This is a genomic window from Jiella avicenniae (assembly GCF_021390325.1).
In the GTDB taxonomy this organism is placed as follows: domain Bacteria; phylum Pseudomonadota; class Alphaproteobacteria; order Rhizobiales; family Rhizobiaceae; genus Jiella; species Jiella avicenniae.
The window spans coordinates 110,712-168,382 of the sequence record NZ_JAJUWU010000003.1; the positions used below are offsets into that span (position 1 = coordinate 110,712).

The 57,671-nt window shown below is 66.5% G+C and carries 46 protein-coding genes (2 of these 46 cut by a window edge); 20 read left to right on the forward strand and 26 right to left on the reverse strand.

Annotated elements, in window-relative coordinates; all coding sequences use genetic code 11:
* The 3 genes from LZD57_RS02860 to LZD57_RS02870 all read right to left on the reverse strand — a co-directional run.
* Window positions 1–899, reverse strand: the 5' portion of a protein-coding gene (locus LZD57_RS02860) for a multidrug effflux MFS transporter (protein ID WP_233717615.1). 361 nt of this gene lie to the left of the window's left edge; 899 of the gene's 1,260 nt are visible here — the first part of the coding sequence; the start codon lies at window positions 897–899; the stop codon falls past the left edge of the window.
* A gap of 137 nt (window positions 900–1,036) precedes the next feature.
* The gene (locus LZD57_RS02865; protein WP_233717616.1) at window positions 1,037–1,555 is read right to left on the reverse strand and encodes a MarR family winged helix-turn-helix transcriptional regulator; all 519 of its coding nucleotides are present in this window, start codon (window positions 1,553–1,555) and stop codon (window positions 1,037–1,039) included.
* A 330-nt stretch (window positions 1,556–1,885) separates the two neighbouring features.
* Window positions 1,886–4,048, reverse strand: a complete 2,163-nt coding sequence (locus tag LZD57_RS02870) for a malate synthase G (RefSeq protein WP_233717617.1) — start codon at window positions 4,046–4,048, stop codon at window positions 1,886–1,888.
* Window positions 4,049–4,226: 178 nt separating this feature from the next.
* Here LZD57_RS02870 and LZD57_RS02875 point away from each other — a divergent pair, with 178 nt between their 5' ends.
* Window positions 4,227–7,691 (forward strand): hybrid sensor histidine kinase/response regulator, encoded by a 3,465-nt coding sequence (locus tag LZD57_RS02875; RefSeq protein WP_233717618.1) that lies wholly within the window; start codon window positions 4,227–4,229, stop codon window positions 7,689–7,691.
* Between the two features lie 84 nt (window positions 7,692–7,775).
* On the opposite strand, the gene LZD57_RS02880 is transcribed toward LZD57_RS02875, so the two are convergent.
* The 4 genes from LZD57_RS02880 to LZD57_RS02895 all read right to left on the reverse strand — a co-directional run bounded on the left by LZD57_RS02880 (window position 7,776) and on the right by LZD57_RS02895 (window position 13,606).
* Window positions 7,776–8,432, reverse strand: a complete 657-nt coding sequence (locus LZD57_RS02880) for a response regulator transcription factor (protein WP_233717619.1) — start codon at window positions 8,430–8,432, stop codon at window positions 7,776–7,778.
* 352 nt (window positions 8,433–8,784) lie between these two features.
* On the reverse strand, window positions 8,785–9,546 hold the full coding sequence (locus tag LZD57_RS02885; protein WP_233717620.1) for a Crp/Fnr family transcriptional regulator: 762 nt from the start codon (window positions 9,544–9,546) through the stop codon (window positions 8,785–8,787).
* Window positions 9,547–9,795: 249 nt separating this feature from the next.
* On the reverse strand, window positions 9,796–12,492 hold the full coding sequence (locus LZD57_RS02890) for a bifunctional acetate--CoA ligase family protein/GNAT family N-acetyltransferase (protein ID WP_233717621.1): 2,697 nt from the start codon (window positions 12,490–12,492) through the stop codon (window positions 9,796–9,798).
* A 226-nt stretch (window positions 12,493–12,718) separates the two neighbouring features.
* On the reverse strand, window positions 12,719–13,606 hold the full coding sequence (locus LZD57_RS02895; RefSeq protein ID WP_233717622.1) for a universal stress protein: 888 nt from the start codon (window positions 13,604–13,606) through the stop codon (window positions 12,719–12,721).
* 258 nt (window positions 13,607–13,864) lie between these two features.
* Between LZD57_RS02895 and LZD57_RS02900 the strand changes: the two genes are divergently transcribed.
* The 6 genes from LZD57_RS02900 to LZD57_RS02925 all read left to right on the forward strand — a co-directional run bounded on the left by LZD57_RS02900 (window position 13,865) and on the right by LZD57_RS02925 (window position 20,508).
* The gene (locus LZD57_RS02900) at window positions 13,865–14,155 is read left to right on the forward strand and encodes a hypothetical protein (protein ID WP_233717623.1); all 291 of its coding nucleotides are present in this window, start codon (window positions 13,865–13,867) and stop codon (window positions 14,153–14,155) included.
* Window positions 14,156–14,302: 147 nt separating this feature from the next.
* Window positions 14,303–14,974: a peptide-methionine (S)-S-oxide reductase MsrA gene (gene msrA / locus LZD57_RS02905; protein ID WP_233717624.1), complete on the forward strand. Its 672-nt coding sequence runs from the start codon at window positions 14,303–14,305 to the stop codon at window positions 14,972–14,974.
* Between the two features lie 228 nt (window positions 14,975–15,202).
* A complete protein-coding gene (locus LZD57_RS02910; RefSeq protein WP_233717625.1) occupies window positions 15,203–16,198 on the forward strand; it encodes a BMP family lipoprotein in 996 nt (331 codons plus the stop codon).
* Between the two features lie 442 nt (window positions 16,199–16,640).
* Window positions 16,641–17,753: a TRAP transporter substrate-binding protein DctP gene (dctP, locus tag LZD57_RS02915; protein WP_233717626.1), complete on the forward strand. Its 1,113-nt coding sequence runs from the start codon at window positions 16,641–16,643 to the stop codon at window positions 17,751–17,753.
* Between the two features lie 154 nt (window positions 17,754–17,907).
* Window positions 17,908–19,149: a TRAP transporter small permease subunit gene (locus LZD57_RS02920; protein ID WP_233717627.1), complete on the forward strand. Its 1,242-nt coding sequence runs from the start codon at window positions 17,908–17,910 to the stop codon at window positions 19,147–19,149.
* Between the two features lie 3 nt (window positions 19,150–19,152).
* Window positions 19,153–20,508, forward strand: coding sequence for a TRAP transporter large permease (locus LZD57_RS02925; protein ID WP_233717628.1), 1,356 nt, complete (start codon window positions 19,153–19,155; stop codon window positions 20,506–20,508).
* A 683-nt stretch (window positions 20,509–21,191) separates the two neighbouring features.
* Here LZD57_RS02925 and LZD57_RS02930 read toward each other — a convergent pair.
* A complete protein-coding gene (locus tag LZD57_RS02930; RefSeq protein ID WP_233717629.1) occupies window positions 21,192–23,660 on the reverse strand; it encodes a P-loop NTPase in 2,469 nt (822 codons plus the stop codon).
* 411 nt (window positions 23,661–24,071) lie between these two features.
* Between LZD57_RS02930 and LZD57_RS02935 the strand changes: the two genes are divergently transcribed.
* From LZD57_RS02935 to LZD57_RS02945, 3 genes are all read left to right on the forward strand, one after another.
* Window positions 24,072–25,880, forward strand: coding sequence for a potassium/proton antiporter (locus LZD57_RS02935; RefSeq protein ID WP_233717630.1), 1,809 nt, complete (start codon window positions 24,072–24,074; stop codon window positions 25,878–25,880).
* Between the two features lie 159 nt (window positions 25,881–26,039).
* The gene (locus LZD57_RS02940) at window positions 26,040–27,233 is read left to right on the forward strand and encodes a phosphoglycerate kinase (protein ID WP_233717631.1); all 1,194 of its coding nucleotides are present in this window, start codon (window positions 26,040–26,042) and stop codon (window positions 27,231–27,233) included.
* Window positions 27,230–28,042 carry an SGNH/GDSL hydrolase family protein gene (locus LZD57_RS02945; RefSeq protein ID WP_233717632.1) on the forward strand — a complete coding sequence of 271 codons (813 nt, stop codon included), beginning with the start codon at window positions 27,230–27,232 and terminating at the stop codon, window positions 28,040–28,042. The genes LZD57_RS02940 and LZD57_RS02945 overlap by 4 nt, the downstream gene beginning before the upstream one ends.
* Window positions 28,043–28,400: 358 nt before the next feature.
* On the opposite strand, the gene LZD57_RS02950 is transcribed toward LZD57_RS02945, so the two are convergent.
* The 5 genes from LZD57_RS02950 to LZD57_RS02970 form a co-directional block, all read right to left on the reverse strand.
* Window positions 28,401–28,793, reverse strand: a complete 393-nt coding sequence (locus LZD57_RS02950) for a Ros/MucR family transcriptional regulator (protein WP_233717899.1) — start codon at window positions 28,791–28,793, stop codon at window positions 28,401–28,403.
* A gap of 785 nt (window positions 28,794–29,578) precedes the next feature.
* The gene (locus LZD57_RS02955) at window positions 29,579–29,773 is read right to left on the reverse strand and encodes a hypothetical protein (protein WP_233717633.1); all 195 of its coding nucleotides are present in this window, start codon (window positions 29,771–29,773) and stop codon (window positions 29,579–29,581) included.
* A gap of 203 nt (window positions 29,774–29,976) precedes the next feature.
* Complete coding sequence (locus tag LZD57_RS02960; protein ID WP_233717634.1) at window positions 29,977–31,584, reverse strand: peptidoglycan L,D-endopeptidase MepK; 1,608 nt, start codon at window positions 31,582–31,584, stop codon at window positions 29,977–29,979.
* A gap of 360 nt (window positions 31,585–31,944) precedes the next feature.
* Window positions 31,945–32,925: an alpha/beta hydrolase gene (locus LZD57_RS02965; RefSeq protein ID WP_233717635.1), complete on the reverse strand. Its 981-nt coding sequence runs from the start codon at window positions 32,923–32,925 to the stop codon at window positions 31,945–31,947.
* A gap of 153 nt (window positions 32,926–33,078) precedes the next feature.
* Window positions 33,079–35,955, reverse strand: a complete 2,877-nt coding sequence (locus tag LZD57_RS02970; protein WP_233717636.1) for a tetratricopeptide repeat protein — start codon at window positions 35,953–35,955, stop codon at window positions 33,079–33,081.
* A gap of 535 nt (window positions 35,956–36,490) precedes the next feature.
* Here LZD57_RS02970 and LZD57_RS02975 point away from each other — a divergent pair.
* Both LZD57_RS02975 and LZD57_RS02980 read left to right on the forward strand, forming a co-directional pair.
* Window positions 36,491–36,841 carry a type II toxin-antitoxin system Phd/YefM family antitoxin gene (locus LZD57_RS02975; RefSeq protein WP_233717637.1) on the forward strand — a complete coding sequence of 117 codons (351 nt, stop codon included), beginning with the start codon at window positions 36,491–36,493 and terminating at the stop codon, window positions 36,839–36,841.
* Entirely contained in the window at window positions 36,838–37,464 is a 627-nt protein-coding gene (locus LZD57_RS02980) for a hypothetical protein (RefSeq protein WP_233717638.1), read from the forward strand. The genes LZD57_RS02975 and LZD57_RS02980 overlap by 4 nt, the downstream gene beginning before the upstream one ends.
* Window positions 37,465–37,573: 109 nt before the next feature.
* On the opposite strand, the gene LZD57_RS02985 is transcribed toward LZD57_RS02980, so the two are convergent.
* The 5 genes from LZD57_RS02985 to LZD57_RS03005 all read right to left on the reverse strand — a co-directional run bounded on the left by LZD57_RS02985 (window position 37,574) and on the right by LZD57_RS03005 (window position 41,596).
* Window positions 37,574–38,731, reverse strand: a complete 1,158-nt coding sequence (locus LZD57_RS02985; RefSeq protein WP_233717639.1) for a glutathionylspermidine synthase family protein — start codon at window positions 38,729–38,731, stop codon at window positions 37,574–37,576.
* A gap of 72 nt (window positions 38,732–38,803) precedes the next feature.
* Entirely contained in the window at window positions 38,804–39,379 is a 576-nt protein-coding gene (locus LZD57_RS02990) for a DUF1190 domain-containing protein (RefSeq protein ID WP_233717640.1), read from the reverse strand.
* An 11-nt stretch (window positions 39,380–39,390) separates the two neighbouring features.
* Window positions 39,391–39,792 carry a DUF350 domain-containing protein gene (locus LZD57_RS02995; RefSeq protein ID WP_233717641.1) on the reverse strand — a complete coding sequence of 134 codons (402 nt, stop codon included), beginning with the start codon at window positions 39,790–39,792 and terminating at the stop codon, window positions 39,391–39,393.
* A gap of 86 nt (window positions 39,793–39,878) precedes the next feature.
* Entirely contained in the window at window positions 39,879–40,541 is a 663-nt protein-coding gene (locus LZD57_RS03000; protein WP_233717642.1) for a DUF2491 family protein, read from the reverse strand.
* On the reverse strand, window positions 40,538–41,596 hold the full coding sequence (locus LZD57_RS03005; RefSeq protein ID WP_233717643.1) for an ion channel: 1,059 nt from the start codon (window positions 41,594–41,596) through the stop codon (window positions 40,538–40,540). The genes LZD57_RS03000 and LZD57_RS03005 overlap by 4 nt, the downstream gene beginning before the upstream one ends.
* Window positions 41,597–41,745: 149 nt before the next feature.
* Here LZD57_RS03005 and LZD57_RS03010 point away from each other — a divergent pair, with 149 nt between their 5' ends.
* The 4 genes from LZD57_RS03010 to LZD57_RS03025 all read left to right on the forward strand — a co-directional run bounded on the left by LZD57_RS03010 (window position 41,746) and on the right by LZD57_RS03025 (window position 44,660).
* On the forward strand, window positions 41,746–42,177 hold the full coding sequence (locus LZD57_RS03010) for a YjfI family protein (RefSeq protein ID WP_233717644.1): 432 nt from the start codon (window positions 41,746–41,748) through the stop codon (window positions 42,175–42,177).
* Window positions 42,174–42,920, forward strand: coding sequence for a PspA/IM30 family protein (locus tag LZD57_RS03015; RefSeq protein WP_233717645.1), 747 nt, complete (start codon window positions 42,174–42,176; stop codon window positions 42,918–42,920). The genes LZD57_RS03010 and LZD57_RS03015 overlap by 4 nt, the downstream gene beginning before the upstream one ends.
* Window positions 42,921–43,014: 94 nt before the next feature.
* A complete protein-coding gene (locus tag LZD57_RS03020; RefSeq protein WP_233717646.1) occupies window positions 43,015–43,872 on the forward strand; it encodes a DMT family transporter in 858 nt (285 codons plus the stop codon).
* 104 nt (window positions 43,873–43,976) lie between these two features.
* Complete coding sequence (locus LZD57_RS03025; RefSeq protein WP_233717647.1) at window positions 43,977–44,660, forward strand: fumarylacetoacetate hydrolase family protein; 684 nt, start codon at window positions 43,977–43,979, stop codon at window positions 44,658–44,660.
* Between the two features lie 95 nt (window positions 44,661–44,755).
* On the opposite strand, the gene glgX is transcribed toward LZD57_RS03025, so the two are convergent.
* From glgX to pcsA, 3 genes are all read right to left on the reverse strand, one after another.
* The gene (gene glgX / locus LZD57_RS03030) at window positions 44,756–47,005 is read right to left on the reverse strand and encodes a glycogen debranching protein GlgX (protein WP_233717900.1); all 2,250 of its coding nucleotides are present in this window, start codon (window positions 47,003–47,005) and stop codon (window positions 44,756–44,758) included.
* 155 nt (window positions 47,006–47,160) lie between these two features.
* On the reverse strand, window positions 47,161–48,135 hold the full coding sequence (locus tag LZD57_RS03035) for a quinone oxidoreductase family protein (RefSeq protein WP_233717648.1): 975 nt from the start codon (window positions 48,133–48,135) through the stop codon (window positions 47,161–47,163).
* A gap of 36 nt (window positions 48,136–48,171) precedes the next feature.
* Complete coding sequence (gene pcsA, locus LZD57_RS03040; RefSeq protein WP_233717649.1) at window positions 48,172–48,906, reverse strand: phosphatidylcholine synthase; 735 nt, start codon at window positions 48,904–48,906, stop codon at window positions 48,172–48,174.
* A gap of 171 nt (window positions 48,907–49,077) precedes the next feature.
* Between pcsA and LZD57_RS03045 the strand changes: the two genes are divergently transcribed.
* Window positions 49,078–50,325, forward strand: coding sequence for a UbiH/UbiF family hydroxylase (locus tag LZD57_RS03045; RefSeq protein WP_233717650.1), 1,248 nt, complete (start codon window positions 49,078–49,080; stop codon window positions 50,323–50,325).
* Here LZD57_RS03045 and LZD57_RS03050 read toward each other — a convergent pair.
* Window positions 50,251–51,213, reverse strand: coding sequence for an AEC family transporter (locus LZD57_RS03050; RefSeq protein WP_233717651.1), 963 nt, complete (start codon window positions 51,211–51,213; stop codon window positions 50,251–50,253). The two genes, LZD57_RS03045 and LZD57_RS03050, sit on opposite strands and share 75 nt — an antisense overlap.
* Window positions 51,214–51,328: 115 nt before the next feature.
* On the opposite strand from LZD57_RS03050, the gene hspQ reads away from it, so the two are divergent.
* Entirely contained in the window at window positions 51,329–51,652 is a 324-nt protein-coding gene (hspQ, locus tag LZD57_RS03055) for a heat shock protein HspQ (protein ID WP_233717652.1), read from the forward strand.
* Window positions 51,653–51,853: 201 nt separating this feature from the next.
* Here the strand turns inward: hspQ and LZD57_RS03060 are convergent, their stop codons facing one another.
* From LZD57_RS03060 to LZD57_RS03070, 3 genes are all read right to left on the reverse strand, one after another.
* Window positions 51,854–52,513 carry an invasion associated locus B family protein gene (locus tag LZD57_RS03060; protein ID WP_255699755.1) on the reverse strand — a complete coding sequence of 220 codons (660 nt, stop codon included), beginning with the start codon at window positions 52,511–52,513 and terminating at the stop codon, window positions 51,854–51,856.
* A gap of 394 nt (window positions 52,514–52,907) precedes the next feature.
* Window positions 52,908–53,546 carry a phage tail protein gene (locus tag LZD57_RS03065; RefSeq protein ID WP_233717654.1) on the reverse strand — a complete coding sequence of 213 codons (639 nt, stop codon included), beginning with the start codon at window positions 53,544–53,546 and terminating at the stop codon, window positions 52,908–52,910.
* Window positions 53,547–53,811: 265 nt separating this feature from the next.
* Window positions 53,812–54,366, reverse strand: a complete 555-nt coding sequence (locus LZD57_RS03070) for a phage tail protein (protein ID WP_233717655.1) — start codon at window positions 54,364–54,366, stop codon at window positions 53,812–53,814.
* Between the two features lie 512 nt (window positions 54,367–54,878).
* Here LZD57_RS03070 and LZD57_RS03075 point away from each other — a divergent pair.
* Window positions 54,879–56,006, forward strand: coding sequence for a zinc-dependent alcohol dehydrogenase family protein (locus LZD57_RS03075; protein ID WP_233717656.1), 1,128 nt, complete (start codon window positions 54,879–54,881; stop codon window positions 56,004–56,006).
* A gap of 77 nt (window positions 56,007–56,083) precedes the next feature.
* On the opposite strand, the gene LZD57_RS03080 is transcribed toward LZD57_RS03075, so the two are convergent.
* Window positions 56,084–57,379 carry an Hsp70 family protein gene (locus tag LZD57_RS03080; protein ID WP_233717657.1) on the reverse strand — a complete coding sequence of 432 codons (1,296 nt, stop codon included), beginning with the start codon at window positions 57,377–57,379 and terminating at the stop codon, window positions 56,084–56,086.
* Window positions 57,380–57,663: 284 nt separating this feature from the next.
* Between LZD57_RS03080 and LZD57_RS03085 the strand changes: the two genes are divergently transcribed.
* Window positions 57,664–57,671, forward strand: the beginning of a protein-coding gene (locus LZD57_RS03085; protein ID WP_233717658.1) for a GNAT family N-acetyltransferase. The gene runs 610 nt beyond the window's last position; only the first 8 of its 618 coding nucleotides appear in the window; it begins with the start codon at window positions 57,664–57,666; its stop codon lies off the right edge, out of view.

Consider the following 57,671-nt stretch of genomic DNA (forward strand, 5'->3'; position numbering starts at 1 on the left):
CTGACCTCGAAGACGGCGATCGACACCATCATGGCCGCCGCCCCGATGCCGATCAGCCCGAGGCCGAACGGGACGAGCCGATAGGCGCCGAAGCGGCCCATCAGGAACCGCGCCGCCACCGAGCCGGCGAAGAAGCTGCCCGACTGGGCCAGCATGCCGATGCCGTATTGCGTCGGGGTCAATCCCGCGACGTCGATGAGCACGAAGGGCAACACCGTCGCGAGCGTGTAGAGCGCCCCGACCGATCCCGCGACGGTGAGACTGGTGGCCAGAAAGTGCCGGTTCGTCGTCAGCTCGCCATAGGCGGACAGGATGGCCTTCGGGCGAATGCGCGAGGGGTCCGGCACGATCGTCTCGCGCATGAAGCCGACGGTGACGCCGATCACCGCGAGCCCGAAACCGGCCATCAAAAGAAACAGCGAGTGCCAGCCGGCGACGTCCAGCATCAGCCCGCCGATGGTCGGTGAGACGGCCGGGCCGAGCGCCAGGATGATGCCGATGGTGTTCATGATCCGCGACGAGGTCTCGCCGGTGAACTGGTCGCGGACGATCGCCCGGGCCGTGGCGACGCCGACCGACGCGCCGATCCCCTGGAGGAGCCGCGCCGCGATCAGCACGGATATCGTTGGTGCGAAGACGGCGAGCAGCGAGCCGAGGAGATAGATCACCATGAAGGCGATCGTCGTGACCCGCCGCCCGAAGGCGTCCGAAAACGGTCCGCAAATCAGCTGGGTGAAGGCGAAGCCGGCGAAGTAGAGCGCCAGCGAGAGCTTCACGAGACCATCGGTCGTCGCGAATTCGGCGACGAGCGTCGGCATCGCCGGTGTGTAGAGCGCCAGGGAGATCGGGCCGATGGCGACGAGGCAACCGCCGATGAGCGAGGTGCGGCCCTCGGACATGCGGGCAGCCGATGAAGCGGGGGGAGCCAATGGGAAATCCGTCCGGACGAGGTTGCTCACCCGTCCTTATAAACTTCTTCCGCCGACGGAAAGCGAAACGGTGCGAAAACGACGAACCGTCGCCGCAGTCGGTCGCCTCAGGCGGTGCGGTAGATCCATTCCGCCGCCCGGCCCTCGCGATTGGCGACGACGGTGGGATCGTCGGCGAGGATCTGCGGGTCGATCGTCAGGTTCTGCCGGATCCTGGTGAGTAGATGGGAAACGGTTTCGCGCTCCTCGTCGGTGAATCCGGCGGTCAGCCGGTCGTACATGGCGCCGGAGATCGGCCGGATCTCCTCGAAGATTTCCGCTGCCGCCTGGGTGGTGCTCACCACCTTCGCGCGACGGTCGTTCTTGTCCACGCTGCGTTCGATCAGGCCGCGATTTTCGAGCCTGTCGAGATAGGCCGACATGGTCATCGGCTCGACGCCCATGCGCTCGGCCAGAACCGCCTGCCGCGATCCCTCGAAACGCCACACGTAGAGGAGTGCGCGGATTTCACCCGGGGTCAGCGAGAGGCCCGCTTCGACAACCGCACGTTCGAAATCCTGACGAAACAGACGTGCCACGTCGACAAGTAGGAAACCCAGCGGATTGCTTGTGGTGATTTTCGGCATCTACCAACTTTCAGTCTTTTTCCGGCAGCGACGCGGCGTCACGAGAAACGATTTCGCGGTGACGAGTACTGTGTAAATCATACATCCGATTCGTGTGGTTTGCATAATTTTTCGAGCAGAACTGCATCGCAATGCGTCGAATTGACACACGATTTCTCGGTCCGAAACATGACGAAAACGGTAGAATATGATTGCAACTATTTAAGCAAGCAATTGTAGTCAAAACGAGATTCTGTCGGAATCGAAACGAGCAGCCAGTCCCGCTCGACCGGGACTGGCTGCTCGTGATCGATGCTTCTTCGGACGCTCCTGCGGAAGCCGAAGCCCCCCTCAGCGCGCCTTCTTCTCGAGCCGGCGCCGGTGAAGGATGGGCTCGGTGTATCCCGAGGGTTGCACCCGTCCCTCGAAGACGAGATCGCAGGCCGCCTGGAAGGCGATGGAATCGTCGAACCGGCCGGCCATGGTCTCGTAGTTCGGGTCGCCGGCGTTCTGCGCGTCGACCTTGGCCGCCATCTCCTTCATCGCCTCCATCACCTCGTCTTTCGAGACGACGCCGTGATGCAGCCAGTTGGCGAGATGCTGGGAGGATATCCGGCAGGTGGCGCGGTCTTCCATCAATCCGACGTCGTTGATGTCGGGCACCGTCGAGCAGCCGATGCCCTGGTCGATCCACCGCACGACGTAGCCGAGAATGCCTTGCGCGTTGTTGCGGATCTCGGCCTTGACCTGCTCCTCCGGCCAGTTGGCGCGGTTGGCGAGCGGGATGGTCAGGATGTCGGCGAGCAGCGCCCGCCGCCCCTTCGCCGCGATCGCCTCCTGCCAGGCGAGCACGTCGACGCGGTGGTAGTGGGTGGCGTGCAGCGTCGCGGCCGTCGGGCTCGGCACCCAGGCGCAGTTGGCGCCGGCCTGCGGATGGCCGACCTTCTGGGCCAGCATGTCGTGCATCTTCGCCGGCGCCGCCCACATGCCCTTGCCGATCTGCGCCTTGCCCCGGAAGCCGCAGGCGAGCCCGACGTCGACGTTCCAGTCCTCGTAGGCGCCGATCCAGGTGCGGTCCTTCATCACGGTCTTGCGGACCATCGGCCCGGCTTCCATCGAGGTGTGGATCTCGTCGCCGGTGCGGTCGAGGAAGCCGGTGTTGATGAAGAACACGCGATGCTTCGCCGCGCGGATGCATTCCTTGAGGTTGACCGTCGTGCGGCGCTCCTCGTCCATGATGCCCATCTTCAGCGTATAGCGGTCGAGGCCGAGCGCATCCTCCACCAGGGTGAAGATCTCCGAGGCGAAGGCGACCTCGTCCGGCCCGTGCATCTTCGGCTTGACGATGTAGACGGAGCGGGCGCGGGAATTGCGGATGCCGCCGGTCTTCTTCAGGTCGTGAATGGCGATCATCGAGGTGATCATCGCATCCATGATGCCCTCGGGCACCTCGGCGCCGTCGGCCAGGAGGATCGCCGGATTGGTCATCAGGTGACCGACGTTGCGGATCAGGAGCAGCGAGCGGCCCGGCAGGGTGAAGGGCGTGGCGTTGGCGCCGAGATAGTCGCGATCGGGATCGAGACGGCGGGTGACGGTCTGGCCGCCCTTCTCGAATTCTTCCGAAAGGTCGCCCTTCATCAGGCCGAGCCAGTTCCGGTAGACCGCGGTCTTGTCCTCGGCATCGACGGCGGCGATCGAATCCTCGCAGTCGCAGATCGCCGTGACGGCCGATTCCAACAGGACGTCGGCAACGTTCGACCGGTCGTTCTTGCCGATCCGGTGCTCGGGATCGATCGAGACCTCGGCATGCAGGCCGTTGTGCTTGAACAGGACGGCCGAGGGCGAGGCCGGATCGCCGCGATAGCCGGCAAAGGCGAGCGGGTTCTTCAGCCGCGCCTTCTTGCCGCCGGCATAGGTCGCGAGCAGCGTCTCGCCGTCGACGGAATAGGCCTCGACGTCGATGTGGGAGATGCGGTCGAGCGGCGCGAGACCGTCGAGGAAGCTCTTCGCCCATGAGACGACGCGGGCCCCGCGGGCCCGATCGTAGCCCTTGCCCTCGGGCGCATCGCCCATGGCGTCGGTGCCGTAGAGCGCATCGTAGAGCGAGCCCCAGCGCGCATTCGCCGCGTTCAGCGTATAGCGGGCGTTCATCAGCGGGACGACGAGCTGCGGACCGGGGATCAGGGCGATCTCCGGATCGACATTGGCGGTTTCGATCCTGAACTCCGGCCCTTCCGGAACGAGATAGCCGATCTCGCGAAGGAAGGCCTGGTATTCCTTCATGTCGATCGACTTGCCGCGTCGCTCGCGATGCCATTCGTCGATGGCACCCTGCAGCGTCTCGCGTTCGGCCAGCAGAGCGCGATTCTTCGGCGCGAGCGAATTCAGGATCTCCGAAAAGGACGACCAGAAGGCTTCCGCCTCGATCCCCGTGCCGGGCAGCGCCTCCTCGTCGACGAAGCGCTTCAGAACGTCTGCGACCTTCAGGCCGTGAACTTCGATCATTTCAGGCATTCATGTCCTCCAACGGTGCGTCCTTTCCGCAGATCGACCATGGCAGGCCCGAAGTCAATCGAATCACCGGCGCAGCATTCGCCCGTGGCTGCGGCCTTGCGCTCGTGTCCGGGCTGTGGCGATGTCGAGGAAGCGCCGATGCCGCCGCCTCTTCGGCGGCTTGCCGGAAGGTTCGCGTTTGCACAGTGGTCTCGTCGCCCTCGTGGCGATCGCCTATCTGCTCCTGCTCTTCGCCGTCGCCTGGTGGGGCGACAGGCGCGCGGCAGCTCGTCCGGCCGAGGCGAGCCGGCCGGCCGTCTACGCCCTGTCGCTCGCGGTCTATTGCACCTCGTGGACGTTTCTCGGCTCCGTCGGCGTCGCCGCCCGCGAAGGCTTCGCCTTCCTGGCGATCTATCTCGGCCCGATCCTGGTCTTTCTGCTGGCGCCCGGCTTCATCGAGCGCATCGTCCGCCACGCGAAAGCCGAGAAGATCACCACCGTCGCCGACTTCGTCGGCTCGCGCTACGGCAAGAGCCCGGCCGTCGCGGCGCTCGCCACCGTCATCGCGCTGGTCGGCACGGTCCCGTACATCTCGCTGCAACTCAAAGCGATTTCGACCAGCGTCGCCACCCTCGTCTTCCACTACCGGCCCAATCTCGACGTCCCGCCGCTGTTCGGCGACCTCGCACTTCTGATCGCCACCGTCCTCGGGCTGTTCGCCATCCTCTTCGGCACGCGCCATGCCGACGCGACCGAGCATCAGGACGGGCTGGTGCTCGCCGTGGCGATGGAATCGCTGATCAAGCTCGGGGCCTTCCTCGCCGTCGGCGTCTGGTCGACCTTCATCCTGTTCGATCCCGGCGACCTCTGGCAGGCCGCAAAGGCCAGTCTTGCCGTCGAAACCGCCTTCGCCACCCCCTTCGGCGGATCGTTCTTCGCCAGCTTCGGGCTCTCGGCGCTCGCCATCCTGCTGTTGCCGCGGCAGTTCCACATGACCGTCGTGGAAAACCGCACGCGCAGCGAGATCCGCCGGGCGCGCTGGCTGTTTCCGATCTATCTCGTCGCGATCAACGTCTTCGTCGTGCCGGTCGCCGCAGCCGGCCTCATCCGCCTCGGCCCGCAATTCGACGCCGACCTCTACGTCCTCGCTCTGCCGCTGTCGGCCGGCGCCGACCTTCTCGGCCTCGTCGCCTTCATCGGCGCCCTGTCGGCGGCGACCGCCATGGTCATCGTCGCCAGCGTCGCCCTTTCCATCATGATCTCCAACGATCTCGTGCTGCCCTGGCTGTTGAAGCGCCGGGACCGCAGCGCCGGAAGCAGCGGCGACGAAACCCGGATCATCCTCAGGGTCCGCCGCTCGGCGATCCTCGTCATCGTCTTCTTCGGCTACGTCTACTACCGCTCGGCCGGCGACGGTGCCGGCCTCGCCTCGATCGGGCTCCTCTCCTTCGCCGCCATCGCCCAGCTCGCGCCGGCGCTCGTCGCCGGCCTCTACTGGAAGCGGGCCAATGCCCGCGGCGCTCTCGCCGGGCTTTCGGCCGGCATCGCGATCTGGGCGCTGACGCTGCTCCTGCCGACGCTCGGCATCGACGTGCTGCCGCTGGCGTCTCCCCCCGAGGGCGGCTCCGGTCCCTGGATCGACCCCTTGCTGTTCGGCGTCGTCCTGTCGCTGTCGGCGAACCTCGCCGGGCTCGTCGTCGGCTCGCTCAGCCGGCCGCCCAAGCCGCTGGAGCGGATCCAGGCGGCCGTCTTCGCCGACCGCGACGGCTTCGCCGCCATGCCCGGCCGGCGCATGCGCGCCGACGTGCAGGTCGCGGACCTCAAGGCGACGATTGCCCGCTATCTCGGCGCGCAACGGATGGAACGCGCTTTCTCGGCCTTTGCGAGCGGCCACGACGGCAGCCTCGACGACCGCGCCACGGCGGACGGCAGGACGATCAACTTTTCCGAACAGTTGCTCGCCTCGGCGATCGGCTCGGCCTCGTCCCGGCTCGTCCTGTCGCTGTTGTTCGAGCGCCACGCCGATTCCAGCCGCACGGCCTTGCGGCTTCTCGACGATGCCTCCGAGGCGCTGCAGTACAACCGCGATCTGCTGCGCATCGCCCTCGATCAGGTGGATCAGGGCCTCGCCGTCTTCGACGGCGACTTCTGCCTGACCTTCTGGAACCGCCAGTTCCGCGACCTCATCGGCCTGCCGCCGGAGTTCGGCCAGGTCGGCACGCCGCTCACCGCCGTCTTCGACCAGTTGCTGCGCGACGGCGAGATCGACGCCGGCGAATATGCGGCGGGCTTCGACCAGCTGACCCGCCCCCCCGCCCAGCGCCAGATCGCGCTGCGGCAATCGGGCCGGACCATCGAAATCCGCGTCAACACGATGCCGGACGGCGGCCTCGTCGCCACGGTCTCCGACATGACCGAGCGGGTGCGCCGCGCCGCGGCGCTCCGGGAGATCAACGAGACGCTGGAGGAGCGGGTCCGCAGACGCACGGCCGAGCTGACGGCCGCCAATCGCGAGCTGGCGGAAGCCCGCCGCGCCGCCGAGGCGGCCAACCTGTCGAAGACGCGGTTTCTCGCCGCCGCCGGTCACGACATCCTGCAGCCGCTCAACGCCGCGCGTCTCTACGCCTCCGCGCTGGAACAGCGGCACGGCTCCTCGCCCGGCGCCGAACTCGCGGGCAACATCGGTTCCTCGCTCGAAGCCGTCGAGGCGATCATCGGCGCAGTGCTCGACATCTCCCGCCTCGACGCCGGCGGCATGGAAGCCAAGCCGAGCGTCTTCCAGCTGCAGCCGCTGCTCGGGCAGATCGAGACCGATCTCAGGCCGCTGGCCGAGGAGAAGGGATTGTCGCTGCGCTTCGTCGAAACCAGCGTCGCGGTGCGCTCGGACCGCCAGCTGTTGCGCCGGCTGGTGCAGAATCTCGTTTCCAACGCCGTCAAATATACGCGGCATGGCAAGATCGTCGTCGGCGTGCGCCGACGCGGCTCCGAAAGGGTCGAACTCGAAATCGCCGACAGCGGCATCGGCATTCCGGACGACAAGCTGCCGTCGATCTACGGCGAATTCGTCCGGCTCGACGAGGGAACCCGGACCGCCAGCGGGCTCGGCCTCGGCCTGTCGATCGTCGACAGGATCGCCCGCGTCCTCGACCACCCGATCTCGGCCCATTCCCGCCACGGCCGCGGCACCTCGTTCCGCGTCGGCCTGCCGCTCGCAGAACCGCAGTTCGGTGCCTTGGCGTCGACCGCCTCGCTTCGGACGCCGACGGGGCTGACCGTCGAGGGGACTCGAGTGCTCTGCATCGACAACGACGGCGCCATCCGCGACGGCATGAAGGCGCTGCTGTCCGGCTGGGGATGCCGGGTCGAGGCCTATGGCTCCGCCGGGGAAGCGATCGCGGCGCTTTCGATCTCCGGGTTCAGGCCGCAACTGGGACTGGTCGACTACCATCTCGACCAGGGCAGCGACGGGCTCAAGGCGATCGCCGAGATCAGGCGGCGGCTGAACGCGGAACTCGTCGCCATCCTGATTACCGCGGATCGCTCCGCCAAGGTCCGCGACGAGGCGCTGGCGCTCGGCGTCCAGGTGCTGACGAAGCCGTTGAAGCCCGCTTCGCTGCGGGCGGCGATGGCGAGCGTCCTGCAGCGCCGGGAGGCTGCGGAATAGACGGCGGGCCGGCCCGCCACGCCCCGCTCGGCGGGACGACTGCCGTCGGGCGGATCCTTCCGGACCGAGGGTCGGCGACGATCGTCAGTTGGCGAGACCGCTCTGGGGATCGATGCCGAGCTTCGCCAGGCGGATGACCGCCTGGGTGCGGCTGTCGACGCCGAGCTTCAACAGGACGGCCGAGACATGGGCCTTGATCGTCGGCTCGGACACGCCGAGCTCATAGGCGATCTGCTTGTTGAGAAGGCCGCGGCCGAGCATCGAGAGGACCCGGGTCTGCTGCGGCGTCAGGCTCTTCATCCGGGCGATCAGTTCGCTCACTTCGGGATCGCCCGGCGCATCCAGCGAGACGTTGCCCGGCAGCCAGACGTCGCCCGTCAGCAGCGTCTCGATGGCGTGGCGGATCTCGTCGAAGCCCGCCGACTTCGGAATGAACCCCGAGGCGCCGAGATCGAGGGCTCGGGCGATGATCTGGCCGTCCTCGCTGGCCGAAACGATGGCGATCGGCACCGAGGGGTGCTCGGCGCGAAGCAGCGCGAGCCCGGACAGGCCGCTGGTGCCCGGCATCGCCAGATCGAGGAGAAGCAGATCGGCATCGCCGTGCCGCTCGAGCGCCGCCGCCGCCTCGCCGAAATCCGCCGCCTCGACGATGTCCGCGCCGCCCGGAAGCGACCGGAGGATCTCCTTCAGCGCCCCGCGGAACAGCGGATGATCGTCGGCGACGATGAAAAGCGGTCGCATCGGCCTCCCTTCTTGCCAGCCCCGGGTTCGAGGATCGCCGACGCCCCGGCAGCCGGGCGCCGACCTTCGACGTCGCAAGGGCGCGTCGAGCCCCTCCCGGCACCGTAGATCCGGCCCCCCGCGTTTTCCACGACACTTTGCCGCAAATCATACCTGAAGGCACCGGCGCCGATACGCCCGCCCGCGGGCCACGAGACGATCGTCCCATCCACCGAACCGGAGAAATTTCAACGCTCGGCTCAGCTTTAGCCAATCTCGGGTTTCCTTGCCAAGCGGCAGGCTGCCCGCAAGAATGCGGAATCGTCTTGATTTTCGAACACCCGCCCCCGCCGGCGCGGGGCGGTCGGCGCGATCAGCCCCGTTCCGGACTCACTTCGTCCATCATGGTGATCGGGACGCGGAAATGCAGATAGCGCGGATCGAATTCCCCGAGCCGGGCCAGTTCCTTCCAGTCGCGGATGGTCATCCGCGAGCGCTCCCGGTCCACGACGCCGTTCAGCCGCAGGTCCTTCAGGACGCGGTTCACCGTCACGACGGTCAGGCCGAGGGCGTCGGCGAGTTCGTGTTGGGTGAGCGGCAGACGATAGACGTATTCGGGAGCCAGGCCGACGGCCCGCATGCGCATGGCGATCTCGCAGAGAAGATGCGCCGTGCGGCTGTGGCCGGACAGGCGTCCGAGACCGACGATCCACTCGCGGAATATCGCCCCGTCGATCAGCGTCTCGCGCCACAAAGCGGCGGCGACCTTCGGGCGCCTGATGCACAGGTCCCAGACCGCCTCGTGCGAGACGAACCCGATCCGGCTGCGCGTCGTCGCCGCGAAGCTGTGATCCATGTAGTTCATGTGCAGGCTGTGAAGGTCGGGAATGTCGCCGGAGACGTGAAAGGCGATGATCTGCCGCTTGCCGTCGAGGGTGTGACGATAGCGATAGGTGAAGCCGTCGATCAGGATGCAGCACTGGTTGACGTACTGACCCTCCGAAACGATGTCGATTCCCGCATCGAACTCGCGGACCGTCACTGGCAGTTCGAGGACCGCGGCCTCGTCCTCGGCGTCGATGTCAGCGACCAGATTCAGCCGTTTCAAGAGGATCTTGTGGGCAGTCTTGTCCAAACGGACCTCCAGCAGAAGTCACGGGCGGTTCTTGGCGACCGCCTCATTGCTCGTCGTCCCTACCCTTCGTCTCATGCGCCAGGCAGAGGCCGAACCGCAAGATCGGTCGTTCACGGATGACCGACCGAGCATAGGCAGGCGCCAGCCGGAAAGAAAGCGCGACGAAGCGGCCGAGCCGCCGCCGATCGCTTCCCGGCGGCCGAGACCACGGCGAGCCGGACGTCCGGGCGCCGACCGGCAGGCCGGCGCTCACTTGGCAAGGTCGAGCGAGACATGCGCGACGTCGGAAAAATCCGTCGTCGGCTCCGGCGCGAAACCGAGATCCCGGGCGAGCCTCAGCATCCCGACATTCTCGCGCAGGATCTCGCCATAGACCCGCGAAAGTCCTTTGACCCGGGCATAATCGAGGATGGCGGACATCAGCTTGTAGCCCAGCCCCCGCCCCTTCATGTCGGAGCGCACGAGAACGGCGAACTCCGCCGCCTCGTTCTCGGGATCGGCGACGATCCTGACGACACCGAAGATCGGCCCCTCGCCATAGCCGGAGTGCGGCGCGACGGCGATCAGCGCCATCTCGCGATCGTAGTCGATCTGGGTGAAGCGCGCGGCCGTCTGGTGGGGAAACGCCTTCATCGGCCCCATGAATCGCAGGCGCAGATCCTCCGAATCACAGGCCATCACCATTTCGGCGAGCGCGGCCTCGTCTTCCGGCCGGATCGGACGCAGCAGATACTCGACGTCGTCGCGGATGGCGATCCGGCATTCCCATTCCCGCGGATAGGGCCGGATGGCCGGTTGAGCCCCGGCTTCCGGGTGCCCGTCCGCCGCCGCCTCGATGGCGATGCGAGCGTCGAGCGCGACCACCCCCTTTTCGTCGGCGGCGAGCGGATTGATGTCGAGTTCGCGGACCCTCGGCAGCAGCACGGCGAGTTCGGAGAGCCGGACCAGCGTGTCGGTGAGCTGCTCCATGTCGACCGGCGGCACGTCGCGAAAGCCGTGGAGCAGCCGGGCGATGGCCGTGCGTTCGACCATCTGCCGCGCCAGCGCCGAATTGAGCGGCGGCAGACCGACGACACGGTCGCCGACGATCTCGGCCTCCTTGCCGCCCCGCCCGAACAGGACGACGGGGCCGAAGGTCGGGTCACGGGCGATTCCGGCGATGAGTTCGTGGGCACCGTTGCGGCGAACCATCGGCTGAACCGTGAAGCCGGCGATGCCGGCGCCGGGCCGTGCCCGGCCGACCGCCGCGATCATCTCGTTCGCGGCGTCGAGCATCGCACCCGAACTCTCGATGTCGAGCCGTACGCCGCCGACGTCCGACTTGTGGGTGATCTCGGGGGAGACGATCTTGAGGACGCCCGGGCCACCGATCGCGGCGAATTTCCGGGCGGCCTCTTCCGGCGACCGGACGAAGAATGTCGGAACCGTCGGCACGCCGAAGAGCCGCAGGATCTCCTTGGCCTCCCACTCGCTGAGCGTGGTCCGCCCCTCCCCGGCGGCCGCGTCGATGATCCGGTTCGCCGCCTCGACGTCCTCGGCGGGAATCATCACGCCGGCGGTCGGCGTCTCCATCAGCTGCGCCTGGTTGCGCCGGTACTCGACGAGGTGGGTGAAGGCGCGGACGGCATCTTCCGGGCTCTCGAAGCTCGGGATCCGGTGCTGCGCCAGCTCGGCGCGGACGGGGCCAGCGGTGACGCCGCCGAGCCAGTTGGCGAGGACGGGGAAGCGCGGTCGCGCCTTCGCGACCTCGATCACCGCTTGTGCCGCTGCCATGTTGTCGGCTACCGCGGTCGGGCAGTTGATGACGAGGACGGCGTCGGCGGCGCGGTCCGCAATGAGGATCTCGAGAGCCGTCCGATAGCGCTCCGGCGTCGCGTCGCCGATGATGTCCACCGGGTTGCCATGGGACCAGGTCGGCGGCAGGACGGCGTCGAGGCGCTCCCGCGTCGGCGCGGTCAATTCGGCGAGATGGCCACCGAGCGCTTCCAGCCAGTCCACCGCAAGGACGCCGGCGCCGCCGCCATTCGTCAGGATCGCCAGCTTCTCGCCGCCGATGCGGATGCCGGTCGAAAGGGTCGCCGCGGCCTCGAACAGATCTTCCAGCGCCGCCACCCGCAGGATGCCGGCGCGCCGGAACGCCGCGTCGTAGACGAAATCGGAGCCGGCCATCGCCCCGGTATGCGACTGGGCCGCCCGCGCGCCTTGGGCGCTTCGGCCGGACTTGATCACCAGGACGGGCTTCGCTCGCGAGGCGACCCTTGCCGCCGACATGAATTTTTTCGCGAAGGTGACGTTCTCGACATAGAGCAGGATCGCCCTGGTCTCGCGATCGTTGGACAGGAAATCGAGCATGTCGCCGAAATCGGCATCGCTCATGTCGCCGAGCGAGACGACATGGGAAAAGCCGATGTTGCGGGCCGCCGCCCAGTCGAGGATCGCCGTCGCGATCGCTCCGGACTGGCTGACGAGGGCGATCTCGCCCTTCGCCGGCATGAGATGGGAAAAGCTCGCATTGATGCCGGACGCGGTCGAGATCAGGCCGATACAGTTCGGTCCGACGATGCGCATCAGATGCGGTCGCGCCCGGTCGAGCATCTCCTGGCGCAGCGACTTGCCGCTTTCGCCGATTTCGCCGAGCCCCGCGCTGATCACCACGGCGGCGCGGCAGCCCATGGCGGCGAGTTCCCCGACGATGCCGGGCACGGTGCGGGCGGGCGTCGCGACGACGGCGAGATCCGGGCGTTCGGGAAGCGCATCGAGCCGATTGCAGACGGGCCGCCCCGCGATCGTCCGCTCATGCGGATTGACCAGCATCACCGGCCCGTCGAAGCCGCCCGACAGGAGATTGCCCGCGACGACGCTGCCGACCGAGTGCGGCGCGTTGCTCGCCCCGACGAGCGCGATCGAGCGGGGCCGGAACAGCGCTTCGAAGTTGCGGATACTCATGGAACACCTTCCGTCTTCGTGCGTCTTTCCGGCTGTCCGCGACGAGGCGGGGCCGGCGCCAACGTGGCGCGGGAAACTGGCCACGGCCGCGCCGCCGCACCGCCTCTTTCTGAACGGCGATTTCTGCACGGCGGTCGGGCGCGACCGCACGATCGCCGGCGCGGTCGTTGCAGCCGCCACACCGAGCCGGCGCGGCCGGCCTTGCCCGGTTGCGCCCTCCGGCGCGTCAGTGGGCCATCAGGAGCGGCAGCCGGCAATGGCGGATCAGTTCGCGCGTCACGCCGCCGAGGAGATATTCCCTCAGACGCGAATGACCATAGGCGCCGGCGACGACGAGTTCGGCGCCGACCGCACCGGCCTCCTTGAGAAGTCCTTCCGCGGGGTCTTTCCAGGCGGCGAGTTCGCGGATCTCCACCGTCACCCCGTGCCGGGCGAGATGGCGGGCCATGTCGTTCATCGGTTCCAGCCCGCGCTGTTCAGCCGCCCCCTCTTCGGCGACGGTGGCGAGGATCACCTGGTTCGCCCGCTTCAGGAGCGGCAGGGCGGCGGCGATGGCCCGGGCGCTCTCCGGCGTATCGCGGAACGCGACGAAAACCCTGGAGGGCAAGCCGGACACGGCGGCTTGCTCGGCGGGAACCAGCAGAATCGGCGCACGTGCGTCGAACAGGACGGCCTCGAACAGCGACATGTCCGTCGCCTCGATGACCGAACGCTGCGACTGGACGACGAGATCGACGAGGCCGCTCTGGCGGGTGACGGCATAGGCGAGTTCGCCGAGAGTGCCGTCGGAGCGGCGGAGTTCCCACGGCACGCCGAGCCGATCGAGACGGCCGCGGAGTTTCTCCTCGGCCTTTTTTCCGACGTCCTCGGCCTGACGGGCAAACTCGGCCGCCAGCACTTCCGAACCCGGCGCAGTGGCGAGGATCGGCGTCGGGATGTGGTTGAGGAAATGGCAGTCGAGATGGGCGCGGAACTCGCTCGCGAGCGTCTCGCCATAGGCGATCGCCGCCTCGTCGCTCGAGGCGCCGGTCAAGATGACGGCAAGATCGGCGACCGGCATGCCGGCCGAAGCAGCCTCCGTTCCGGCCACGCCGGTCTCATTCCCGATGCTCATGGCGACCACTCCTTCGTTCCGACAACGACGACGACGCTAGCATTCGATGGCGGCGGCGGAATTGATCAAGGTCAAGACGGCGGGGCACGAGCGGAAACGAGCCGGGAGAAGCGGCGGGAGCGGCGCCCGCTCTCGCGCCGATCGCGCAGGGGTCGTTCGCAGGCGGGGTTGGCTTCGGCGCCGCGATCCGGCAGTTCTAGCAATCGTCCATGTCATGCGCTGGCGGCGCTGCGGCGAGCCGGCGGGAAGGATTGTCCGATGTATCTCCTCTTCCGGGCCCTCGGCCTCCTGATCCTCGCCGTCGGCGTCGTGTTCGCAGTCGGCGACATCGCCCGCTCGTTGGCCGACGAGACGACGCAGCTCGTCACCATCGACGAGGCCCTGTCGTCGATGGGCTTCGTCCTCGCCAGCAGCGCACCGGAAAGCCGAACCGTCGCCGTGGTCGGCACCTGGTCGATGTCGATCACCTGCGGCGCCATCGGCTTCGTTTTCCTGCTCCTCGGCCATCGCGGCCGGCGCCGCGACCGGAATGTGCGCCGCATCCCGTGATGCGGCCAGAAGGCGAAGGACGCTTGAAGCTCAGCCATCCGCTCCGACATAACCCGGCGCGTGCGGCGACATGGCGGCATCCGCCGTCCGGTCGGCGCCCCCGGATCCGCCTGCTTGGCCCCGGCATCCGCCCCCGAAGGAGGTTCCATGTTCGTCCTCGACATGTTTTCCAAGAAGATGAAGCTGCCCACGGCCGGCGACGCCCTGCCCGGCCGCAGCGAACCCATCCCGACCGCGATGGAGCATTTCGTCTCGCACCGCCCGCTGAAGGGGCCGTTTCCGCAAGGTCTCGAACGGGCGATGTTCGGCATGGGCTGCTTCTGGGGCGTCGAGCGCAGGTTCTGGCGGACCGAGGGCGTCTTCGTCACCGCCGTCGGCTATGCGGCCGGGACCACGCCCAATCCGACCTATCAGGAGGTCTGCACCGGCCAGACCGGGCACAACGAGGTGGTCCTCGTGGTCTTCGATCCGGAGGCCGTTTCCTACGAAGCGCTGCTGAAATTGTTCTGGGAGGGTCACGATCCGACGCAGGGCATGCGCCAGGGCAACGACATGGGCACCCAGTACCGCTCGGGCATCTATACCTTTTCGGACGAGCAGGCCGAGGCGGCGACGGCCGCGAAGGTGCGCTATCAGGACGCGCTGAAGAAGGCCGGCCACAAGGGCACGATCAGCACCGAGATCGTGCCGGCGCCGGCATTCTACTATGCCGAGGACTATCATCAGCAGTATCTCGCCAAGAATCCCCGCGGTTACTGCGGTGGTGGCGGCACCGGCGTCGCCTGCCCGGCCGGGATCGCCGAGGCGCCCGCCGAATAGGCAGTGCGCGTCGGCTTTGGGCAGCCGGTCGCTCGGATCGGGGAAGATCGCCGTCCTCTCCGCGCCGGCTTGACCGATCCCTCTGAATTCACTTCATTCTCGCCGCGACCCGTGCCAATCTCGAAACCGGTGCGGGCATTCGCCCGCCGCGCGTTCACGCGGCGGCCGGGCGACGCCCCGCGAGAAACGAACCCAAAAGCCCATTCGTCAACAGGGATCCTGACATCGATGAAACACTTCCTGGCCGGAATTCTCGCCACCGTCGCCCTCTCCGCCACGGCCGCATCGGCCGCCGATTTCAAGCCGGCGATCCTCTACGATCTCGGCGGAAAGTTCGACAAGTCCTTCAACGAGGGCGCCTATAACGGCGCCGAGAAGTTCAAGACGGAGACCGGCACCGAGTATCGCGAGTTCGAGATCGTCAACGACGCCCAGCGCGAGCAGGCGCTCCGCCGCTTTGCGAGGGACGGGGCGAGCCCGATCGTCTCGGTCGGCTTCTCGCAGGCCGCCGCGCTCGAAGCCGTCGCCAAGGAATATCCGGACACCCAGTTCGCCATCATCGATTCCGTCGTCGACCTGCCGAACGTCCGCTCGATCCTCTTCAAGGAGGAGGAAGGCTCGTATCTGGTCGGCATTCTCGCGGCGATGAAGGCCGAGGAGGGCAAGGTCGGCTTCGTCGGCGGCATGGACATTCCGCTGATCTCGAAATTTTCCTGCGGCTACAAGGGCGGCGTCAAGTCCGTCTCGAAGGATGCGACCGTCTACGAGAACATGACCGGCTCGACGGGCGCGGCCTGGAACGACCCCGTGCGCGGCGGCGAACTCGCCAAGGCGCAGATCGACAAGGGCGCCGACGTCATCTTCCACGCCGCCGGCGGCACCGGGATCGGCGTCCTGCAGGCGGCGGCCGACGCCGGCAAATACGGCATCGGCGTCGATTCCAACCAGGACTCCCTGTTCCCGGGCCATGTGCTGACCTCGATGGTCAAGCGCGTCGACACGGCCGTCTACGACGCCTTCACCGCCGCCAAGGACGGCAAGTGGGAGTCCGGCATCGTCACCCTCGGCCTCAAGGAGGACGGCGTCGGCTACACCATCGACGAGTACAACCAGGATCTCATCACCGACGAAATGAAGGCGGCGGCCGAAAAGGCCAAGGAAGACATCGTCGCCGGCAAGATCGAGGTCCACGACTACACGACGGATTCGAGCTGTCCCTATTGAGGTCCCGCCCCTGCTGGCGGCTCCGGGCACGAGCGCCGATCCGCCGGCTTGCGACCGCTTCGTGCGAACTTGAATGAAGGGGGGACGGTTTCGGACCGCACCTCCGCCGAGATCGGAACGATGCAGCGCTGCCGGGCCTCCCGGCGGCGCTTTTTTGTCGACGATGCCGGACCGTGAGGAGCGGCTCTTTCCCGACGATGCTCCTGTGCCTGTCTGCGCGTCAAAACCAATGACATGCCGCAGCGCAATTAGATTACGCTTGTGCAAAAAAGCGCTCGATAATGCGAGTATCCGTCAGTTCGCATTACGGGTCACCGGACTTGCTGCCATGATACCATAGTCGAATTGCGGTTGCCTTGCCGGCTGCTCTGCATCTACTCTCTGACGATCGGCGTCGAAGCTGGGAGAAAACTGCTCCGGCGCGCGAACAAGGGAGGTGATCTTGAGCAATCCACGCATTGATCGCAGAGCGTTTCTCGGGCGCTCGGCGCTGGCCGGCGGAACCGTTGCGGCAACGCTCGCCGCGCCGCATGTCGCCAGGGCGCAAGGACAGACCACGACGTGGCGGGTGCAGACGTCCTGGCCGGGGGGCATCGGCCTCACCACCTTCAAGGACTGGTGCGGATCGATCAAGGAAAAGACCGGCGGCGAACTGGAATTCACCCCGTTCGGCGCCAACGACGTCGTCGGCGACTTCCAGCTCTTCGACGCGGTGAAGAACGGCGTGCTCGAGGCGGTGAACCCGTTCACCATCTACGCCCAGGGGATCATTCCCGCCGCGGTGTTCCTCACCTCCTACCCGCTCGGCCTGCGCAATCCGCACGAGTTCGACACCTTCTATTACGGCCTCGGCGGCCTCGAGATCGCGCGAGACCTCTATGCCGCCCAGGGCATGTATTTCGTCGGCCCGATCCAGCACGACGCCAACATCATCCACTCCAAGGTGCCGATCCGCTCGATCGACGATTTCCGCGACCGCAAGATGCGCCTGCCGGGCGGCATGGTCGCCGAGGTGTTCCAGGCGCTCGGCGCCAAGACCACCGTCCTGCCGGGATCGGAGATCTTCCCGGCGCTGGAAAAGGGCACGATCGACGTCGCCGACTATACCGGCCCGGCGGTGAACTACGCGCTCGGCTTCAGCCAGGTGACGAAATACATCTCCATGGGCCCGCCGGGCTTCATGTCGCTCTACCAGCCGGTCGATCTGATGGACCTCACCGTCGGCATGAACGCCTGGAACGCCCTGTCCGACCAGATGAAGCGGTTCGTCGAAATGGAGACGCACGTCTATTCCGACATGCACCACGCGGCGATCCAGAAAGCCAACCAGGAAGCCTGGAAGAAGTTCGAGGCCGACGGCACCGAGGTCACCCGCCTCACCCAGGACGACGTCGCGCTGATGACCGAGGTGGCGGTGCCGATCTGGTTCAACTGGGCGAACAAGGACAAGGACGCCGCGCGGGTGTTCAAGATCCAGCTCGACTACATGCAATCCGGCTCGCTCGGCTATGTCGAGCCGGATCTGCTCGAAGGCCTCGAACTGACCAACCTCTGAGCGCCCGGCCTCTGAGCGCCCGGCGCCCGATCGCCCTGCCGGTCGGCGCGTCGGATAACTGCCGACCGGGGAGCGCGGACACCGCCCTCCCCGGTCGCGCCGGTGCAGCAGGCCGGCGTCCGTCGATGTCCTTCCCCTCACCCAGGATCAGCCCATGCCGAGTTTGACCTTCGTACTGCCGCACTGGCTGTACTGGGCGCTGCTCGTCGTCTTCCCCGTCGTCGCGATGATCATGGCGCGGCGCGGGCGAGGCGACGGACCGCGGCTCTACTCCCTGCCGCTCGCCTATTTCGTCCTGATCACCGGCGGCATGCTGGGGCTTCACCGCTTCTATCTGAAGAGCATCTGGTGGGGTCTCCTGTTCCTGCCCCTGTTCTTCGTCATCCTCTTCGCCAACGCCCATCAGCGCGACGCCCGAGCCGCCTATTCCGACGCGGCGAACATCGTGCGGGTGTCGCAGGGGACGATCGAGCGGGAGGAGCCGCGCCTCGCCGAGGCCGACGCGACGCTGGCGGCGCTGAGGGACGAGATCGCGGCGGCGGAGGAAGGCTCCTTCACCCAGCGCGCCGCCGAGCGGCGGCTGCAGCGCGAGGAGCGGCGGCTCGAAAGCTCGCGCGAGCGGCTGGAAGCCTCCCGCACCGACCTTCAGGAGCAGCAGGCGATCGCCGACACGGCGGGCGCCGACCGCGCCTTCTGGGAAACCGTCGCCTTCGTCACCTTCCTGGTGATCGCGGTTCTCGTCGCGATCGATGCGGTGCTCATGCCCTTCCTGGTGCGCCGGGCCAACCGCAAGCTCGGCGAGGCGCGGACAGAGGGCGAAGAGCCGCTGCCGGCCCTCTCCTCGGAATTCGTCAAGGACCGCGCCAACATCCATGCCGGCTGGACCGGCTGGATCGACCGCTTGTCTTTCTATTCGGGCGAGTTCGTCTCCTACTGGGCGGTCATCGCCGTCTTCGTCTACTACTACGAAGTCGTCGCCCGCTACGTCTTCAACTCGCCGACCAACTGGGCCCATGAGGGCATGTATCTCATGTTCGGGATGCAGTACCTGATCATGGGCGCCTATGCGATGCTGTCGGAAAGCCATGTGCGGGTCGACATCTTCTACGCGCCGCTGTCGCCCCGCCGAAAGGCGCTGGCCGACATCCTGACCTCGGTGTTCTTCTTCATCTTCGCCGGCGTCCTCCTCGTCACCGGCTGGATCTTCGCCGCCGATGCGACGCGGGTGAACGAGGTTTCGTTCACCGAATGGCAGCTCGCCTACTGGCCGTTCAAATGGGCGATCGTCGTCGGCGCCGTCCTTCTCCTCCTGCAGGGCGTCGCCAAGCTCGCCCAGGATTTTCGAACGCTCGCGACCGGCTCCCCCGGCCCCGCCGGCACCGCGGAAAGGGCCTGAGCGATGGGTCTCGAAATCGACATCGGCTGGCTGACGCTGATCATGTTCGGCAGCCTGTTGCTGCTCTTGATGGCCGGCCTGCCGCTCGCCTTCGTCACCGGCGGCCTCGCCTGCGTCTTCCTCTTCGTCCTCGGCGACTGGCAGACGCTGAACATCGTGCCCTCGCGCATCTTCCCCTTGATGACGAACTACCAGCTCTCGGCGATCCCGCTGTTCATCTTCATGGCGGCGATGCTCGAGCGGGCGGGCATCATCAACGACATGTTCGACGTCATCTACAAGGTGCTCGGCGGCGTGAAGGGCGGGCTCGCGGCGGCGACGATCATCGCCTCGACCATCCTCGCCGCGATGGTCGGCGTCATCGGCGCGGCGGTGGTGACGATGGGCATCATCGCGCTGCCCGCCATGCTGAAGCGGCACTACGATCCCGAGATCGCCATGGGCTCGATCATGGCCGGCGGCACGCTCGGCATCCTGATCCCGCCGTCGATCCTCGCCATCATCTATGCCGTCGTCGCCGAACAATCCGTCGGCGAGCTGTTCATCGGCGCGGTCTTTCCGGGCCTTCTTCTCTCCGGCCTCTATGTCGTCTATGTCGTCGCGCGCTCCTACATCAATCCCGAGCTCGGCCCGCCCGCGCCGCCGGAAGAGCGCATCTCGTTCTCCGAAAAGGTGCGGGTGATGTCGAAGATGTCGGCGCCGATCGCCCTCATCGTCGTCGTCCTCGGCGTCATCTTCTCCGGCGTCGCGACGCCGGTCGAGGCGGCCGGCATCGGCACCTTCGGCGCCTTCATCGTCGCGGCGATCCATCGCAAGCTCGACTGGCCGACCGTCCAGGGCGCGTGCCTCACCACGCTGAAGGCCACCGCCATGGTCATCTGGATCATGTTCGGCGCGACGATCTTCGTCGGCCTCTATGTGCTCGAAGGCGGCCAGCAGTTCGTCGCCGGCGCGATGCAGGGCATGGGGCTCGGGCCGTGGGGCATCCTGATCTTCATGCAGCTGATCCTGATCTTCCTCGGCATGTTCCTCGACTGGGTCGGCATCCTGCTCCTCTGCGTGCCGATCTTCGTGCCGATCATCAAGGGCCTCGGCGCGGCGGCCTTCGGCCTCGACAGCGGCGACGACCTCGTTTTGTGGTTCGGCGTCCTTTATCTCGTCAACATGCAGATGAGCTTCCTGTCGCCGCCCTTCGGCTATGCGCTGTTCTATCTCAGGGGCGTCGCGCCGCCGGAAATCCCCATGACCCGAATCTTCAAGGCGGCGATCCCGTTCCTGATGATCCAGCTGATCGGGCTCGTCCTCTGCATGGTGTTTCCCGAGATCATCACCTGGCTGCCGGGGGTGATGTATGGCTAGCGCCCGGCCGGTGCGGCGCGGGAGCGGATCGCCGGCCGGCGCCAGCCGGCCCGCCCGAGGCCGCCCGCCTGCCCGTTGACGCCGGGGCGCGCGAAAACGGCCTCGCCGGCGAAAGCCGCGAAGGGATGGAGCGTCGTTTCGGCCGCCGCGCTCCACGGGGCGGGCGACGGGATGCCGGAGGCAGACCCTCCGAACTTTTTGTCTGTACGGTCCGCCTCCGGCATCCCGCGCGGCGCGCTACGGTCGCGATGCATCGCTCCGACCCGCTGCCTTTTCGGCGACCCCGACGCTGCCGCGGCGGGGACGGGTCGTCGCGATGGCGGCTGGCGCTTCCCGGATGCCTCCGGTCAAGCGGACCGATCCGCACCCCCCGCATAGTCGAGGAGGGGCCAGCGGCGCCTCGCAACCGTCCGGGACGGCCACCCTCCGGAAGAGCGCACCGCCGCGGACACCGCCCGCCGGCCCCCGAACGATCCCGGTGATCATTCGCGCCCGTTCCGTGGGCCGGCGGTCGGGGGATGATACGGGCGGCGCGAGGGGGTGGGGATATCTTTTTGAGCGGGCGAAATTTGCGGCTATCATAGGCGGAATAATGCAGACAGCGTCTGGTCGCCGTGAAAGTGAACTTTCAGAGTATCGAACACCCTCAGGATTATCGTGGGAATCCTAGGGAAATTCCAGGTTTATGTCGCGTATTCAGGACCATAGGCCTCTTTCCAGATCCCGTTCGTCGCGTAATTGATGACGTTCGTGGCCGCCTCCTCCAAGCGCGGACTGGGATGCTTACGTTGCGCCACTAGAAGCTCATTCGCATACTGCTGAGCGACCTGCTTCGGCTTATCTCGTCCCAGGAATTTGTTGAGGACTGATATATGCCCCTCTGCAAGCGTAACGATTGGATAGGTATCTTCCACGCCCGATTTGCGCTGAAGCTCTCGCAACGTGGTGATCGCCTCTTCCAATAAAGGTTCTGCCTCATCCCAAGAGCCCTTATCTGCGGCAATGATCAGAAGTTGCTGCGCAAATGCATGTTCAATATGCGGTGACAAATATGCCGATCTCGCTGTTCTGAGCATCTCCATAGCTTCTTTATGCCGATTCATCGCTCTTAACGCTAACCCGTATTGAAGCCAATACAAACCGTCGATGTGAAACTGCGTTTCAAAAGCGCTGTATACGGAAATGATTTTTTCTTCATCTCCACGAAGAATGTCTTTTACAAAGCGATGGTTGATAATGGACTTGAATACCACGCCATCCGCTTTGCCCACGTGCTTGATCACAGGCGCATCATAATCTGCGAATGATTTCAACAGCGCGACAATGCAGTCTCGTATCATCGTCGTCGTAGCGATTTTCTCGAACAATTCCCTAATGTAGACCGGATGCCGAGCCGCAAGCTTACCTGTATCCGCAATGACGATGCCTTCAGTATCATCCCGAAGAATGTTGATGTCCTCCTCGACACCTAATTCGAGAAGAGATTTGCCAACCAATGAAAAGCTGAGCGTTGATCGATGATTGCTAGCCAATCCAACGAGTATTAAAAATTTCCTCTGGCTTTCACCAGGCAGGTTTTGGAAATCATTCTCGATTATTTTAGTGAAACCGAGACCGGTCGTGGCTTCCATTAGCCCAATCAAAAGTTGCCTGTCGGCTTTGCGAAAGATCTCATGCGAACGGTCGGCCGGCTTCATCTTCTCAAGGCGGGTCCACGGACCATATTTCTCCAGCCGCTGCAAGATTTTGGGAACGTCATCCTTCGTGATTTTTCTGACGGTATATGTCTTGAAGTCCATATCGACGAATGATGCACTCACATGTCGCTTCCAAACGTTGAGCCGTTCGGAGACGACTATACATACGTTCTTAGCTTCGGCACCAGAGAGGACTTCAGCGAGGTCTGCATGCATGTCCTGGATCTTATCGATGAAAAGGTAGAATGGCTTTGGGTTCGCGTCCTCGAGCGTTGCGATGACGTCTTTGATGTCACTGACCGCTTCCCTTAGGAAGTAGACGCTTTTACCGGAAGTTTGGCTCAGGTTGAGAGCTGTCATCATGAGCGCAGTGCTCTTCCCAGAGCCCGCCGGCCCAGTCAGAGCTATCAGCCTTTTCCCCTTGTATTCGTCCTCCACCATCCTCGAGAATGTCTCTATGAATTCGAGATGGCCCGGGATGTCATCGACGATGTCCCGCCAGGTTGGCTTGTACCCCTTGTAAAATTCCCGAATGGCGCCGGCCGACTGCTTTTCTGACGGCTTGGGGAGGCTTTCTGAACCGACAAGCGTCACACTATTGAGGGTTCTCTTCTGCGTGTCACTAAGCCGAATGAAACCTCGCATCTCTGGACGTCGATTGCAGGCGATATCCCATCCTGAAGGCGGCGTCGGAAACTCGCTCGACAGCCAATCTGAGAAGTCCTTCAGCCTCCCTGAGATGTGTCTTATGTTCAGCGTTTCGAGGTGATCGACATCAATCTGCGTGGCATTTGGGGTTATCGCGTATCCACGCACCGGGTTTCGTTGGTTGGTTTCCCGCATTTCGGCCATGACGTGCTGGAATAACGGTTCGTCGAGTTCGCTACCAATGAACACGAACGTGTAGTTGCTGTGGTTTTGCCCTAGCTCCTTGTACCAGATCGGCAGATTACTAGCGCCTTCGCCGTACTCACGAGGAGAGAACACGAACCCATCCTGAGGTCGATCCGCGGATCCGTTCAATTTGATAAGTTGAACGGTGTCGTAGACAGGGCTGACCTCTTCGAGCGGCTGTTTGCGCGAAAAAACCTGAAGCTTCTGCGTCTTTGCCGCTCTAAGAGCGTTCTCCATGCTGTCGTCTATATTCAGCGTGTAGATGCGCTGCCACGGAAATTGAGCGATGATTGTCTGCGCATCGCTGGGGGTCGTGTTGGTCAGGCGATCTTGGAAGTACCGGTGAAGGCCCGCTGCGTCCGATGCTGCTATGGTTGAGTAGACCTTTCCTAAAGTTTCGCCCCGGTACGGCTTCGATTTTAGTTCCGCCAATTCCGATGCGAGTGCACTGCCAAGCGGAAGGTTCAACCCTCTGCTATCTCGTGCATCGCAGGACGCCCCTGCGCCAAGGAGTAGCATCAACCGTCCGTTTTCATATTCCGTCCTGATCTCGGCTAGCATTCCGCTCCCCCGCAGCTCGATTTGTGTTCGTTCAGATTACAACCAAGATTGCATTGAGCAAGCCTGCTGAATCGCTCTGAGATTTCGCGATCTAATTGAAGAATCACACGATGCCCTGCATGGCCACCATGTGAGTCTCCTTCGAAAACAAATTTCGACCAACGGACGGAGGTGGCGACAGCAATCGAAAGACTTGGAAAAAAGGCGGTGAGCGCTTCGCTCCCACGACTTTGTGTCCCTGCATTAGATCCACCTTTTTGGGCGCAATCCCGCAGACCATCCCGCGCCCTCCTCCTCCCTTTCCTCGCCCCACCACCGTACCCATTCCCCCAAACTCCCCTACATCCTCTCCCGGCGGCGCCACCTCCGCCCCATCCCCGCCCCACCAGCCCGAGAGACCCGCCGCAGCCGATGCTGGAATCCCTTTATGTCCTGATTCTCGTCGGCACCGTCCTCATCGTCGTCGCCGCATTTTCCAGCCTGCTCGCCTTTCGCTTCGGCGCCCCGCTGCTGCTTCTGTTCCTGTCGATCGGGCTCGTCGCGGGGGTGGACGGGATCGGCATCGACTTCGACAATGCGGGGCTCGCCTATTTCGTCGGGACGATCGCGCTGGCCATCATCCTGTTCGATTCCGGCTTCGGCACGCGCATCGCCACCTTCCGGCTGGCCGCAGCGCCCGCGCTGACGCTCGCGACCGTCGGGGTGCTCGGCACGGCGATCCTGTTCGGCCTCGCCGCCACGTGGCTTTTGAACATTCCGCTGGTCGAGGGGCTGCTCCTCGGCGCGATCGTCGGGTCGACGGATGCGGCGGCGGTGTTCTTCCTCCTGCGCGTCGGCGGCATCACGATCCGGGACCGGGTGCGCTCGCTGCTCGAGATCGAATCCGGCACCAACGATCCGATGGCGATCTTCCTCACCGTCGCGCTGGTCGAGACGATCGCGGCCGGCGCGGGGATCGATTCCGTCGGCATCGACGTCGCGCTCGGGCTGCTCGGCCAGATGACCATCGGCCTTCTCGGCGGCTTTCTCGGCGGGATGATGATCGTCGCCTTGATCCGGCGGCTCGCGATCGATCCCGGCCTGTTGCCGATCATCACGCTGGCGCTGGCGCTGTCGGTGTTCGCGGCGGTCGGCGCCGTCGGCGGCTCGGGTTTCCTCGCCGTCTATGTCGCGGGGCTTTATGCCGGCAACGCCAAGCTCGCCAATGCGACGACGATCAAGCGCTTCCAGGACGGGCTGACCTGGCTCGCCCAGATCGTCATGTTCCTGATCCTCGGGCTTCTGGCGACGCCCTCGCAGTTCATGGACATCCTGTGGCCGGCGCTGCTTCTCGCCGCCTTCCTGATCTTCGTCGCGCGGCCCTTCGCCGTCTGGCTCTGCCTCCTGCCCTTCGACTTCCAGCGCCGGGAGATGGCCTTCGTCTCCTGGGTGGGCCTGCGAGGCGCGGTCTCGATCCTCCTCGCCATCGTGCCCTTGATCGGCGGGCTCGACGATTCGCGGCTGTTCTTCAACGCCGCCTTCATCATCGTCCTCGTCTCGCTGTTGTTGCAGGGTTGGACCATCTCCAGCGTCGCGAGAAGGCTCGGCCTCGTCGTGCCGCCGCGCACCGGCGCCATCGAGAAATACGAGCTGGAGCTTCCCGGTTCGCCCGACCACGAGCTCCTCTCCTACCGCGTCGTCGAGGGAAGCCCGGTGGCGCGCGGCGAGCGGATCCCGCGCTGGGCGCGGCCCTCGCTGGTGATCCGCGAGGGGCGCTCGATGCGCGCGCAATATGCCGGGCGGCTGATGGCCGGCGACTACGTCTTCCTGTTCATCTCGCCGCGCTATCCGCCGCTGCTCGACCGGCTGTTCGCAAGGCCGGCCGAGCTCAACCCCGACGATGCGGAGTTCTTCGGCGACTTCGCCATCGATCCGTCGGCGCGGGCCGCGGGCCTCGCGGAGGCCTATGGCGTCCGGCTGCAGCCGGGCGAGGAGGCGATGACGGTGTCGGAGATGATGATTGCCCGGCTCGGCGGCGAGGCGGACTATGGCGACCGGGTCGCCGCCGCGCCGGTCGAGCTGATCGTCCGGCAGATCGGCCTCGACGGCGCCATCGTCGCGGCCGGACTGTCGCTGGTGCCGGAAAGCGGGCGCGGCAGCCAGATCCCGCTGTTCTTCGGCCGGCGGGATCTTTTGGCGATGCTGCGGCGGCTGTTCGGGCGGCCGGCGAAGGATTCCTGAGGCGGGCGGTTAAGGCAGCTGATCTGGACGCTGCCGCCCGGCAAGGCTACGAAACCATCGACGCGTGCCGCGCGACGCCGCTTCACCTTCGCCCTGCTTTGCACAGGCGGCGAAAGGCGGACGGCGTTCGGGACGGCCCTGACAGGAGAGACGCCAGCCATGACGAAGTTCAAGACCCTCGACGATGCGGATGTGACCGGCAAGCGCGTGCTCCTGCGCGTCGACCTCAACGTGCCGATGAAGGACGGCGCCGTCACCGACAGGACGCGGATCGAGCGGGTTCTGCCGACGATCCGGGAAATCTCGGAAAAGGGCGGCCGGGTGATCCTGCTCGCCCATTTCGGCCGGCCGAAGGGCAAGCCGAACCCGGAGATGTCGCTCGAGCCGATCGCCCCGGTCCTCTCCGAAATGCTCGGGCGGCCGGTGGGCTTTGCCGACGACTGCACCGGCCCGGTCGCGGCCGGCATCGTCGCGGCGCTGACGGACGGCGACGTGGTGCTCCTCGAAAACACCCGCTTCCATGCCGGCGAGGAGGCGAACGATGCCGAATTCGTCGACGCCCTCGCCTCGCTCGGCGACGTCTATGTCAACGACGCCTTCTCCGCCGCACACCGGGCCCACGCCTCGACGGAAGGGCTCGCCCACCACCTGCCCTCCTATGCCGGGCGGACCATGCAGGCCGAGCTCGAAGCCCTCGAAAAGGGCCTCGGCAATCCCGAGCGCCCGGTCGTCGCCGTCGTCGGCGGCGCCAAGGTCTCGTCGAAGATCGACCTGTTGCAGAACCTCGTTGCCCGCGTCGACGCGCTGGTGATCGGCGGCGGCATGGCCAACACCTTCCTCGCCGCGGACGGCATTTCCGTCGGCAAGTCGCTCTGCGAGCACGATCTGGCCGAGACCGCGCGGGCGATCGTCGAGGCGGCGAAGGCGGCCGGCTGCGAGATCGTGCTGCCGGTGGACGCGGTGGTCGCGCGCGAGTTCAAGGCGGGCGCGGCCAGCGAGACAGTGGATGTCGGCGCCGTGCCGCAGGATGCGATGATCCTCGACACGGGGCCGAAGAGCGTCGAGGCGGTCAACGCCTGGCTCGACAGGGCGAAGACGCTGGTCTGGAACGGCCCGCTCGGCGCCTTCGAGATCGAGCCCTTCGACAGGGCGACGGTGGCCGCGGCCCGCCATGCGGCGGAGCTCACACGGGCGGGCAAGCTCGTCTCGGTCGCCGGCGGCGGCGACACCGTCGCGGCGCTCAACCAGGCTGGCGCGGCGGCCGACTTCAGCTATGTTTCGACGGCGGGCGGCGCCTTTCTCGAATGGATGGAGGGCAAGGCCCTGCCCGGGGTCGAGGTTCTGAAGGCATGATGACACCGCGCACGGAATTTTCCGGCGGCACACCCGCCGGATTCGGCAATCTCGGCGGCGATTTCGACCCGGGCGGTCTCGCGGCCTCGTTCAAGACCGGGCTGATCTCCTGGCTGCTCCTGCCCGTCTATGTCTGGCAGGGCGTGCAGACCCGGCGGCGCGTCCTGCGCATGACGCCGCCGGACGGCGCGACGAGCGGCGTCCTCGGCGCCGACGCACGCAGCGAGACGACCGTGAAGCTTCTGGTGATCGGGGACTCTTCTGCAGCCGGCGTCGGCGTCGACCACGTCGACGACGCGCTGGGGCCGAAGCTGGCCGAGCGGATCGTCGCCCTGACCGGCCGCTCGGTGTTCTGGCGCATGGCGGGCGCGAACTCCGCCGTGTCTGCGGAGATCCGCGATCACGTGGTGCCGAATCTCGCCCGCGAGGCCTTCACCCACATCGTCCTGATGATCGGCACCAACGACGCCAAGAACTTTCACGGCGGCCGGCGCTTCAAGAAGAGCTTCGGGAGCCTGCTCTATGCGCTGAAGGCCAAATGGCCAGAGGCGCGGATCGTCTGGTCGCCGCCGGTCGATCTGAAGCGCGTGCCCGCCCTGCCGAGAGGCCTCGCCCATGTGCTGGAGCTGCGGGCGCGCATCGTGCGGAAGATCGGCGCAAGGCTCTGCGCCGAGCGCGGCGCAATCGTCGCCACCACCCTGCCCCGGGTCGAACCCGCGGGCTTTTCGCGCGATGGCTTCCACGCTTCGGCCGAAGGCTACGCCTATTACGCCAATCATCTGGTCAGCTACGTCATCGGCAAACTTTGACGCGGGCCGGAGCGGCTGAAGCGGGCTGGAGCGCGCGCAACCGCCTTTTTGGGCGAGCATGGCGGCTCAGCCAGAGACGGAGACACGGCGTCGCCCATGCCATGCGCGACGCACGGCCGGCGTTGCCGACGTCGCCAATGGCTCGGCGAAAGGGAAGGCACTCGTCCGTCCCTTCGCACGCGACGCGTCGCGTCGCCGCGATCACCAGCGCAGATGCGCTCGCATCCGCGAAAGTAACGGGCGAGGCAAAGTCTCCCGGCGAGACGATCGCTCACCTTTGCCCATCGTCCGGGAGCAAGGCTCACGGCGACAAGACCGGCACCCGAACCGTTGGAGATCCGGGCACCGGAAGCTTCGTTCAGCGACCGCGGCGGCGCTTGTGGCCGAGGCCCATCTGCTTGGCAAGGCGCGAACGCGCAGCCGCATAGTTCGGCGCGACCATCGGATAGTCAGCCGCCAAGTCCCACTTCTCGCGGTACTCTTCCGGCGTCAGGTTGTAATGCGTCATCAGATGACGCTTCAACGACTTGAACTTCTTGCCGTCCTCGAGACAGACGATGTAATCGTCCGTCACGGACTTCTTGACGGGAACCGCCGGCTTCGGCTTTTCGACCTGCGGCGCCGACGGCACCGTCGTCGTCCGGCCCAACGCGCCGTATACATCCGCGATCAAGCTGGGCAGCTCCGAAACGGGCAGCGAATTGTTGCTGACGTAAGCAGCGACGACCTCGGCCGTAAGCTCCATGAGCATTTCGTTGTTATCGATTGCCTCGATCTGATCCAATTTATCACCCGATCGTTCATTTGAGGGCAGTGTCTCAAAATTATTTCGCGCGATCAGCCGGAGAGCACTGCCGACCTTCAGTGAACGCACGCGAGCACAAAACCATCGTTGTGCCTTGTTGTCCTGTATTTATGCCGATTTACTTGCTGTCAATAGGAGATTTCTATTTTTTTAGATTTATCCCCCCATCAACCTCGCAATCCGGGCGTAGCAGCAAGCAAATACAATAATGTGAAGGCGCGACGCTTGCAGGTTGCCGGCAACGAAACCGTGAAACTTCATCCGAACGCGTACAACCGAAAGAGGTTTTTTTGGTTCTCGGACGAATCGACAAGCAGCACCGCCGCGAACGCGAACAAACGGCTCCACATTACAAGCCGGCAAGATTCGAAACACGGCTTTGGCTTCGAGCGGATGTCGACCATGACATCGCGACCGGGACTGGGACGAGCCTTACAGAGGCAGGCCCGAGAATTTCGCAGCGAGCGATTGCGTCCGATTGCGGTCTGAATTTGGAATGACTTTAAGGCAGGATAGTTTCAACCCGATATACAACCGGAAGAGGACGCCACGAAGGCCTGCCGTAAACCCTTTCCTGGTTTCCGATGCGAGGCCAGAAACTCGCAACCGTTGCGACACGAGGTCGGGCGCTCTGACCGACGCCTCGCGCTTCCGTGGCGTCTCCTGATCCCTCCCACATCAGGATCGTCGGCGCAGACCCCCGTGACCATCCCTGCGCTGCGACGAAGGCATCATTCGAGCGACGCTCGCTCTTTGAGCAACGCGATGGGCCCCACACCGACGAACAGGCCGAAGACGTCCAGGCGCGGCGGCAGGGCGGCGGACTTCTCGGCCAAGGCGTCGGTCGGTATAGACCGATACAGCGCGATCGAGCGAAGTGCAGGTGCGATACGCCGATACGCCAGACCGGCGTCCTCGCGGAACACCGAGCGCGGGAGCCTGCGTTTCCCGGGTCTCCCTCGTGACCGGAGGCAAATCATCTTCGCCTCGGCGATGAACGAAGACACCGCCCGGTCGAAAGACGGGCGGTGCCTCGAATGGAAATCGATATGGTCTCGCGTCCGGCCGGCGAGCGGCTTTTAGTCCTCGATCCCGCTGTCCTGTCGGCATTGCGGGGCCGAACGCCGGCTCAATCCGCGAAGCGCGCTTCGATCAGGGTCACACCCTTTGCCCGCAGCGCCTGGCCGAGCTCGCCGCTCGGATGCGCGCCGGCACTCTCGGCCGATTTGCGGGGCGCGGAAACCAGCGAGGCGAAGGCGATACGCGAGGAGATCGCGTCCTGGCCCGGGACGGCGCCCGCTGCCTCCCCGTTCGCCATGCGAACGACGCGGCCGCCCTTCGCCGAGAGGATTTCGGCCTCGATCGTCGCCTCTTCGGACGTGGCTTTCGCGGCAGTCTTCGCCGCCTGGCGGGGCGTCTGACGCTCCGAATAGGCGACCGTCCTGAGGCCGGGCTTGGCATCGGCGGCCTTGGCCTGACCTTCGGGGCGGTTCTGCGGAAGGACGGCGGCGACGCGGTCGCGCTGCTCGTTGGCAAGGACCTCCAGCGCGGCAACGGCTTCACGCCGTGGCTCGGGCTTCACGCCGCCGTTCAGAACGGCGTCGAAATTCGGACGATTGGTCGGCGTGGGAACGGCGAAGGCGAGCTGTCCGGCCGCGACGGGTCCGGCGCCACGCTCTTCCTGCTCCAGAGCCGCCACGAGAGCGCCGACCGTCTCGTCGGAGACCTTCCCCTCGGCGGAGGAGACGGATGCGCGGGCAGCGAAGGTCGGAACCGGAACACGCGAAGCTTCGAGCGCGGCGATCTGCGTTGCAGCGGGGGCCGCTGCAGCGGCCGGAGCACCGGTATCGAAGGTGTCGGCGACGGGGACCGAAACACCGGTCGGGAGATCACGGCTCGGCCGCGGCTGCGGCACGACCGCCGCGATCTGGACTTCACGAGCGGCTGCCGGGGCCGGAGCGGCTCTCGCCGGCGCCTGGGCCGGCGCCGCGACGTCGGCATTGTCCTCGGCCTCTTCCGACGAATCGCCGCCGCCGAACAGCATCGCGATCAACGACTTGCCACCGCCCGACGAACGCGATGAGCTGGCGTTGGCGACCTGGATGCCGGCCTGGCCACGGCGCGACTTGTAGGAGGCGAGCGCCTGCTGATAGCCGGGCAGCGGCTTGCCGTCGGAGGGCACGTGCACCGTCCCGCCGTTCGGGAAGACCGCCAGCAACTCGCGCCGGTTCATGCGCGGCCAATGGCGAGCGTTGCCGACGTCGAAATGCACGAAGGGCGAGCCCGAACGGGGATAATAGCCGACGCCGCCGACCTGCATCTTCAGCCCGATCTCGCGCATCTTCTTGAGCGGCACGTCGGGAATGAAGAAGTCGAGCGCGCGGCCGAGCGTGTGCTGGCTCTGCTTGGCGACGCCCGAGGAGCGGGACCGCAGCATCGCGTTGGTCGCCGGCGAGCGGTAGCCGCAGATGACGTTGATGTAATCGCGGGAACCGGACTGGCGGTAGGCTTCCCAGATCAGGTCGAGGAGACCCGGATCCATGGTCGTCGCCTTCGCCTTGCGCCAGTCGCGCAGGAACCAGTTGATCTTCTTCAGCTCGCCCTGATCGTAGCGGCCGTTGACCTTGTAGGAAAAGGCCGCCTTTTCCCGCGTATGGAGATTGTAGAACTTCAGGGTCCGCGTCTCTGCCGCGGCGCTGGTTGCGACGGCGCCCGCCATCAGCGTTGCGACGGCCACGGCTGCGAAACGCAGGGCCGAACGCCCAGCGCCAAGTGTTCGTCCGAACATCCGGCATCCCCTCGACTGACGTGTCGCGCCCGACCGTATCCCCCGGCGGGCGCCCCCTTCTGTCATTTCGAACTTGCTCAGAACTGCGGCACGAAAATGACAGATGGAGAATTTCTCGCTCTCACCTTGGCGAATTTAAGTGAATGATACCTTAACGACACGCCGATAGCGAGCACGGGGACCGCCGATTTGCCGCGACATTCAACGGTTTGCACAAATGCCGCACCGCACTGGCGGTGTTTCACCACCGTTCGGAACGGTCACGGGCGGGCGCATCAAAATTGCTACCCGGCAAAGAAGTGCCCGCGGTCACAGCGGAAAATCGATCCGCTCGCGAAGATAAGCTTCCATGCCCGTCAGCGATCTCTTGCCGGCTTCGGTTCCGAAAGCTTCGAAGACGTGGACGCCGCCATTCGTCAGGTGAAGGTCGACCGCATTGCCCGCGGCGAGCCAGCGGCTGGCCATGAACAGCGTGTCGTCAACGAGCAGATCCCTGGTGCCGCAGCTGAAGCGCGCCGGCGGCAGGTCGGACAGGTCCGCGTAAAGGGGCGAGACGGCCGGATCCTTCAGGGAGTAAGCGTCCGGCACGAAGCGCAGCACGAATTCCTTGACGTCCTCGGCACTCAGCACGAGCCGGTCTTCGCCGGCGGCCCGCACGCTCGGCGTCAGCGACAGGTCGTAGCAGCCCGCGACGAGAAGCGCCGCGCGGAACGGGCGCAGCTTGTAGTCGTCGCGCAGCCTGATCAGGGTGAGGACGGCGAGATGGGCGCCGGCCGACTCCCCGCCGATGGCCAGGAAGCCGCGCGGCGCCGGCAGGTGGCCGTTGGCGAGCGCGACGGCGACGTCGACGCAGTCGTCCGGCGCCGCCGGAAAGGGATGTTCGGGGGCCAGCCGATATTCGACCGAGACGACCGTCAGCCCCGTCGCGTCGGCAAGCGAGCGCAGCCGCGGATCGGCCTCCTCAGCCCCGCCGAAGACCCAGCCGCCGCCGTGGATATGCAGAAAGCTGCCGCGCGTGGCGCCGTCCGTCGGCCGGAAGATCCGCATCGCGATCTCGCGGCCCGCCGAACCGATATGGACATGGGTCTCGGCCTTCTTGTCCTTCGGCGCGAAGGGGAAGATTCCCTTGCCCTCCTTGCGGGCCTTGCGGACCTTCTCCACCGGCATGGACCAGGGATCGGGGCGCTGGCCGTGCTCCTTGCGCAGCCAGTCCGTCAGCTCGACGAGCTCGGGATCGGTGGCCTCGGGATCGAATGCGTCCGAGTCGATCTCCAGTCGCCGCTTTGCCATGCTCGTCATCCTGCCTGCCGGTGGTTGCGTTTCCCAGACAAAGCTAGGCGGTCCGGCCCGCCATGGTAGGGCCGCGGCCGACGGCATCTCGCGATCGCGCGCGTCGAAGACCGCCCCTGCGCCCGACCCGGTTCGTTTCGGCCGGCTCCGCTCTCAGCCGCGCTGGCCCGCCTTCCGCCATGCATCGATCGCCGACAGCGTCGCCGGGCCGAAAACGCCGTCGCTGCGGCCGCGATAGACGCCCTCGGCGCGCAGATAGTCCTGGATCGCCTGACGGACCGGCGTCTCGAAGATCTTGCCGCCCCCGGTGACGATCAGTTCCTCGGCGTCGGCATAGCCCTGGGAGAGCCCGGTCATCATGCTCTTCGCCGCATCGAGCGGCGTCGCACCCGGCGCGCCGATGCCGAAGGCATCCATGAAGCCGACGTAGAAATGCCCGCCCGGCACGTCCTTTTCGGCCGCCTGACGGTAGAAGTCGAACGCCTTGGCGTAGTCTTCGTCGACGCCCTGGCCGCTATAGGCCATCTTGCCGAGCTCGACGAGCGCTTCCGGGACCCCGAAGGCCGCCGCGTCCTGAAACAGCGCGTAGGCTTCGGCATAATCCTGCGGGATGGTGGTGCCGTTCACTTTCTCGATGCCGAGGAAATACCTGGCGAAGCCGTTGCCCTGGCCGGAGGATTTCTCCAGCCAGTCGACCGCCTGGCGCGGGTCGGGCGCGACGCCGCGTCCGTCGTAGAAGGCCAGCGCCAGCTCATACTGGGCGACGGCCTGCCCCGCCTCGGCCGCCTCGCGGTAGAGCCTTGCCGCCTCGTCGTCGCGCCCGGCCGCCTGATAGGACCGGCCGAGCTGGAAGGTGACGCGGGCATCGCCGGGAGCCAGGCGATGGGCGGCCTCGCAGGCCGGCACCGCCTTCGTCACGTCGATGTCGGCCGGCGCCTTCACCCCGGCGATCTCGGCCGGCTTCGTCGGATCGTCGGAATCGGCGGCGAGGCGGTCGCATTCGGCAAGGACGCTCGCCGTCGCGGCTCCAGGGCGCGGCGCGGCGGGGTCGCCCGGCGTCGCGAGCGCCGGCGGGGGCCCGGCGGGAACGCCGTCGGGCGACGGCACCAGCGGCAGCGGATCGACCGGCACCTGCGCATCCGGCCGGTCCTCGGCAGGTGGCGTCAGATCCTCCGTCCCGCCGGGCGTCACGGGGGACGGGACGGGTTCGGCCGAAGGCGCGGCCGGCGCGGGCCCGAGCAGCGGCACCGGCTCGCCGCCGTTCACCGAGACGGTCGGCGAGAGCAGCGCCATTTGCTGCAGCGGATCGGCGGCCCCGGCGAGTGCGAAGGCGGTTCCGACGAGCGGCACCGGCCCGGACGGCTTGATCGAGAGGCGCAGCGAGCGCGGATCGCTCAAAAACGCGCGCAGAGCATCGGCGGCGTTTTCGGCGAGCGTCGTGTTGCCCGTGGAGCCGAGGATCGCATCACGAGCGGCCGTCGGAATGGCCGCGCGGAACAACGGCGGATCGATGTTCTGGCCCTTGGCGGCGATTTCGAGAACCTTGTCGACGAGCGACGTGTTGACGAAATTGACCTCGGCTTCTTCGAGGCTCGTCCCGAGACCGACGAGCGCCGCCGGATTGCCGGCGGAGACCAGCGCACGGACGTCGGCGGGCGAAAAGTTCCCGAGCGCGGTCGAGACCGTCAGGCTCCCCTCCCGGCCGATTTCCACGACTTCCGTCAATTTGAGGTTCTGGGCGGCGGTGTCGCGCTGCATCATGGTCGTCAGCGTGAAGTCGAAGAAGTCCCGGCCGAGCCCTTCGAAATCGCCGACGCTTGTTTCGGTGATCCTCGCCATCTGTTCGGGCGTGAAGGCGAGGTTCTTGATGCTGAAGGTCGCCGACTGAGGCAGGCCGTCGGAGACGCCGTTGGTGGTCAGCTGGATGGCGGCGATCGTCAGGAGTTCGCCGGTCGGATCGAAGCCGGTCACCGAGCGGATGTCGATGCCGCGCAGGTCGGCCGGCCCGAGGCTGTCGCTGGCGGGCGTCGCGCCGACGGCCGTAAGGCGCGGATCGAGGATCGAGATCGAGGCGATCGTCGCCACCCGGTCGTTCGGTCCGTTCCGCTCGGTCGCCCGGATGCTCGACTTGGTCATGAAGATCGAATTGGCCGTCAGGGTGCCGTCCGCCTCGAGCTTCGGCTTCAGGACCACGGTCGAGGGCGCGACGAAGCCGCTCCAGTTGGGCTGGCCGTCGTCCTTGGTCAGCCGCAGATTGGTGACGAAGAGATCGCCCTGGTCGAGAACCGCGGAATCGTAGCGGAACCGCGGCCCGCTCTGGCTCGACGCGCCCTGCAGCGCGTTCAGCCGGTCGACCATCGTGTCGGCGAGGAGCTTGGCCTCGTCCGTGGGCACCTGCGGCGTGACGGTCGGCGCCTGCGGCGCGGCGACGTCGCCGGCATCGGCCGGAGCAGACGGCGCGGCAGGCGCGGCGACGTCGGGTGCGGGGATCGGAACCGGTCGGGGATCGGCGTCGCTGCCGGCGGACGTGCCGCCGGCTCCCGAGAAGGGATCCCGTGCGACGGAGGGCGCCGCCGGTTCCCTCGCCTGCGGCTGCGGCTCCGGGGCCGTTCCGGCCTGCATCGGCGCGGCCGGCAGAGGGGCCTCGGCCGCAGCAGGCGGCGGCGTTTCCGCGTCGTCCGGGGCCATCGGGGCTGCCGGCTGCTGCGAAAGCTGCGGCGCCGGGCTCTCCGCGCCGGTCCCAACCGCCGAGGCGCCGGCCGCGCCGTCGCCTGATCGGCCGGCCCTCGCTTCGCTCTGGCCCTGCAGGATGCGGGCGAAGCTCGCATAGGGGCAGGCACCGAAGGCATCGATATGGGCCTGATAGGCCTCCGGCGTGTCGATCTGGCGGGCGATCTCGAAGTGGTCCTTCGCCTCCCGGCAATCGGCCGCGGCCTGGGCCAGAAGCTGGTCGGCATCGGCCGGTGCGGCGACGAGGAAAGCCACGCCGGCGAGAAGCGCGAGGCGGCGGGAGCGGTACGTTACGGTCATCGGTCGAGGCCCATGGGTCGGTGGATGATATGCCCCTGCCCGGCGCACCGCGACCGCTCCCGACGAAAGAGCGGAGGAGACACCGGACGATTGCGCCGGAGCGGCCCGAGACCGGGGCCGACCTGCCGACGCGGCTGTGCTCGAGACACAGCGAATGAGACGTCGAAGGCGCTTCTGCGGCGCCCACCGAGGCACGGGGATCGCTCCGGCGGGCCGCAAGGCCGCCCCGCGGCGGGCCGGACCTCGACGACGCCGAGCGATCGGCACCATCCCGGTGATACCGCGCCGCCGGGGCGGCGACAAGAAATTTCCGTTACGTCAGGAAGCGGAGCCGGCGGAGCGGCCTCTGCAGCCTGCTGCCTCGAATGCGCACGCGCGTGACTGCATGGGTGTGGTCGTCCAAAGGCATCCCGGCGCGCCTCAGTCAGCCCGAAGGAGCCGACGGTGTCTGCAGGTGACGCCGGACCCCGCACTGAGATTGTTTGAGACCCTGCTCTCACGACGTATAATACGTCCAACACTCCAGGAGGATTTCATGCAGGCCTTCACCTCCATCGACCTTCAGAAACAGACCGGCGACGTCCAGAGAGCAGCTTCGCGGGAGGGAGCGGTGATCACCTCGCACGGGAAACCGAGGAACGTGATGCTGTCCGTGGAAGAATTCTGCAGATTGAAGCGGATCGCCGGGGAAGAGCTGCCCACCGACCTGTTGGCGAGCCGCGGCGTCACAGTTCGTCATGTCTCGGATCCGCTGGGATACGATATCCAGAATTTCGAGAGTGCTGCCAGGACGATCGCAACCGATGCCCTTGCAAAAACGAATGAAGCGGCCGTCGAAGCGGAGCTGGATGCCGTGCGCAGGAAATTCGGACGCTCACCTGCGTGATCGACGGTCCCGAAGGCCCTGACGTCCGGAAGCCGCGCTTCCTGATCTTGGACAACACGCCTATTTCCTTGCTGGGATGCATCGAGGCGCTGGATTGGCTGTTCCGACCTGGATGCGAGGTCACGATCACCGACATGGTGGTGGCGGAAGCCGTCAGAGACCCGGGAAGCGACAGAGACCCAAGACGGGCAACGAGAACGTACGTTGCCGCTTGGCTGGAAAAGAACAGTCACAGGGTCACCATCCTGGCAACCTCGGAGGGAGAAAAGTACCGGCGGGAGATGCTTCTTTGGGAGCGCGCCGGCAAGCCGAAGGATCTGCGTCCATCCTGGACCGACCGGGGCGAGCGAAGCCTCCTGTCGGCCGTGCAGGATTTGAAGCGAGCGCTCCAGTTCGATGAAGACATCATCGTCATCGTCGACGACAGGAACGCGCGTGACGCCGTCAGAGCCATCCGCGCCGACTTGACGATTATGGGGACGAGGACCTTCGTCCGGTGGATGGATGAAGACTTCGGCGTCCCCGGTGCCGATACGGCCTGGCACGCATTCCGTATGGCCACGGACGACACCGCCGATCACGGCGAGGGCGAAGACCCGCTCTTCGTCAGAAGCAAGCCGTGATGCCCTCGCCCGGCCTTCGAACTCGGCTGGACAGAAGATGATACCGACCCTTCTGCAGTACCCAGTCGCGTGGTTCTGCTTTACCTGAAGCCAAGTTTCCCACGGCGCCTCACTCCAGGATGATGTGCGGCACGAAGCGGGAGAGATTGCGGGTGATCGGCGAGCGGTCCTCGCGCATGCCGAGGCCGCAGGCCCTGTCGCCGACGATCCACGAACCGAGCACGGCATAGGCGCCGTCCTTCTCGAACAGAGACGTCAATGCCTGAACGACGAAGCCTTCGCTGCCGTAGGAGCCTTCGGTGATCTCGACGCGCTCGCCCCGCTTCAGCACCTCGACGTTCTCGCCTTCCCGCGAGAACAGCGGCTTGCGCACCGCGTCCTTCAGGGTCTTGGCCTGGCGGTCGTCGTCGAACCAGGCGGGAAGCAGGTTCGGATGGCCGGCATGGCGGTCCCACAGGAGCGGCAGGATGCCCTTGTTGGAGAGGATCGTCTTCCAGGCCGGCTCGACGATGGTGGCGCCGGCGGTCTCGAGATGCTTCGCGAAGGGTTCGCGCAGCATGTCTTCCCAGGGATAGAGCTTGAAGAGGAGGTCGATCACCCGGTCTTCGGTGTCGGTGAAGCGCCCCTGATCGTCGACCCCGACGTCGCGGATGTCGAGAAGGCTGGTGCGATGGCCGGCCTGGACGGCGCAGTCCATCAGATAGGCGGCGGTGCCGCGATCCTCGTCGCTTTCCGTCCAGGCGGCGAAATGGAAGATCGGCTCCTTCGAAAACGCCCCGAACGCCTCGACCAGCGCCTCCTGGATCGAATTGTACTGGTCGGCGTCCTCCGGCAGGGCGCCGCGGGCGACGTTGTCGGTCAGCCAGTTGTACTGGAAGTAGGCGGCCTCGAAGATCGAGGTCGGCGTGTCGGCGTTGTATTCGAGAAGCTTCGCCGGTCCGGTGCCGTCATAGGCGAGATCGAAGCGGCCGTAGAGGTGCCTGTCGCCGCGCTGCCAGGATTCGGCGACGAGGTCACGCATCCCCTCCGGCACCTGCAGCCGTTCCATCGCCTGCTCGTCGCGCACGACGTCGGCGACGAGATCCATGCACATGTCGTGCAGTTCCTGGGACGGCGCCTCGATCGCCTCCTCGATCTCGGCGAGCGAAAAGACGTAGGCAGCCCCGTCGACCCAATAGGGCTCCCCATACATTTCATGGAAGCCGAAGCCGACGCTTTCGGCCGCCTCGCGCCAGTCCTCGCGCTCCGGGATGGCGATCCGCTTCATCGCGGCCGGTCCGTGGCGGCAACGCGGCGCGCCGCATCGCCGGCCCTTACCGCCACCGGCATGGCCGAGCGGCTAACCACCGAAGAAGCCGCGCGAGGAGGAGCGGCCGCCGAAGCCCGACCGCGAGACCGTCCGGGTGTTGACGTTGACCGGCCGGCTCACCGACTTGCCGCCCTCGATGGTGCTGGTCAGCGAGTCGCCTGCCCGGTTCCGGTAGATCGGCGTCGAGGAGTAGCCCGAGGAGTACCGATAGTCGCGATAGGCGCCGTAGCTCGACAGGTTCGACAGGGCCGAGGAGATCAGATAGCCGGTCATGAACGGCACGAAGAAGCCGGAGCCCGAGCCGCTGGTCTGGCCGGCGGAGTTCTGGCCGCCACCGGCCTGGAAGCACTTGCCCTCGCCGATCGCCGCCTCGCATTCCTGCAGGCTGGCATAATGCGGGGCTTCGGCGAGATGTTTCTGCAGGGCCTGCTGATATTCGGCCTCGCAGATCTGCGCGTCGATGCCGGCGTCGGCGCATTGTTGCGGCGTCGAGAAGGCGACGTCCTGCGGCGTGTCGTCGCCGCAGCCGTAGAGGACCATGCCCGTCGCGGCGATCGTGCCGAGGGTGAGGACCGGCGGTGTTCTTCTGGTGAAGCGTCTGCGCATTGCCGGCCTCCTCAGTAGGTCATGCAGGCGGCGTTGAGGATGCCGACGGCGAGCGCGATGCCGCCGCCCCACAGACCCGCCGCGATCTCGCCGTCGGTGATGCGCTGGTGAAGGCCGGTCATCGTCCGCGAGGCGATGAAGAAGGCGAGGATCTGGGCCAGAAGGCCGATGATCGACCAGACGATGAAGTCGACGATCGAGACCGAGTTCGCGGCCGCCGAGGCGAGCGGCAGCGAGAAGCCGAGGATCGCGCCCATGAAGGCGACCACGGCGGCCGTGTTGCCGGCCCGGATCAGGGTGATTTCCTTCTGCGGCGTCAGCGTCGTGTAGATCCAGCCGAACAGGCCGTAGAGCACCAGTCCGAGGATGAAATACGCAAGGAAGGCCGGCAGGCCCGCGACGATACCGAACATTCGATTCCCTCTCTCCGTGCGCAGCGAGCGCTCCGCCTGCGCGTCTTCTCCGGTCTCTCTACCGCCTCGCGGCCTGTGCCGCCACGTCAGACCCGCCTGACGTCGGCCGGCGACAGGCCGTAGCCGAGCAGGAATTCGACCGAGCCGCCCTCGCGGCTCGCGGCGCGCGCGATGTCGCGCTCGATGTTGATCAAGAGCATCTCCTGCGTCCGGCCGAGCGGACGAGCATAGAGCATGCAGGTCTGATGGATCTGGCGAACCCGGTCCCCGTCGTCGACGTCCTCGACGAATTCGACGAGTTCGGCCCGGCCCGTCCCCTCGCCCCAGTAGCGATCGAACAGAATGCCGTCGGCGTCGTAGGTCGGCTGGCCGATGAGCCCCGAAGGACCGGTCCAGCGGTTCCATTCCGCCCGCCCCGCCGGCACGACGCTGTCCCAGGAGGCGTAAAGGCTGATGTCCTGAATGGCGTCACCGGGCTTGCCGGTCGCCGAGAGCGTCTGCAGCAGCCGGTCGTCCTCGTCGTAGTAGCGCGACAGGATCGTCTCGCCGTCGAGGCGGGCCTCGCCATAGGCGACGACGATGAAGCTGCCGCCCTCCGGCAGGTCCATGCCGGGCTGGGCGCCGGCCGCGTCGGCCTGAAGCCCCAGCGCGTCGATCTCGATCGCGCCGCCGATGGCGACGCCGAGCGGGCCGCGCTCCCTCGGCAGATCCTCCGTCTTGCCCTTGCCGCCGAACAGCGAGAAGATCATGCGCTCTCCTTTGCAAAAGCGTCCCAGTCGATCCGGCCGGGATCGAGCCTGCGGTCGGCGATGTAGTAGAGCACGTCGCCGGGGCGAATTTCGATCCCCTCCTCGCAGTTGAGATCGACATTTCCGTGACGGTTGATGCCGACGAGGGTGACGGCGTGACGCCGCCGCATGTGTCGCAGCGCCGCGTCGTAGGATACCGGCGCCGCGCCGTCCGGCATCTTCACGGAAAAGGCGGTGTCCTCCTTGCCGGCCGACAGCAGAAGATTGGCGACGACGGAGGTGCCCGGATCGCGGGCGGCGCGAACCATCAGCTCGGAGGAGAGCGAGGTGACGCTCTCGATGCGCGAATTCTGCTGGCGCAAGATGTCGGCGCTCGATTCGAAATCGAAATAGGCGACGACATGGGCGCCCCGGCAGGTGGTGGAGGCGACGAGAGCGGCCGCCAGCGTCTCGTCGTCGGTGGCGCCGCGCACGATGATCGACCTCGCGTTGACGGCTCCCGCCCTCTCAAGCCCCGAGGGATCGGCGAGCCGTTCGACCCGGACGTAATCGACCGTCTCGGGCGACGGGTTCTGCTCGAGGTCCTTGGCGATGAGCACCGTCACCGCCTCGCCCTCGAGCCGCTCCCGATGGATCAGCGACAGCAGACGCCGGGTCGTCGCCTCGTGCCAGCCCATCACCACGTCGTGATCGGCCCGGTCGCTGAAATTGCCGAGACCCTTCATGCGGCCCCTCCACGTGTTGCTCACCGCCGCGAGCAGCTTTCCGAGCACGGCGGTGAAGATGGCGATCGCGCCGGGCAGGACGAAGAACGCCGCGACGAGCCGGCCCGCACCGGTCTGCGGCGACAGGTCTCCGTAGCCGACGGTGGTCGCCGTGACGATGTAATAATAGACGAAATCGACCGGCCGGGACACGAAGTCGCTTTCGCCGACGATCGCCAGCAGCAGCCAGCTCATCGCCAGATGGCCGACGGACAGAGCCGCGATCGCGCCCCAGGTGAGTTCGGCGAGGGCGACGTAAAAGCGACGCAGATAGTGCGAAAAGAACGGCACGCGGGATCCGGTTCGGACTGTTTGGACGGTTATGCGGCCGGATCTTCCCCAAGGTCAATATCGGCCGTCGGAGACGGAAATCGGTTTGGACAGCGCCCCGCCGGTGATGTAGAACCCGGCGACGAACCTTGGCAACCGAGGGATACCCCGTGAAAAAGTGGAATCTTGCCAGCCTGACGGAGCTTTTCGCCTCCGATCCCGAGGCTCTCGGCGACGTCGACGTGACCGTCGTCGAGACCGGTGACGTGATCCGCGTGACCCTCAAGGAGAAGGGCGATCTGGACGTCCTGGTGGCCGCCGGCGGCGACCAGGTCCTGGCCAGCGTCATCCTGGCGCCGGCCGACACCGTGCCGCGCCGCGAGGCCTTCGAGCGGATGATCCTGTCGACCCACAAGCTCGTGCCGCTTTCGACCTTCGGGATCGTGACCATCGACGGCAAGGAATATTACGAGCTGTTCGGCTCGCTGTCGGCGAACTCGACCGCCGAATCGATGATCGAGGAAGTGGCCGTCCTCGCGACCAATGCGGTCGATGCCGCCGACATGATCGAGGAATGGAAGAACGGGGAGTTCGGATCATGAGCGTCTGGGGCAAGCTTTTCACCGCCGTGCGCGGCGGCGTGAACGAGGCGGCGGAATCGGTGGCCGACACCCAGGCCCTGCGCATCCTCGATCAGGAGATCCGCGACGCGGAAAACGCGCTGCGGCGCGCCCGCTCCGATCTCGCCGGGATCATGGCCTCCAACAAGTCGCTGCAGCGGCGCATCCACGAGGCGCGCGACAAGGAGCGCAAGGACACCGAGAGCGCCCGCGCCGCGCTGCAGGCCGGCCGCGAGGATCTCGCCCGCGGCCTCGCCGACCGCATCTCGAAGACGCGGACGGAGGCGAGCCGGGACGAGGCCGAACTCGAACGGCTCAACCAGCGCCAGCAGCAGATGATCAAGGCGGTCCAGGACACCGAGCAGCGCATCCAGCAGATGCGCCGCGAGGTCGAGAACGTGAAGGCCAACGAGTCGCTGATCAAGGCGCAGTCGGCCATCGCCACCACCCAGTCGGGCGTCAATTCCAAGCTCGGCAACGCGATGGATTCGCTGGAGCGCATCCGCAAGAAGCAGGAGGCGACCCAGGGGAGGCTCGAAGCGGGCGAAGAACTCGCGGCGCTGGAGTCCGGCTCCGATCTCGACCGGCAGCTGCTGGCGGCGGGCATCGGCGGCCAGTCGCAGTCGGCGGACGACGTGCTCGCCCAGATCATGGGCACGAGCCCCTCGCCGCAGATCGGCGCGTCGAAGGATCCTCTCGGCCTGGACCGGCCGAAGGAAGACTGATCCGCACCGCTTTCGTCGCTCCGGCCGCCCGCGCGGCCGCCACCTTCCAGCCCCGGCCCCAGCGCCGGGGCCTTCTGTTTTCCGGTCTCAGCTCTTGCCCCGCCTTCCAGCGCTCCTCGCCGGCATCCTGTTCACGCTTGCCGCCGGCTCCACCTTTGCCGTCCAGGATTCGCTCGGCAAGCATCTCACCACCCTCGTGCCGCTGATCCAGCTCTTGTGGGGCCGGTATTTCATCCAGACGCTGATCATGGCGGGGATGCTCGGCGCGACCCGCGGCCCGTCGTTCCTGAAGACCTCGCACCCCGTCCTGCAGATCCTCAGAGGCGCCTGCCTGTTGACCGCGACGTCGCTGATGTATGCGGCGCTCACCTACGTGCCGCTCGCCGACGCGACGTCCGTCCTGTTCTTCGCGCCGATCCTCGTCACGGTCTTCTCCGTCGTCTTCCTCAAGGAGCGGATCGGCATCCACCGGATCGCCGCGGTCGTCGCGGGTTTTGTCGGCATGCTGGTGGTGCTGCGTCCGGGGATCGACGCGATCGATCCGGCGCTGCTTCTCGCCGTCGTCGCGGCGGTGTTCAATGCCGGCTATCTGATGCTGACGCGCCGGCTCGCGGGCCGCGACGACGCCGCCTCAACGATGTTCAACACCACGGCGCCGGGGGCCGTCCTGCTGACGGTTCTGGTCATTCCGTTCTGGGAAACGCCGAGCCCGTCCACCCTCGCCTTCCTGGTCGCGATCGGCTGCACCGGCTCGATCGGGCACAGCCTTCTGGTGCGCGGCTTTTCCTTCGCGCCGGCTTCGCTGCTGTCGCCGTTCCTCTACATTCAGGTCTTGGCCGCGAGCATCCTGACGGTGGTGATCTTCGGCGATCCGCTGCGCTGGACCACGGCGCTCGGCGCGGCGATCCTGGTCGCCAGCGGCCTCTACATCTGGTGGCGCGAGAACCGGTGACCGGCGGCGAAAACGGCGCGTCCCGGATTGCGCCGAGCCGAGCCGCCGGCTAGGCCTCGCTGGATCAGGCGCCGTGCCGGCGCCGAAACCGACGAGGCGTCGCCATGGCCTATGCCTTTCCGCCAGCCTGGATCCCCACCCTGCCGATCCGCGGCTCCAGCGACGAATTTCCCGTCCGGCGGATCTATTGCGTCGGCCGGAACTACGCCGAGCACGCCGTCGAGATGGGGCACGATCCCGACAAGGAACCGCCCTTCTTCTTCCAGAAGAACCCGGACAATCTCGCCCAGACCGGCGAGTTTCCCTATCCGGGCGCGACCAAGGACGTGCATCACGAGATCGAACTGGTCGCCGCCCTGTCGAAGGGGGGCACGGACATTGCGCCCGACGCGGCGCTCGACCATGTCTTCGGCTACGCCGTCGGGCTCGACATGACCCGCCGCGACCTGCAGGCCGGAGTGAAGAAGCTCGGCCGCCCCTGGGAGATCGCCAAGGCGTTCGAAAAGTCGGCGCCGATCTCGGAGATCGTTCTAGCTTCGGCCATCGGCCATCCCTCGTCGGGCGCGATCTCGCTCGCCGTCAACGGCAAGACCCGCCAGTCCGGCGACCTCTCGCAGATGATCTGGAAAACCGGCGAGATCATCGCCCATCTCTCCGGCCTGTTCGAACTCGCGCCCGGCGACCTGATCATGACCGGGACGCCCGCTGGTGTCGGCGCCGTGGCGCGCGGCGACAGGCTGGAAGGGACCGTCGAGGGCGTCGGGACCCTGGTGGTGACGGTGGTCTGATCCGCCTGCCCCCGCGGCCCTGACAGAGATGCGGCCCTCCGCGACAGGTCGCAGAAGGCCGCCGGTTGCAGTCCGGTCCGTCGTCCGTCCGGTGTCTACACGCGCAGCCGGTCGCCGGCAGACCGCGCGAACGCTTCGGAGACGTGGGCGAATGAACGCCGCGCATCCTCGCTGTCGGCGTCGTCGTCCGGCTCGAGGATGAAAACGAGGAACGACCGCCCCGTCGTCATGTAAGCGCTGCCGAACTCGAAGGGCGCGAGTTCCTCGCGGTCCGGCAGGTTCGTGTCGATCACGCAACGCCAGCGCTTGCCGCCCGGCGCTTCCGGCAGGGTGAAGTTCACCACGTCGAAATGGGCGTTCATCACCATCAGCATGGTGGCGTCGGTGCCCGGCCGGCGTATGCCGGTTTCCTGTGCCCGGCCATCGAGGAGGACGCCGAAGCACTTCGCCTCGGCGTCGGCCCAGTCGCCGTCGACGAATTCCTCGCCGTCGGGCTTCAGCCAGGCGACGTCCTTGACGCCGAGTTCCTCGTCGAACGTCCCGTGCAGGAAGGTGCCGCGCCGGAGCATCGCCAGCGACTGGCGCAGGATGATCAGCTTCTGCACGAATTCCGCCAGCTTGCGGCTCTCGGCCGTGATCTTCCAGTCGACCCAGCCGATCTCGTTGTCCTGGGCGTAGGCGTTGTTGTTGCCGCCCTGCGTGCGGGCGAACTCGTCGCCGGCGAGGATCATCGGCGTGCCGCGGGAGAACAGCAGCGTCGCGAAGAAGTTGCGAAGCTGCCGGAACCGCGTCTCGACGATTTCCGCATCGTCGGTCTGCCCCTCGGCACCGTAGTTGTAGGAGATGTTGTGCGAGTGGCCGTCGCGGTTGTCCTCGCCATTCGCCTCGTTGTGCTTGTCGTTGTAGGAGACGAGGTCGTGGAGGGTGAAGCCGTCATGGGCGGTGATGAAGTTCACCGACGCCCAGGGCTTGCGACCGCGCTTGTCGAAGAGGTCGGCAGAGGCCGAGAGCTTGCCGGCCACTGCCGGAATCATTCCGTCGTCGCCGCGCCAGAAGCCGCGGATCGTGTCGCGATAGCCGTCGTTCCACTCCGCCCATCCCGGCGGGAAGCGGCCGACCTGATAACCTCCGGGCCCGACGTCCCAGGGCTCGGCGATCAGCTTCACCTCGGAAAGGAGCGGATCCTGCATGGTGGCGTGGAGAAAGCTCGATTCCTCGGAGAACCCGGTCGGTTCGCGCGCGAGGATGGTCGCGAGGTCGAAGCGGAACCCGTCGACACGCATCTCGCCCGCCCAATAGCGCAGGGAGTCGGTCACGAGCTGCATCACCCGCGGATGCGAGGTGTTGAGCGTGTTTCCGGTGCCGGTGTCGTTGATGTAATAGCGCGGCTGGTCCGGCATCAGCCTGTAATAGGCGGCGTTGTCGATGCCCTTGAATGACAGCGTCGGCCCGAGTTCGTTGCCTTCGGCCGTGTGATTGTAGACGACGTCGAGGATCACCTCGAGCCGGGCGTGGTGGAAGGCCGAGACCAACTCCTTGAACTCGGCGATGGAATTGCCTGCGAGATAGCGCGGATCCGGCGCGAAGAAGCCGATCGAATTGTAGCCCCAGTAGTTCCGGAGGCCCTTCTCGACGAGATAGCTGTCGTCGACGAAGGCGTGGATGGGGAGAAGCTCGACGGAGGTGACGCCGAGGCTGCGAACGTAATCGATCACCTCGGCGGTGGTCAGACCCGCGAATTTGCCGCGGTCGCGATCGTCCACCTTCGGGTGGCGCATGGTGAAACCCTTGACGTGGGTTTCGTAGAAGATCGTGCGGTCCCACGGCACGTTCGGGCGCCGCTCGTCGCCCCAGGTGAAGGCCGGATCGACGACCCGGCACTTCGGCACGAAGGGCGCGGAGTCCCGCTCGTCGAAGGACAGGTCGCCGTCGTCATGGCCGATCGTGTAGCCGAACAGTGCGTGATCCCACTTCACCTCGCCGATCAGCTGCTTGGCATAGGGATCGATCAGAAGCTTGTTCGGATTGAAGCGATGGCCGGCCTCGGGCTCGTAGGGGCCGTAGACGCGATATCCGTAGATCTGGCCGGGCCGCACGTCCCGCAGATAGCCGTGATAGATCTCGTTGGTGTATTCGGGCAGCTCGATCCGTTCGACTTCGGTCTTGCCGTCGGCGTCGAAGAGGCAGAGTTCGACCTTGGTCGCGTTGGCCGAGAAGATCGCGAAATTGACGCCGATGCCGTCCCAGGTCGCGCCGAGGGGAAACGGCCGGCCCTCCTGGATCCGGCGGCGGCGCACCGCTGTCGGACCGCGGTGGGTCTGGGTCGTGTTCGGCCTGATTTGGATCGTCACGAAGGCTTCTCCGGGAGAGAGGGGGTAGGACGCACCTAAAGAGCCGGCGAGGCATCTTGGTTCCGTCACCCACCCGATCGGCAAAGACGATCGCCATCGCCGCGACGCTCGGCGGCCGCGGCGATGGCGGCCGTCGAGCGGAACCGACCCTAGATCGTCAGGATGCTCGCGCCGGTCGTCTTGCGGCCTTCGAGATCGCGATGGGCCTTCTGCGCCTCGGAGAGCGGATATTTCTGGCCGATGGTGATCTTCACCGCGCCCGAGGCGATGACGTCGAACAGCGCCTTGGCCGAGGCTTCCAGTTCCGGCCGGGTCGAGACGTAGTTGAACAGCGTCGGCCGCGTCACGTAGAGCGAGCCCTTCTGGCTGAGGATCGCCGTGTCGATCGGCTCGTACTTGCCGGACGACTGGCCGAAGGTCGCCCACAGACCGCGCGGGCGCAGGCAGTCGAGGCTGCCCGGATAGGTGTCCTTGCCGACGGAATCGTAGACGACGTCGCATTTGCGACCCTCGGTGATCCGGCCGACCTCCTTCACGAAGTCCTGTTCGCGGTAGTTGATGACGTGGTCGTAGCCGTTCTTCAGCGCGAGATCGCACTTTTCCTTCGACCCCGCCGTGCCGATCACCGTGGCGCCGAGATGCTTCGCCCACTGGCCGGCGATGAGGCCGACCCCGCCGGCCGCGGCGTGAAACAGAAGAACCGTATCGGAATCCACCGGATAGGTGCGGCGCAGGAGATATTCCGCCGTCATGCCCTTCAGCATCACCGCAGCGGCGGTTTCGAACTCGATCTCCTTCGGCACGAGCACCGCCTTTTCGGCGGGAAGGACGATCTTCTCCGCATAGGTGCCGTTGATGCCGTTATAGGCGACCCGGTCGCCCTTCTTGAACAGCGTGACGCCCTCGCCGACGGCGGCGACGATGCCGGCCCCCTCCTTGCCGGCGACGAAGGGCATCTTGTCGGATTTGTAGAGACCGGTGCGGAAATAGACGTCGATGAAGTTGATTCCCGCCGCCTTCTGCTCGACGAGGATCTCGCCCTTGCCGGGCTGGCCGGGATCGTAGTCCTCGAAGGAAAGAACCTCCGGCCCACCGGTTTCCTTGACGATGATCGCCTTACTCATGGCGTGGTCTCCCTCTCTGGACCGGCCGTCGGTCTGTCAGTTGCGGCGGTGCGGGCGCAGCCGGTCGAGCGCCTGAAGCGCACCGCCGATGGTGAGGAGATAGAGCCCGGACGCCACAAGTCCCCACCTGACGAGGGCCGAGGCCTCGAAATTGTCGACGAGAACGAGAAGGCCGAGGACCGACCAGAGCGCCACGACGGCGAGCGTCAGCGGGCGGAGCCGCTTCACCCGCACCGGATGGACGAACTTCACCGGCAGGAAGGTCGCCGCCGAACACAGGACGACCAGCGCGAAGGCCGCCCATTCCGGCGGCTGGACGGCAAAGAGGGTGAAGACGACGAAGTTCCACGCGACCGGGAAGCCGCGGAAAAAGTTGTCCTTGGTCTTCATCCGCGTGTCGGCATAGTAGATCGCGCTGGAGATCACGATCAGCGCCGCGGCGGCGAAGGAGGCGGGCCGGCCGATCATGCCGGACAGATAGAGCGCGACGGCCGGGATCAGCGAATAGGTCGCATAATCGATGATCGAATCGAGCAGATCTCCGGACCAGTGCGGCAGGACGCCCTTGACGTCCACCTTTCTCGCCAGCGGGCCGTCGATCGCATCGACGAAGAGCGCCAGGCCGAGCCAGCCGAACATCGCCACCCAGCGCTGTTCGGCGGCGGCGATCAACGACAGGAACGCCATGAAGGCGCCGCTCGCCGTGAGGAGGTGGATCGCGAAGGCACGCCACCGGTCGGACCTGTCGTATTCTTCGGTTGCCTCGGACATGGGCTGGCTGTCGTTCCTCGCGCCGGTCTTTCGTTGATTGGCGAACATCGCAGTCGCCCCTTCGTTCCGGCCATTGCAATTGGCTGTAACGGGCGTATCTGCGAAATCCAAGACGAGCCGTGCGTGTTTCGTCACGTCGCGGCGATCCATCGGTGCTGAGGGAGCCTTCGGATGCAACGCAGGCAGATCATCGTCGTCGGCGGGGGCCTCGCCGGGACGGCCACCGCGCTGGGGCTCGCCTCGGCGGGATTCGACACGCTTCTCGCCGCGCCGGCGGCGCCGAAAGATACTCGCAGCACGGCGATTCTCGGCCGCTCCCTCGCCTTTCTCGCCGAACTCGGCGTCGTCGACGCGCTCGGCGAGAACGAGGCGCCGCTCGCCGTGATGCGCATCGTCGACGATCTCGGCCGGCTGTTCCGTGCGCCGACGGTGGAGTTCAGGGCGAGCGAGGTGGGCCTTTCGGCGTTCGGCATCAACGTCCTGAATGCGGATCTGGCGGGCGCGCTCGAAGCGTGCGTGGCGAAGACCGACAATCTGGAGGTCCGCGACGTTGCCGCACGCGGGCTGACCCTTTCGGACGATCGCGCCGTCGTGACGCTCGACGACGGTACCGAGATCGGCGCCGATCTGGTCGTCGCGGCGGACGGGCGGCGCTCGCCGATGCGCGAGGCCGCCGGCATCGGCTCGCGCCAGTGGAGCTATCCGCAGACCGCCCTCGTCCTCAATTTCGGGCACACGCGCGACCACGGCTCGGTCTCGACCGAATTCCACACGAGGACCGGTCCGTTCACCCAGGTGCCCCTGCCCGGCCGCCGTTCCTCGCTGGTCTGGGTCGAGGATCCGAAGCTCGCGGAGCTCTATGCCGACCTCAAGACCGAAAAACTCGAAGCGACGATCGCCGAGAAGATGCACTGGATCCTCGGCGACGTCTCGATCGACGGGCCGATCTCGCGCTATCCGCTCGGCGGCAGCCGGGTCGACCGGATGACCGACGCCCGCCTCGCCCTCGTCGGCGAAGCCGCCCATGCCTTTCCGCCGATCGGCGCGCAAGGGCTCAATCTCGGCCTGCGCGACGCCGAGGCGCTGGTGCGGCTCGCCGAGGAAAGTCGCGACGATCCGGGCTCGCGGCTGATGCTGCGGCGCTACGAGGCCGGGAGGCGCGGCGACGTCGCCTCGCGCATCGCGGGCGTCGACCTGCTCAACCGCTCGCTGCTGATGGACTTCCTGCCGGGCCAGATCGCCCGCAGCGGGACGTTGGCCGCCATGGGGCTCCTGCCTCCGCTGCGGCAATTCGCGATGCGCGAGGGCCTCGTGCCGGGCGCCGGCTTCGTCGGCCTGCCCCGGTCAGTGCGCAAATGGATCGGTGGGCAGAAGTCCGGTGGTGATGGCGTAGAGGAGCAGCGTTACCGTCGCGACTGACATCACGGTCGTGACCAGCACCACGGTCGAGGCGCGTTCCACCCAGACGTCGTATTGCTGGGCGATGACGAAGACGTTTGTGGCCGTCGGCAGGCTGGCGAGGAGCATGGCGCTCTGGACCCACACCGCATCGAACGGCCCGGCGACGCCCAGCACCAGCCAGACGACGGCGGGATGCAGGACGAGCTTCATGGGCACGATGGCAAGCAGCTCCGACGGGACGCGCTTCAGCGGGCGCAGGGCCAGCGTGACGCCCATGGCGAACAGCGCGCATGGCGCGGCGGCATTCGCGAGAAGCTGCAGGGTCCGGTCGAGCGCACCGGTCGGATGGATCGAGAGGACCGCCGCGCCGACCCCGACGATCGTCGCGATGATGAAGGGATGGGTGAAGATCCTGACGAGGACCTGCCGCACCATGGCGAGAGGCGGCTGCCTCTCGCCGCCGAGGGCCATCATCAGCGGCGCCATGACGAAGTGCAGCGCGTTGTCGAAACAGAAGACGAGGGCGACCGGGACGCCGGCCGCCGGCCCGAGGGCGGCGAGCGCGATGCCCGGCCCCATGAAGCCGATGTTGCCGTAGGCCCCGCCGAGCCCCTGGATGGTGGCGGCCGGAATGTCGCGGCCGCCGCGCAGGAAGGCGACCGCAAAGCCGATGGCGAAGACGACGAAGGTCGACAGCGTCGTCGCCACGACGAAACCGACGCTCCCGAGCTTCTCGACCGGCGTCTTCGAAAGAAGCTGGAAAAGCAGGGACGGAAGCGCAATGTAGATGACGAAGACGTTCAGCCAGGCCAGACCGGCGATGGGATGCGGGGCGAGCCGGCCGGCCGCGTAGCCGAGCGCGATCAGGCCGAAGAACGGCGAAATCAGTCCGATGATTTCGATCACCGGAACGAACCAACGGCGAAAGGTGTCATGCTAAGACTGGCACCGGGGCAGGAAGACGCGCGGCACACGGGTCGCGGGGCGGCTGGGCCTGTTCGATAACGGAGTCATGAGGTCAATGCAAACCGCCCGCTTCTTCATCGGCCAGATCGTTCGCCACCGGCTGTTTCCGTTTCGCGGGGTGATCTTCGACGTCGATGCGGAATTCGACAATACCGAGGAGTGGTATCAGTCGATCCCGGCGGGTGTGCGCCCCCGCAAGGACCAGCCTTTCTATCACCTGTTCGCCGAGAACGAGGAGACCGAATACATCGCCTACGTCTCCGAACAGAACCTCCTGCCGGACGAGACGGGCTCCCCGGTCCGGCATCCCCAGGTCGGCGAGATGTTCGTCGGGCCGGTGGACGGTTCCTACCGGCTGAAGATCGAGAACCGCAACTGACGCGCCTGGTTTTCCCGCCATCGAACCGAAACGGCCGGCCTTCGCGAGAAGACCGGCCGTTTTGTCGATGGATATCCGTGACGGGCGCTCGCCGCGATGGCCCGACCCGAGCGAGGCCGGGACAGGTTTCGGCGCCTCAGCCTCCCGGACGCCGCCCGGCGGGCGGGCGCGCCGGCGCCAGCACCCGGCGCCGCCCGTTCGCTACTGCGCGGCGGTGCCCGACTCGCCACCCTGCTTGGCGGCGTTCTGCGCGTCCTCGAAGCGCTTGCGCCGCTCCTCGGCCTGCTTCTGCAGCGCGTCGTTCAGTTCCTTCTGCCGCTGGGCGAGGGCCGATTCGTCCTTCGGCGGGCCGTCGAAGGCGTCGGTGAAGCCCTTCAGCGTCACCGGGATCGGGTTCGCCTGACGCTGGAAGTTGATGGAGGTGACGACCATCTGGCTTCCCTTCTTCATGCTGGCGATCATGGCGTCGGTCAGCTCCGCCTCGGCGATGCAGCGGTTCGGAAAGCACACCGAATAGTTCAGCGCCTGCGGCTGGTTGCCGTCGACCTTGATCTGAACGCCCGGCGGAATGACGCGGCCCGTCGGCACCACGGCCTGCATGACCTTCTGATTGACCTTGCCCTTGACCTCGATGAGGTTGACCGCGGTGATCAACTGGCGAGTCTCGGCGATCAGGGAATACTGCGTGTTGCAGATGTCGTTGTCGCCCTGCTTGGTGCAGACCTTGAACCATTCGGTCGGCAGCACCTGGGCGTTGGCGTTGGCATTGGCATCCTGGGCGTTGGCCAGGGGCGTACCGGCGAGCAGCGTGGCTGTACCCACGAGCACGCCCGCGAGCTTCGAAAGCGAAGCGTTCTTCATCCGGTCTTGCACGGCCTCATGTCCTTTCGGCGCGTTGATTGCAACTCGACGGGGGTTCCTTAACCACCCCGCACCTCTTTCGCAAATGCGGCCGTTTCAGGGCTTCGAAATTCCCGAGCGTCGGGGTTGCGCCCCTTCACCCGGGGAGCACACGTCGGAGCGGCAGGGCTCATCCGCGTCGTGCCGGCACCACGGCGCCATTCGGTCGCCGGCCGTCGTGCCTGCCGAACCCCGGATGTGGAGGGGCGAAACCAGCCTTGCCGGGTTCGACGATTTTTCCGATCGGTCCGAAATCTCGGGACGGATGCGCCGGGACCGCGATGTCGCGGCAGGAGATCGAGGGCGCGCCTTTTCGGCTCGGGCTTCGATCACCGGCGATCGCACGTGGCTCCGCTCAATTGCGGCTCGGAAAGTACCCCTGGGTGACGATGCACCAGCGGATGACCAGAGTCGGGCTCTGATGCTGGAAGGGCTGTCCGGAGCCCGTATCGGCCAGGGAGACGCTGATCGAGTCCGTGTTGAGCGGCTGGGCCGGGGCCGTGGTGTCGTAGATGAGCAGCGGACCTGCAGGCATCGCCAGGCTGTTGCCGGTGGGCGTGCCGGAAGTTGCGACAGAACCGGAGGCATCGAGAGTCGCCGTCGCCTGATGGGAATGGGCCGGCATGTTCGACGCGGTCAGCGTGACGGTCGAACTGCCGGCGCGTTGGGCGAGCCCGTATTGCGGCAGCCCCGCCCCCTGCCCGAGATGGATGATCTCCCGGCCGCGCATGTCAGGCAGAGCGAAGTTCGTCTGGCCGTCTCCGCCGTAGTTCGTGCCCAGCAGAGCGAACAGGGCCTGATTCTGATTGATCGGAAGTAGCTGGCCGCTCGCCTCGAGGGTGTAACGGGGGCAGAAGCCGTTCGCGATCGGCAGGATCTGAGCGATGTAGAGCTCCTGGCCGACGGCGACCGAGGGGCCGCCGGTCAGCGCCGCGAGGGTGAGCGCGGCAAGAAAGGTCCGCGCGTATCTGGAAAAGATCGATTTTCTGGCCATGACATCTCTCGAAAGTGGATCAAGGATCGGCGTCGCTGCCTGGTCGGGTCGTCGAGGCAAGCCTGCGGCGGGATCGGCCTGCGGCGACGGCATGGAAGGGCGAAGCATCTTCCGCCCCGGCGGACCGGATCAGGATTTTCCTGCGTCATCCCTCGGCACCCGGCAGACGTCTACCGGGCTCCCCGGAGCTTCGGCTCGGCACGCCGTGTCCGTCGGCCTTGTCCGGCCCGGGTGCCGTAAGGCCCCGCATCCGTTCGACGCACCCCTAATCGTTGCGAGGCGGATAGATTCCCTCGAGCGCGATGCACCAGCGCAGGGTGAGGTAAGGCGTGCGGTTGTCGAAGGCGAGGCCGCCTCCGGCGCTGGCGACCGTGACGGCGACCGAGCCGGAATTCAGCGCCTGATCCGGAGCGCCCCGCGCCCGGTAGATGCTTCCACCGCTGGACGCGGCCAGGCTGTTGCCAGCGGGAGAGGCGGTCGTCGCGGTCTGCCCCGAGGCACTGAGAGTCGCGGTGGCGGAATGCGTGTGGGCCGGCAGGTTCTGCGTCGTCAGGGTCGTCGAAACCGCGCCGTTCGCTTCGCCCTGGTCATAGTCGGGCAGGCCCGGTCCCTGACCGAGCTGGATCGGCGTGCGTCCGCGCAGATCCGGCAGGTCGAAGTTCGACGTGCCGTTTCCGCCGTAAGTCGTGCCCACGAGCGAGAACAGCGCGGTGTTCTGGGAGATGGGCAGCGTCTGTCCATCGACCTCGATCGTTCCCCGGGGACAGTAGGTCGCCGCCGTCAGCATCATCTGGCCGATATATTGGTCGACCTGAGCCACGGACGGTCCGGCCTGCAGTCCGACGAATGCCGTTACGAAAGCCGCCAGAGCGGCCCCGCGTACAAGAAGTCCTCTGCCCATACCGCTCCTCGCCCGTTGTAATTGTGATTCTGCGGCGATTATGTCTCATTCCCTAACGGAATGGAATGATCAAAATTGCGATACATGCGTCCCCTACTATTCGTGAATTTTGTAACGATTAACAACGCCTGTCCTTTCAGTCCGTCAGATGAAACCGCCGGCCGGGCGCGGGACCACATCCGGTGGCCTCCGCTGCCTCGTCCTCGCTTCGACGGTTCGATCGGCATCTCGAAAAATCCGCTTTCTTCGCACGCCGGACCGGCCAGAGCCGGATGAAATGAGCTTCGCTCATCCTCCCCCTCCATCTTCCTGTTTGCGCACGGTCATTTCCGAAAACCGGTTCCCACTTTTCGGGATCATGCGCTAGCGTGGCGCCTCTGCGCGCCGCGGAGACCCGACTGCGGATCCGCGCTGATCGAGGAGGACAGATCTTGACCACCATTCGCGCCGCCGTTCTCAACGCTTCGCCCGTCGCCGCGCCCTATGCCGAGACCCGGCCGCTCGCCATCGAGACGCTGGACCTCGCGGCGCCGGGCCGGGGCGAAGTCCTGGTGCGCATCAAGGCGGCGGGCCTCTGCCATTCCGATCTGTCGGTCGTCAACGGCGCCCGGCCCCGGCCGGTGCCGATGGCGCTCGGTCACGAGGCGGCCGGCATCGTCGAGGCGCTCGGCGAGGGCGTCGACGATCTTGCCGTCGGCGATCACGTCGTCATGGTCTTCGTCCCCTCCTGCGGCCATTGCGCCCCCTGCGCCGAGGGGCGGCCCGCTTTGTGCGAGCCGGGAGCCGCCTCGAACGGCGCCGGAACGCTGCTCGGCGGGGCGATCCGCCTCTCCTATCGGGGCCAAAAGGTCCATCATCACATCGGCGTCTCGGCCTTTGCCGAGGCAGCGGTCGTCTCGCGCAATTCGCTGGTGAAGATCGACCCGGACCTGCCCTTCGAACACGCCGCCCTGTTCGGCTGCGCCGTCTTGACCGGCGTCGGCGCCGTGGTGAACACCGCCGCGGTCAGGGCCGGCCAGAGCGTCGCAATCGTCGGCCTCGGCGGCGTCGGCCTCGCCGCGCTGCTCGGCGCGCGGGCGAGCGGCGCCGGCACGATCGTCGCGGTGGACCCGATCGCGGAAAAGCGCGCGCTGGCGCTGGAGCTCGGCGCGAGCGTCGCCATCGACCCCCGCGCCGATGGCGCGGAGGCCGAGGTGAAGGCGCTGACGCGCGGCGGCGTCGACGCGGCGGTGGAACTGGCGGGTGCGGTCCCGGCCCTCGACTTCGCCTACAGGATCACCCGGCGCGGCGGCCTGACCGTCACCGGCGGGCTGGCCGCGCCGAACGAGCGCTTCGCTCTCGCCCCGGTGTCGCTCGTCGCCGAAGAACGCAGCCTGAAGGGCAGCTATATCGGCAGCTGCGTGCCGAGCCGGGACGTTCCGCGCTATGTCGCGATGTTCCGGGCGGGCCTCTTGCCCGTCGACCGGCTCCTGACCAGCAAGGGCGGGCTCGACGACATCAACGCCGCACTCGACGCCCTCGCCGAGGGGCGCACGGTCCGCCACGTCATCACGATGTGACCGCCCGGACAGGCGGATGCTCGGCTCTCCCGTCCGTTGGCGGACGGGCCGGATCGAGCGAGTCAGGCGGCCTCGCCTCAGCCGAACTTGCGGGCGGCGTCGATGCCGAGCCCGAGGCCGACCGAACCGAAGGCGTCCGACTGCGCGATCCTGGCGCCGGGAAAGCGCGAGACTGCAGCCGCTCGAACGGCCGGCACCTGCGCGCCGCCGCCGGTCAGGATCACCGTCTCGATCGCATCGGCGGTCACCCCCGCCTGACGTAGCGCCTCTTCGATCGCCCCGCCGATCCGGCGGACGAGGTCGGCGGTCGCGGTCTCGAAGGCGGCGCGCGTCGTCTCCGCCTCGAAGGCGAGGCCCGGCTCGCGCAGGACGACGGACGCTTCATCCGCGTCGGTGAGAGCGATCTTCGCCGCCTCCACGGCGCCGGCCAGCCTGTGGCCCGAGCGATGCTCGAGAAGATGGGCGAAACGGGCGAGCTTCTTCGGCTCGGCCGCTTCGCGCTCCAGCGCCCGGATGTCGCGGGCGATGGCCGGCGTATAGAGCGTGTTGATCCGGTGCCAGGTCGCCATGTCGTTGAAATACCAGACCGGCAGGCGCCGCTTTCCGTCGGCGGTGGTGCTCCCCGATCCGAAATGCGGCATCACTTCCGCGATCGACAGCTGGCGGTCGAAATCGGTGCCGCCGACGTGAACGCCGGTGAAGCTCAGAATGTCGTCCAGCCTGTCCTGCGCCCGCGCCCGCTCCGGCGACAGGCGGACGATGGAAAAGTCCGACGTGCCGCCGCCGATGTCGACGACCAGAGCGAGCTCTTCCGTGGCGATCCGGCTCTCGTAATAGAGCGCCGCCGCGACCGGCTCGAACTGGAAGGCGATGTCGGAAAAGCCGACCCCCTTCGCCGCCGCCTCGAGCTGATCCTGGGCGGCGCAGTCGGCGGCGTCGTCCTCGTCGACGAAACGCACCGGCCGGCCGAGCACCACCCGGTCGAGGACGATGCGCCCTTCCCCGGCGGCTTCCGTCCTGGCAGCCTCCGCTTCCAGCTTCGCCCGCAAATGCGCGAGGAATCGTCCGATCAGCTCGACGAAGCCGAGGCGCTCGCGGCCGACCCGCGTCGTCTCCTCCATGAGGGAGGATCCGAGCACCGACTTCAGCGCCCGCATGAAGCGCCCCTCCGCCCCGTCGACATATTCGAAGACCGCGGCCCTGCCGAAATGGGTCTTGCCGTCCTCGAAGCTGAAGAACAGCGCCGACGGCAAGGTCGGCGCATCGCCTTCGACGGGCAGCAGGCGCGGCCCGGCATTGGCCCCGCCCGAGGGCGCGAGGCCGAGGGTGGAATTGGTGGTGCCGAAATCGAGGCCGGCATGAATTCTGGACATGGTGGAGCCTCGGCTGGCGCCCGGCCGCCGCGCGGCCTCGCCTCGCCTGCCGGGGCGGCGCGAATGCGGGGACATGGCACGGACGGGTAGTTGGTTCTCGGGGCATCGCCCCGGCGAGCGGCGTCTCTAGCCGAAGCCCGGCCGGAATTGAACCCGGCCGGCGAAGAATTCCTCGCTCGCTCGCAAACGTCGGCGCGAGGCGACGGCATTGTCTCCGGCGCCGCCTGCCGTTATCGAATCTGCCGTTTCCCGCTGCCATCAAACGACGAGACGGTCGACCCGCCATGCCCCT

What these genes read in the sequence shown, in the direction of transcription:
- LZD57_RS02940 (WP_233717631.1), top strand. Translation starts at nt 26,040, where the DNA reads ATGACGAAGTTCAAGACCCTCGACGATGCGGATGTGACCGGCAAGCGC.
- LZD57_RS02900 (WP_233717623.1), top strand. Translation starts at nt 13,865, where the DNA reads ATGTATCTCCTCTTCCGGGCCCTCGGCCTCCTGATCCTCGCCGTCGGC.
- LZD57_RS02945 (WP_233717632.1), top strand. Translation starts at nt 27,230, where the DNA reads ATGATGACACCGCGCACGGAATTTTCCGGCGGCACACCCGCCGGATTC.
- LZD57_RS02990 (WP_233717640.1), bottom strand. Translation starts at nt 39,379, where the DNA reads ATGCGCAGACGCTTCACCAGAAGAACACCGCCGGTCCTCACCCTCGGC.
- LZD57_RS02880 (WP_233717619.1), bottom strand. Translation starts at nt 8,432, where the DNA reads ATGCGACCGCTTTTCATCGTCGCCGACGATCATCCGCTGTTCCGCGGG.
- LZD57_RS03000 (WP_233717642.1), bottom strand. Translation starts at nt 40,541, where the DNA reads ATGATCTTCTCGCTGTTCGGCGGCAAGGGCAAGACGGAGGATCTGCCG.
- LZD57_RS02925 (WP_233717628.1), top strand. Translation starts at nt 19,153, where the DNA reads ATGGGTCTCGAAATCGACATCGGCTGGCTGACGCTGATCATGTTCGGC.
- LZD57_RS02975 (WP_233717637.1), top strand. Translation starts at nt 36,491, where the DNA reads ATGCAGGCCTTCACCTCCATCGACCTTCAGAAACAGACCGGCGACGTC.
- LZD57_RS02895 (WP_233717622.1), bottom strand. Translation starts at nt 13,606, where the DNA reads ATGAGCATCGGGAATGAGACCGGCGTGGCCGGAACGGAGGCTGCTTCG.
- LZD57_RS03045 (WP_233717650.1), top strand. Translation starts at nt 49,078, where the DNA reads ATGCAACGCAGGCAGATCATCGTCGTCGGCGGGGGCCTCGCCGGGACG.
- LZD57_RS02890 (WP_233717621.1), bottom strand. Translation starts at nt 12,492, where the DNA reads ATGAGTATCCGCAACTTCGAAGCGCTGTTCCGGCCCCGCTCGATCGCG.
- LZD57_RS03035 (WP_233717648.1), bottom strand. Translation starts at nt 48,135, where the DNA reads ATGAGTAAGGCGATCATCGTCAAGGAAACCGGTGGGCCGGAGGTTCTT.
- LZD57_RS03060 (WP_255699755.1), bottom strand. Translation starts at nt 52,513, where the DNA reads ATGAAGAACGCTTCGCTTTCGAAGCTCGCGGGCGTGCTCGTGGGTACA.
- LZD57_RS02985 (WP_233717639.1), bottom strand. Translation starts at nt 38,731, where the DNA reads ATGAAGCGGATCGCCATCCCGGAGCGCGAGGACTGGCGCGAGGCGGCC.
- LZD57_RS02950 (WP_233717899.1), bottom strand. Translation starts at nt 28,793, where the DNA reads ATGCTCATGGAGCTTACGGCCGAGGTCGTCGCTGCTTACGTCAGCAAC.
- LZD57_RS02865 (WP_233717616.1), bottom strand. Translation starts at nt 1,555, where the DNA reads ATGCCGAAAATCACCACAAGCAATCCGCTGGGTTTCCTACTTGTCGAC.
- LZD57_RS03015 (WP_233717645.1), top strand. Translation starts at nt 42,174, where the DNA reads ATGAGCGTCTGGGGCAAGCTTTTCACCGCCGTGCGCGGCGGCGTGAAC.
- LZD57_RS03025 (WP_233717647.1), top strand. Translation starts at nt 43,977, where the DNA reads ATGGCCTATGCCTTTCCGCCAGCCTGGATCCCCACCCTGCCGATCCGC.
- LZD57_RS03080 (WP_233717657.1), bottom strand. Translation starts at nt 57,379, where the DNA reads ATGTCCAGAATTCATGCCGGCCTCGATTTCGGCACCACCAATTCCACC.
- hspQ (WP_233717652.1), top strand. Translation starts at nt 51,329, where the DNA reads ATGCAAACCGCCCGCTTCTTCATCGGCCAGATCGTTCGCCACCGGCTG.
- msrA (WP_233717624.1), top strand. Translation starts at nt 14,303, where the DNA reads ATGTTCGTCCTCGACATGTTTTCCAAGAAGATGAAGCTGCCCACGGCC.
- LZD57_RS02910 (WP_233717625.1), top strand. Translation starts at nt 15,203, where the DNA reads ATGAAACACTTCCTGGCCGGAATTCTCGCCACCGTCGCCCTCTCCGCC.
- LZD57_RS02920 (WP_233717627.1), top strand. Translation starts at nt 17,908, where the DNA reads ATGCCGAGTTTGACCTTCGTACTGCCGCACTGGCTGTACTGGGCGCTG.
- LZD57_RS02970 (WP_233717636.1), bottom strand. Translation starts at nt 35,955, where the DNA reads ATGACCGTAACGTACCGCTCCCGCCGCCTCGCGCTTCTCGCCGGCGTG.
- LZD57_RS02935 (WP_233717630.1), top strand. Translation starts at nt 24,072, where the DNA reads ATGCTGGAATCCCTTTATGTCCTGATTCTCGTCGGCACCGTCCTCATC.
- pcsA (WP_233717649.1), bottom strand. Translation starts at nt 48,906, where the DNA reads ATGTCCGAGGCAACCGAAGAATACGACAGGTCCGACCGGTGGCGTGCC.
- LZD57_RS02930 (WP_233717629.1), bottom strand. Translation starts at nt 23,660, where the DNA reads ATGCTAGCCGAGATCAGGACGGAATATGAAAACGGACGGTTGATGCTA.
- LZD57_RS02965 (WP_233717635.1), bottom strand. Translation starts at nt 32,925, where the DNA reads ATGGCAAAGCGGCGACTGGAGATCGACTCGGACGCATTCGATCCCGAG.
- LZD57_RS02870 (WP_233717617.1), bottom strand. Translation starts at nt 4,048, where the DNA reads ATGCCTGAAATGATCGAAGTTCACGGCCTGAAGGTCGCAGACGTTCTG.
- LZD57_RS02995 (WP_233717641.1), bottom strand. Translation starts at nt 39,792, where the DNA reads ATGTTCGGTATCGTCGCGGGCCTGCCGGCCTTCCTTGCGTATTTCATC.
- LZD57_RS03065 (WP_233717654.1), bottom strand. Translation starts at nt 53,546, where the DNA reads ATGGCCAGAAAATCGATCTTTTCCAGATACGCGCGGACCTTTCTTGCC.